Source organism: Paracoccus fontiphilus (assembly GCF_017356265.1).
GTDB classification, from domain to species: domain Bacteria; phylum Pseudomonadota; class Alphaproteobacteria; order Rhodobacterales; family Rhodobacteraceae; genus Paracoccus; species Paracoccus fontiphilus.
Genome location: NZ_JAFNAW010000003.1, coordinates 1 through 54241 on the forward strand (window position 1 = coordinate 1; position 54241 = coordinate 54241).

At 61.2% G+C, this 54241-nt stretch carries 61 protein-coding genes and 4 pseudogenes (1 of these 65 cut by a window edge); 36 read left to right on the forward strand and 29 right to left on the reverse strand.

Features of this window, described 5'->3' with window-relative positions; genetic code table 11:
* Positions 1-28: 28 nt before the first annotated feature.
* From J0F76_RS01860 to J0F76_RS01875, 4 genes and pseudogenes are all read right to left on the reverse strand, one after another.
* Positions 29-1232, reverse strand: a pseudogene (locus tag J0F76_RS01860) (IS701 family transposase).
* Between the two features lie 139 nt (positions 1233-1371).
* Positions 1372-2814, reverse strand: coding sequence for a GntP family permease (locus J0F76_RS01865; RefSeq protein WP_207465123.1), 1443 nt, complete (start codon positions 2812-2814; stop codon positions 1372-1374).
* 1 nt (position 2815) lies between these two features.
* A complete protein-coding gene (locus J0F76_RS01870) occupies positions 2816-3865 on the reverse strand; it encodes a patatin-like phospholipase family protein (RefSeq protein WP_207465125.1) in 1050 nt (349 codons plus the stop codon).
* Between the two features lie 178 nt (positions 3866-4043).
* Positions 4044-4987, reverse strand: a pseudogene (locus tag J0F76_RS01875) (IS481 family transposase); the annotation flags it as partial.
* 137 nt (positions 4988-5124) lie between these two features.
* Here J0F76_RS01875 and J0F76_RS01880 point away from each other — a divergent pair.
* Together J0F76_RS01880 and J0F76_RS01885 are read left to right on the forward strand one after the other, a co-directional pair.
* Positions 5125-5679, forward strand: coding sequence for a hypothetical protein (locus J0F76_RS01880; RefSeq protein WP_207465128.1), 555 nt, complete (start codon positions 5125-5127; stop codon positions 5677-5679).
* A 54-nt stretch (positions 5680-5733) separates the two neighbouring features.
* On the forward strand, positions 5734-7089 hold the full coding sequence (locus tag J0F76_RS01885) for an IS1380-like element ISPme1 family transposase (protein ID WP_012112698.1): 1356 nt from the start codon (positions 5734-5736) through the stop codon (positions 7087-7089).
* A 191-nt stretch (positions 7090-7280) separates the two neighbouring features.
* On the opposite strand, the gene J0F76_RS01890 is transcribed toward J0F76_RS01885, so the two are convergent.
* A complete protein-coding gene (locus J0F76_RS01890; protein WP_207465137.1) occupies positions 7281-7877 on the reverse strand; it encodes an AraC family transcriptional regulator ligand-binding domain-containing protein in 597 nt (198 codons plus the stop codon).
* A gap of 120 nt (positions 7878-7997) precedes the next feature.
* Between J0F76_RS01890 and J0F76_RS01895 the strand changes: the two genes are divergently transcribed.
* From J0F76_RS01895 to J0F76_RS01910, 4 genes are all read left to right on the forward strand, one after another.
* A complete protein-coding gene (locus J0F76_RS01895) occupies positions 7998-9629 on the forward strand; it encodes a GMC family oxidoreductase (protein ID WP_207465139.1) in 1632 nt (543 codons plus the stop codon).
* A gap of 33 nt (positions 9630-9662) precedes the next feature.
* Positions 9663-11408 (forward strand): aldehyde dehydrogenase family protein, encoded by a 1746-nt coding sequence (locus J0F76_RS01900; RefSeq protein WP_242689932.1) that lies wholly within the window; start codon positions 9663-9665, stop codon positions 11406-11408.
* Positions 11409-11462: 54 nt separating this feature from the next.
* Positions 11463-13448: an alkyl/aryl-sulfatase gene (locus J0F76_RS01905; protein WP_207465140.1), complete on the forward strand. Its 1986-nt coding sequence runs from the start codon at positions 11463-11465 to the stop codon at positions 13446-13448.
* 272 nt (positions 13449-13720) lie between these two features.
* On the forward strand, positions 13721-14134 hold the full coding sequence (locus tag J0F76_RS01910) for a hypothetical protein (RefSeq protein WP_207465143.1): 414 nt from the start codon (positions 13721-13723) through the stop codon (positions 14132-14134).
* Between the two features lie 71 nt (positions 14135-14205).
* Here J0F76_RS01910 and J0F76_RS01915 read toward each other — a convergent pair whose 3' ends face one another.
* Positions 14206-14703, reverse strand: a complete 498-nt coding sequence (locus tag J0F76_RS01915) for a thermonuclease family protein (protein ID WP_207465145.1) — start codon at positions 14701-14703, stop codon at positions 14206-14208.
* Between the two features lie 34 nt (positions 14704-14737).
* On the opposite strand from J0F76_RS01915, the gene J0F76_RS01920 reads away from it, so the two are divergent.
* Entirely contained in the window at positions 14738-14965 is a 228-nt protein-coding gene (locus J0F76_RS01920) for a hypothetical protein (RefSeq protein ID WP_207465146.1), read from the forward strand.
* 50 nt (positions 14966-15015) lie between these two features.
* Positions 15016-15387: a hypothetical protein gene (locus J0F76_RS01925; RefSeq protein ID WP_207465148.1), complete on the forward strand. Its 372-nt coding sequence runs from the start codon at positions 15016-15018 to the stop codon at positions 15385-15387.
* Positions 15388-15422: 35 nt separating this feature from the next.
* Here J0F76_RS01925 and J0F76_RS01930 read toward each other — a convergent pair whose 3' ends face one another.
* The 3 genes from J0F76_RS01930 to J0F76_RS01940 all read right to left on the reverse strand — a co-directional run bounded on the left by J0F76_RS01930 (position 15423) and on the right by J0F76_RS01940 (position 16235).
* Positions 15423-15680, reverse strand: coding sequence for a DUF982 domain-containing protein (locus tag J0F76_RS01930; RefSeq protein ID WP_207465150.1), 258 nt, complete (start codon positions 15678-15680; stop codon positions 15423-15425).
* Between the two features lie 4 nt (positions 15681-15684).
* A complete protein-coding gene (locus tag J0F76_RS01935; protein ID WP_207465152.1) occupies positions 15685-15867 on the reverse strand; it encodes a DUF3606 domain-containing protein in 183 nt (60 codons plus the stop codon).
* Between the two features lie 89 nt (positions 15868-15956).
* A complete protein-coding gene (locus J0F76_RS01940; RefSeq protein ID WP_207465154.1) occupies positions 15957-16235 on the reverse strand; it encodes a hypothetical protein in 279 nt (92 codons plus the stop codon).
* 65 nt (positions 16236-16300) lie between these two features.
* On the opposite strand from J0F76_RS01940, the gene J0F76_RS01945 reads away from it, so the two are divergent.
* A complete protein-coding gene (locus J0F76_RS01945; protein ID WP_207465156.1) occupies positions 16301-16453 on the forward strand; it encodes a hypothetical protein in 153 nt (50 codons plus the stop codon).
* Positions 16454-16509: 56 nt separating this feature from the next.
* Here the strand turns inward: J0F76_RS01945 and J0F76_RS01950 are convergent, their stop codons facing one another.
* The gene (locus J0F76_RS01950; RefSeq protein ID WP_207465158.1) at positions 16510-16809 is read right to left on the reverse strand and encodes a hypothetical protein; all 300 of its coding nucleotides are present in this window, start codon (positions 16807-16809) and stop codon (positions 16510-16512) included.
* Positions 16810-16894: 85 nt separating this feature from the next.
* On the opposite strand from J0F76_RS01950, the gene J0F76_RS01955 reads away from it, so the two are divergent.
* The 3 genes from J0F76_RS01955 to J0F76_RS01965 are packed head-to-tail and all read left to right on the forward strand — an operon-like array spanning position 16895 to position 18035.
* On the forward strand, positions 16895-17122 hold the full coding sequence (locus J0F76_RS01955; protein ID WP_207100906.1) for a type II toxin-antitoxin system VapB family antitoxin: 228 nt from the start codon (positions 16895-16897) through the stop codon (positions 17120-17122).
* Complete coding sequence (locus tag J0F76_RS01960) at positions 17122-17565, forward strand: PIN domain-containing protein (RefSeq protein WP_207465160.1); 444 nt, start codon at positions 17122-17124, stop codon at positions 17563-17565. The genes J0F76_RS01955 and J0F76_RS01960 overlap by 1 nt, the downstream gene beginning before the upstream one ends.
* Positions 17547-18035 (forward strand): GIY-YIG nuclease family protein, encoded by a 489-nt coding sequence (locus J0F76_RS01965; RefSeq protein WP_207465162.1) that lies wholly within the window; start codon positions 17547-17549, stop codon positions 18033-18035. Before J0F76_RS01960 ends, J0F76_RS01965 begins: the two co-directional genes overlap by 19 nt.
* 252 nt (positions 18036-18287) lie before the next feature.
* Here J0F76_RS01965 and J0F76_RS01970 read toward each other — a convergent pair whose 3' ends face one another.
* From J0F76_RS01970 to J0F76_RS01985, 4 genes are all read right to left on the reverse strand, one after another.
* The gene (locus tag J0F76_RS01970) at positions 18288-18455 is read right to left on the reverse strand and encodes a hypothetical protein (protein ID WP_207465164.1); all 168 of its coding nucleotides are present in this window, start codon (positions 18453-18455) and stop codon (positions 18288-18290) included.
* Entirely contained in the window at positions 18452-18631 is a 180-nt protein-coding gene (locus tag J0F76_RS01975; protein WP_207465166.1) for a hypothetical protein, read from the reverse strand. Before J0F76_RS01975 ends, J0F76_RS01970 begins: the two co-directional genes overlap by 4 nt.
* A complete protein-coding gene (locus J0F76_RS01980) occupies positions 18628-19098 on the reverse strand; it encodes a zincin-like metallopeptidase domain-containing protein (protein WP_207465168.1) in 471 nt (156 codons plus the stop codon). Before J0F76_RS01980 ends, J0F76_RS01975 begins: the two co-directional genes overlap by 4 nt.
* Positions 19099-19284: 186 nt before the next feature.
* The gene (locus J0F76_RS01985; protein WP_207465169.1) at positions 19285-20616 is read right to left on the reverse strand and encodes an enoyl ACP reductase FabMG family protein; all 1332 of its coding nucleotides are present in this window, start codon (positions 20614-20616) and stop codon (positions 19285-19287) included.
* 200 nt (positions 20617-20816) lie between these two features.
* On the opposite strand from J0F76_RS01985, the gene J0F76_RS01990 reads away from it, so the two are divergent.
* The 3 genes from J0F76_RS01990 to J0F76_RS02000 are packed head-to-tail and all read left to right on the forward strand — an operon-like array spanning position 20817 to position 23994.
* Entirely contained in the window at positions 20817-22058 is a 1242-nt protein-coding gene (locus J0F76_RS01990; protein WP_207465171.1) for a tyrosine-type recombinase/integrase, read from the forward strand.
* Positions 22055-22999 carry a tyrosine-type recombinase/integrase gene (locus J0F76_RS01995; protein WP_207465173.1) on the forward strand — a complete coding sequence of 315 codons (945 nt, stop codon included), beginning with the start codon at positions 22055-22057 and terminating at the stop codon, positions 22997-22999. The genes J0F76_RS01990 and J0F76_RS01995 overlap by 4 nt, the downstream gene beginning before the upstream one ends.
* Entirely contained in the window at positions 22996-23994 is a 999-nt protein-coding gene (locus J0F76_RS02000; RefSeq protein ID WP_207465175.1) for a tyrosine-type recombinase/integrase, read from the forward strand. Before J0F76_RS01995 ends, J0F76_RS02000 begins: the two co-directional genes overlap by 4 nt.
* A 28-nt stretch (positions 23995-24022) precedes the next feature.
* Here the strand turns inward: J0F76_RS02000 and J0F76_RS02005 are convergent, their stop codons facing one another.
* On the reverse strand, positions 24023-24685 hold the full coding sequence (locus J0F76_RS02005) for an ArdC family protein (RefSeq protein ID WP_207465177.1): 663 nt from the start codon (positions 24683-24685) through the stop codon (positions 24023-24025).
* A 499-nt stretch (positions 24686-25184) separates the two neighbouring features.
* Positions 25185-26168, reverse strand: a complete 984-nt coding sequence (locus tag J0F76_RS02010; RefSeq protein WP_207465179.1) for a GlxA family transcriptional regulator — start codon at positions 26166-26168, stop codon at positions 25185-25187.
* A 131-nt stretch (positions 26169-26299) separates the two neighbouring features.
* Here J0F76_RS02010 and J0F76_RS02015 point away from each other — a divergent pair, with 131 nt between their 5' ends.
* Positions 26300-26959 (forward strand): HD domain-containing protein, encoded by a 660-nt coding sequence (locus J0F76_RS02015; protein WP_207465181.1) that lies wholly within the window; start codon positions 26300-26302, stop codon positions 26957-26959.
* A 276-nt stretch (positions 26960-27235) separates the two neighbouring features.
* On the opposite strand, the gene J0F76_RS02020 is transcribed toward J0F76_RS02015, so the two are convergent.
* From J0F76_RS02020 to J0F76_RS02045, 6 genes and pseudogenes are all read right to left on the reverse strand, one after another.
* Entirely contained in the window at positions 27236-27670 is a 435-nt protein-coding gene (locus tag J0F76_RS02020; protein WP_207465183.1) for a hypothetical protein, read from the reverse strand.
* A 582-nt stretch (positions 27671-28252) separates the two neighbouring features.
* The gene (locus J0F76_RS02025) at positions 28253-28894 is read right to left on the reverse strand and encodes a hypothetical protein (protein ID WP_207465185.1); all 642 of its coding nucleotides are present in this window, start codon (positions 28892-28894) and stop codon (positions 28253-28255) included.
* A gap of 149 nt (positions 28895-29043) precedes the next feature.
* Positions 29044-29223, reverse strand: coding sequence for a hypothetical protein (locus J0F76_RS02030; RefSeq protein WP_207465187.1), 180 nt, complete (start codon positions 29221-29223; stop codon positions 29044-29046).
* A 52-nt stretch (positions 29224-29275) separates the two neighbouring features.
* Positions 29276-31099, reverse strand: a complete 1824-nt coding sequence (locus tag J0F76_RS02035) for a ParB/RepB/Spo0J family partition protein (RefSeq protein WP_207465189.1) — start codon at positions 31097-31099, stop codon at positions 29276-29278.
* Between the two features lie 315 nt (positions 31100-31414).
* Positions 31415-31582, reverse strand: a pseudogene (locus tag J0F76_RS02040) (DUF3768 domain-containing protein); the annotation flags it as partial.
* A 12-nt stretch (positions 31583-31594) separates the two neighbouring features.
* Positions 31595-31828 carry a hypothetical protein gene (locus J0F76_RS02045; RefSeq protein ID WP_207465191.1) on the reverse strand — a complete coding sequence of 78 codons (234 nt, stop codon included), beginning with the start codon at positions 31826-31828 and terminating at the stop codon, positions 31595-31597.
* A gap of 610 nt (positions 31829-32438) precedes the next feature.
* Here J0F76_RS02045 and J0F76_RS02050 point away from each other — a divergent pair.
* From J0F76_RS02050 to J0F76_RS02060, 3 genes are all read left to right on the forward strand, one after another.
* A complete protein-coding gene (locus tag J0F76_RS02050; protein WP_207100915.1) occupies positions 32439-32600 on the forward strand; it encodes a hypothetical protein in 162 nt (53 codons plus the stop codon).
* Between the two features lie 502 nt (positions 32601-33102).
* Positions 33103-33372 (forward strand): BrnT family toxin, encoded by a 270-nt coding sequence (locus J0F76_RS02055; protein ID WP_207100916.1) that lies wholly within the window; start codon positions 33103-33105, stop codon positions 33370-33372.
* Complete coding sequence (locus J0F76_RS02060) at positions 33335-33628, forward strand: hypothetical protein (RefSeq protein WP_336512282.1); 294 nt, start codon at positions 33335-33337, stop codon at positions 33626-33628. Before J0F76_RS02055 ends, J0F76_RS02060 begins: the two co-directional genes overlap by 38 nt.
* Positions 33629-33652: 24 nt before the next feature.
* Here J0F76_RS02060 and J0F76_RS21320 read toward each other — a convergent pair whose 3' ends face one another.
* The 4 genes and pseudogenes from J0F76_RS21320 to J0F76_RS20805 all read right to left on the reverse strand — a co-directional run.
* Positions 33653-33793, reverse strand: a complete 141-nt coding sequence (locus J0F76_RS21320) for a DUF4113 domain-containing protein (protein WP_423227357.1) — start codon at positions 33791-33793, stop codon at positions 33653-33655.
* The gene (locus tag J0F76_RS02070; protein ID WP_207465195.1) at positions 33750-35021 is read right to left on the reverse strand and encodes an IS256 family transposase; all 1272 of its coding nucleotides are present in this window, start codon (positions 35019-35021) and stop codon (positions 33750-33752) included. Before J0F76_RS02070 ends, J0F76_RS21320 begins: the two co-directional genes overlap by 44 nt.
* Before the next feature lie 82 nt (positions 35022-35103).
* Positions 35104-35253: a DUF4113 domain-containing protein gene (locus J0F76_RS20800; RefSeq protein WP_242689943.1), complete on the reverse strand. Its 150-nt coding sequence runs from the start codon at positions 35251-35253 to the stop codon at positions 35104-35106.
* Between the two features lie 183 nt (positions 35254-35436).
* Positions 35437-35745: pseudogene (locus tag J0F76_RS20805) on the reverse strand (transposase); the annotation flags it as partial.
* 286 nt (positions 35746-36031) lie between these two features.
* Between J0F76_RS20805 and J0F76_RS02080 the strand changes: the two are divergent.
* Positions 36032-37024 carry a calcium/sodium antiporter gene (locus J0F76_RS02080; protein ID WP_207100917.1) on the forward strand — a complete coding sequence of 331 codons (993 nt, stop codon included), beginning with the start codon at positions 36032-36034 and terminating at the stop codon, positions 37022-37024.
* A gap of 309 nt (positions 37025-37333) precedes the next feature.
* Positions 37334-37525 carry a hypothetical protein gene (locus J0F76_RS02085; protein WP_207465197.1) on the forward strand — a complete coding sequence of 64 codons (192 nt, stop codon included), beginning with the start codon at positions 37334-37336 and terminating at the stop codon, positions 37523-37525.
* 198 nt (positions 37526-37723) lie between these two features.
* Here the strand turns inward: J0F76_RS02085 and J0F76_RS02090 are convergent, their stop codons facing one another.
* The gene (locus J0F76_RS02090; RefSeq protein WP_207100918.1) at positions 37724-38635 is read right to left on the reverse strand and encodes a LysR substrate-binding domain-containing protein; all 912 of its coding nucleotides are present in this window, start codon (positions 38633-38635) and stop codon (positions 37724-37726) included.
* Between the two features lie 205 nt (positions 38636-38840).
* Between J0F76_RS02090 and mbhE the strand changes: the two genes are divergently transcribed.
* Genes mbhE through J0F76_RS02130 form a run of 8 tightly spaced genes read left to right on the forward strand, consistent with a single transcriptional unit; the run spans position 38841 to position 45144 of the window.
* Positions 38841-40982, forward strand: coding sequence for a hydrogen gas-evolving membrane-bound hydrogenase subunit E (mbhE, locus tag J0F76_RS02095; RefSeq protein ID WP_207100919.1), 2142 nt, complete (start codon positions 38841-38843; stop codon positions 40980-40982).
* Positions 40979-41380, forward strand: coding sequence for an MnhB domain-containing protein (locus J0F76_RS02100; protein WP_207100920.1), 402 nt, complete (start codon positions 40979-40981; stop codon positions 41378-41380). The genes mbhE and J0F76_RS02100 overlap by 4 nt, the downstream gene beginning before the upstream one ends.
* Positions 41380-41742 carry a Na+/H+ antiporter subunit C gene (locus tag J0F76_RS02105; RefSeq protein WP_207100921.1) on the forward strand — a complete coding sequence of 121 codons (363 nt, stop codon included), beginning with the start codon at positions 41380-41382 and terminating at the stop codon, positions 41740-41742. The genes J0F76_RS02100 and J0F76_RS02105 overlap by 1 nt, the downstream gene beginning before the upstream one ends.
* Positions 41739-43241 carry a Na+/H+ antiporter subunit D gene (locus tag J0F76_RS02110; RefSeq protein WP_207465199.1) on the forward strand — a complete coding sequence of 501 codons (1503 nt, stop codon included), beginning with the start codon at positions 41739-41741 and terminating at the stop codon, positions 43239-43241. The genes J0F76_RS02105 and J0F76_RS02110 overlap by 4 nt, the downstream gene beginning before the upstream one ends.
* Positions 43238-43723, forward strand: coding sequence for a Na+/H+ antiporter subunit E (locus tag J0F76_RS02115; RefSeq protein ID WP_207465201.1), 486 nt, complete (start codon positions 43238-43240; stop codon positions 43721-43723). The genes J0F76_RS02110 and J0F76_RS02115 overlap by 4 nt, the downstream gene beginning before the upstream one ends.
* Entirely contained in the window at positions 43720-44016 is a 297-nt protein-coding gene (locus tag J0F76_RS02120; protein ID WP_103174710.1) for an MrpF/PhaF family protein, read from the forward strand. Before J0F76_RS02115 ends, J0F76_RS02120 begins: the two co-directional genes overlap by 4 nt.
* A complete protein-coding gene (mnhG, locus tag J0F76_RS02125; protein ID WP_207100924.1) occupies positions 44009-44338 on the forward strand; it encodes a monovalent cation/H(+) antiporter subunit G in 330 nt (109 codons plus the stop codon). Before J0F76_RS02120 ends, mnhG begins: the two co-directional genes overlap by 8 nt.
* Positions 44335-45144 (forward strand): hypothetical protein, encoded by an 810-nt coding sequence (locus tag J0F76_RS02130; protein ID WP_207465203.1) that lies wholly within the window; start codon positions 44335-44337, stop codon positions 45142-45144. Before mnhG ends, J0F76_RS02130 begins: the two co-directional genes overlap by 4 nt.
* A 105-nt stretch (positions 45145-45249) precedes the next feature.
* Here J0F76_RS02130 and J0F76_RS02135 read toward each other — a convergent pair whose 3' ends face one another.
* Positions 45250-45474 (reverse strand): hypothetical protein, encoded by a 225-nt coding sequence (locus J0F76_RS02135; protein ID WP_207465205.1) that lies wholly within the window; start codon positions 45472-45474, stop codon positions 45250-45252.
* A gap of 100 nt (positions 45475-45574) precedes the next feature.
* Positions 45575-45781 (reverse strand): hypothetical protein, encoded by a 207-nt coding sequence (locus tag J0F76_RS02140; RefSeq protein WP_207100927.1) that lies wholly within the window; start codon positions 45779-45781, stop codon positions 45575-45577.
* A gap of 486 nt (positions 45782-46267) precedes the next feature.
* Between J0F76_RS02140 and J0F76_RS02145 the strand changes: the two genes are divergently transcribed.
* The 7 genes from J0F76_RS02145 to J0F76_RS02175 all read left to right on the forward strand — a co-directional run.
* Positions 46268-47806, forward strand: coding sequence for a class I SAM-dependent DNA methyltransferase (locus J0F76_RS02145; protein ID WP_207465209.1), 1539 nt, complete (start codon positions 46268-46270; stop codon positions 47804-47806).
* A gap of 125 nt (positions 47807-47931) precedes the next feature.
* Positions 47932-49134 (forward strand): restriction endonuclease subunit S, encoded by a 1203-nt coding sequence (locus J0F76_RS02150; RefSeq protein WP_207465211.1) that lies wholly within the window; start codon positions 47932-47934, stop codon positions 49132-49134.
* Positions 49131-49562: a hypothetical protein gene (locus tag J0F76_RS02155; protein WP_207465213.1), complete on the forward strand. Its 432-nt coding sequence runs from the start codon at positions 49131-49133 to the stop codon at positions 49560-49562. The genes J0F76_RS02150 and J0F76_RS02155 overlap by 4 nt, the downstream gene beginning before the upstream one ends.
* A 75-nt stretch (positions 49563-49637) precedes the next feature.
* A complete protein-coding gene (locus J0F76_RS02160; RefSeq protein WP_207465215.1) occupies positions 49638-50336 on the forward strand; it encodes an abortive infection family protein in 699 nt (232 codons plus the stop codon).
* Entirely contained in the window at positions 50336-50473 is a 138-nt protein-coding gene (locus J0F76_RS02165; RefSeq protein WP_207465218.1) for a hypothetical protein, read from the forward strand. Before J0F76_RS02160 ends, J0F76_RS02165 begins: the two co-directional genes overlap by 1 nt.
* Entirely contained in the window at positions 50470-51204 is a 735-nt protein-coding gene (locus J0F76_RS02170) for a DUF3800 domain-containing protein (RefSeq protein WP_207465219.1), read from the forward strand. Before J0F76_RS02165 ends, J0F76_RS02170 begins: the two co-directional genes overlap by 4 nt.
* A 100-nt stretch (positions 51205-51304) precedes the next feature.
* Positions 51305-54241 carry the 5' portion of a type I restriction endonuclease subunit R gene (locus J0F76_RS02175; RefSeq protein WP_242689934.1) on the forward strand. The gene runs 210 nt beyond the window's last position, so the window shows 2937 of its 3147 coding nt (coding positions 1-2937); the start codon lies at positions 51305-51307; its stop codon lies beyond the right edge, outside the window.

The following is a 54241-nucleotide window of genomic DNA, read 5'->3' on the forward strand; positions in this document are numbered from 1 at the left end:
CGCCGGATTTCCTGGATCGACCAGCGGATCAGTTCTGGCGTTCTGCCCTCGTCTTGCGCATCGTTTTTTTGGGCGGCGCGGCATTGGCATGATGGCGGATGCTGGCCATCATCGCGAAGGCCAGCATGACCAGCGAAACATGCCGGTGCCAGCCATGCCAGGAGCGAGTCTCGTTATGATCGAGGCCGAGCTCATTCTTTGCGGTCTCGAAGCTGTCTTCGATCGCCCATCGATGCCCTTCGACGCGGACCAGCGTCTCCATCGTGGTGCCCCGCGGCGACCATGTGGTGAAGAAGGCCAGATCACCATCGGCAATATTGCGTCGGATCAGCAGGCCCCGGGTCCAGACGCCGCTGAGATCAGCATTGAATTCGCCAGCATCGAGATCGGCGAGATCAAGGTAGGCCCAGTCGTGAAGCCGCTCGCCCTTGGTGCCCGCGCCGGCCGACAGACGCTGCCAAGCCTCGGGCGGCAAATCTCCCGCAATGCTCCCGGCCGTCCCGCTGACGCCATAGGCTTTCCCCCAGGACGTGAAGGCGTGCTTGGAACTGACACCCAGGACATAGCCTTTTCCAGCGCGGCGTAGTGCTATTTCGATATTGCCAACCCCATAGACGCTGTCGGCGGCCACCCAGGAAAATGGAACCTTGGCCGAGAGCACGCGCTCGATCATGCTGCGGGCGATGGCAGGTTTAGTGGCGAACTCCACCACCTCGGGCACATGGGCCCGGCTTCGTCTGACCGGGGCTTCAGCCCATGCTTTCGGCAGATAGAGGGCCCGATCGGTAAAAGCATGTCCGTGTCGCGAGACGTAGCTGGCGAAGACGCCGATCTGGCAGTTGGTGATCTTTCCTGCCGACCCCGTATATTGGCGCGCGACCCCACAGGAGGCGTGGCCCTGCTTCAAAAAACCGGTTTCATCGATCACCAGCACCGCCTCGGGATCAGCCAGCGTGTCCACGGCGTAGTCCCGCACAATATCGCGCAGCGCGTCGGCATCCCAATGGCCACGACCCAATATCGCCTGCTGACGCCAAGGGTCCCGGATCTCCAGCCGCTTCGGCCCGCATCCAACCCGTCTTGCGCCGTTCCTCACCCAACAAGCCATCGAGAAACTGACCGGCCGATGCCGCAACCCGTTCCTGCGTAAACAGCGGCCGAATTCGAGCCTTTACTTCACGTAGTGAGGAAGCCCAAAGCTCCAGCGTCTCTTCGACCGACAACCCCGCCATCCATGATCCCTCACTGAGTCATGGTAGCGCATTGATTCAGAGCGGAGAGAAGAATGCAACTGTAATGCTAGATCACGCAGAGAAATCCCGCAAGCGCACAAAGTTCGCGGCAGCCACAGCCATGCCGGACATGATGCAGCTAGAAGCTGCCGACTAACGACCCCAGGGCGATGACCACGATCAGCGCCAGCAATGCGCCGACGATCGCCACCATCACGATGTCGCGGTAGCTCTGCCGGGCCGAGACGCCGCAGACCGACAGCAGCGTCACGACCGCGCCGCTGTGCGGCAGGCTGTCGAGCGTGCCCGCGCTGATCACCGCGACCCGGTGCAGCAATTGCGGGTCGATCCCGGCCTCGGTCGCGCGTTGCAGATAGGTCGCGCCAAGCGCGTCCAGGGCGATGGTCAGCCCGCCCGAAGCCGAGCCGGTCAGCGCCGCAAGGATATTGGTCGCGACCGCCATCGACACCAGCGGCCCACCGCCAAGGCCCAGCACCCAGTCGCGCACAAGGTCAAAGGCCGGCAGCGCCGCCACCACCGCGCCAAAACCCACCAGACTCGCCACCGCGAAAATCGGCAGGACCGAGGCATTCGCGCCCGCATCCAGCGTCTCGCGCAGTTGCGGCAGGCGGCGGCGGTTCAGCGCCACCGCCGCCAGGATGGCCGCGATCAGCGCCGTGGCCACCGACCAGACGCCGCTGACCGCGCTGATGTCGATCCCGCCCCAGCCGGGCTCGGCCAGCCACGAGAAATCCAGCATCGGCAGCACAAAGAAGGACATCGCCAGATTGACCACGATCACCACCACAAGCGGCAGGGCGCCGGTCATGTGCGGCGGCAGATCCGGACTGCGATGGCCATGCTCCAGCTCTGCCGGGTCGAATTCCTGGGTCGTCATCGCCCGTTCGCGCAGCACCGGCGCCGCGACGGCAGGGGGGCGGAGGTCCGAAAAACGCTCGCCCTGCGCGCGGGCGGCCCGCTCGGCGCGGGCCAGCCACCACAGGCCAAAGCCCAGCATGACCGCGGAGGCGATGATCCCCAGACCCGGGGCGGCAAAGGGCGTGGTGCCAAAGAACGGCATCGGGATCGCGTTCTGGATCGCGGGCGTTCCCGGCATCGCCATCATGGTAAAGGTGAAAGTGCCAAGCGCAATGGCGGGCGGCATCAGGCGGCGCGGAATGTCGGCGCGGCTGAACAGCGCCTCGGCCATCGGGGCCAGCACGAACAGCGCGACGAACAGGCTGACGCCGCCATAGGTCAGTGCGGCCCCGGCCAGAACCACGGCCAGGATCGCGCGGCGCGGCCCCAGCCGTTCGGTCAGGATCTCGGCGATCGCGCGCACCGCGCCCGAATCCTCCATGACCTTGCCAAAGATCGCCCCCAGCAGGAACAGCGGAAAGAACTGACCGATGAAGCCCGCGCCCGCCCCCATGAAGGTCTGCGTCCAATGCGCCAGCAGCGGCTGGCCCGAGACGGCGGCGGCCAGCAACGCGGCGACCGGAGCCAGCAGCAGCACGCTCCAGCCCCGATAGGCCAGATAGATCAGCAGCGCCAGAGCCAGAAGAATGCCGAAGAGGCCCATCTCAGACCCCTTCCAGCAGAATGTCGAGATCCGTCGACGAGCGCTTGCCGATATGCGCGCCACGTTCGCGCAGGAAGGTTTCCGCCGCGCGCCGGCCCTCATCGCGCAGCCAGTGCAGGAAGGTCCGGTCGGCATTCATCTTGGAGGAATGATCCAGCCCGGTCATCACTTCATTCCCCACCATATGCACCCGCATCCGCGCCCAGCGGGCGCCCTCGCCATTGCCGGGATCGGCGACCTGGCGCAGCAGCGCGATCATGCGCAGCTCTTTCAGGGTCGCTGCGTTGAACGATACCTCGTTCAGGCGGTTCAGGATGGCGGCGGCGGTGCGTGGCACGTCCGGTCGCTCGACCGGGTTGATTGGGATCAGGATGGTGTCGTCGCTGTCCACCTCGCGCACCAGCGGGGTCAGGGTCGGGTTGCCCGCATAGCCGCCGTCCCAATAATGCTCGCCCTCGATCTCGATGGCCTGGAACACCGTCGGCAGGCAGGCCGAGGCCATCAGCACCTCGGGCGTCAGCTCGGCATTGCGAAAGACCCGACCGCGCCCGGTGCGCACATTGGTCGCGGTGATGAAGACCTTGATCGGCGCGCAGCGCAGGCGGTCGAAGTCGATCACCTTTTCCAGCACCCGGGCCAGCGGGTTCTGGCCCGTGGGGTTCAGCACATAGGGCGAAAAGACGCGCGACACCAGGTCCATCGCGACAAAGGCCGGGGAATGCATCAGCGACCAGTTGCCAAGCGCCATGTCGATGGGGCTGGCCTGAAACGGGCTGAACCGGGCGGCATCGGCGACGAATTCCCAGAAATCGGTCAACGCCTGTCTTGCGCCTTCGGTCCCGCCTGCGGAATGACCGTCGGCCAGCACCGCCGCATTCATCGCCCCCGCTGAGGTGCCTGAAACTCCGGCGATTTCTATCCAGTCTTCTTCCAGCAGCCGGTCGATCACGCCCCAAGTGAAGGCGCCATGCGATCCGCCGCCCTGCAATGCCAGATCAACGGGAACCCGCGCGCCCGAGGGGACGCCATGTTCGCGAGAGGATTGTGTCATGGCCACCCCGGCTTTCGTTGCGATGACGCTTCTAGCATGGGGGATACCAGTCACAATGCCTTGTTTCTGCGGTGCAGGATCGGGCGCGAATCGATCCTCGGGGGCAGGGGCTTCGGTTACAAGAAATTGGTCGCGCGTGGTGGCATGGGCTGCCACATGCAAAGCTGTCAGGATAGGTGTTCAGTCCCGGCATCTGGTGGATCGGATCGACGATGAATCTGTCTGGCTCTGAAGTCCAGACCTTGCAGATGTATTCGTAGGGCGTCAGGCCGCTCAGCGTCTTGAGCCGACGGGCAAAGTTATAGGCTGCGATGAAGTCGTCGAGGTGCGTTCGCAGTTGATCGTGATTGTCGTAATGGAAGCGCTTGACGGTTGCCTCCTTGATCGTGCGGTTCATCCGCTCGACTTGGCCGTTCGTCCAGGGATGCCTTACCTTCGTCAGCCTGTGCTCGATCCCATGCTCGCGGCACACGCGGCCAAAGATGTGCTCGAAGGCGGTCGTGTCGCAGCTCCGGTTTGCGAACTGTATGCCATTGTCGGTCAACACCTTATGAAGCCGGTAGGGAACTGCGGCAATCAGGTCGCGCAGGAACTGGGCTGCGGCCATCTTGCCGGCCTTATGGACAAGGCGGACGAAGGCGAACTTGCTGGTTCTGTCAATCGCCACAAAGAGATACAGCTTGCCTTCGGCGGTCTGCACCTCCGCGATGTCGATATGAAAAAAGCCGATCGGATAGCGTTTGAAGCGCTGCCGTTTCGGTTTGTCGCCGTCCACGTCAGGCAGGCGCGATATTCCATGCCGCTGCAGGCAGCGATGCAAGGCGAGCGCGTCAGGTGTGGTATAGAGGGTTGCAGTGCGTAGAGGCAGTCGTCCAGCGGCAGCAGCGTGTGGCGCCTGAACGCCACGACCATCGCTTCCTCCTCCGCGCTCATTGTTGTGGAGCACGGCTCCTTTGGCCCAGTCTTCAGGTCTTCGACCGTGGCCCGCTTGCGCCACTTCGCCACCGTCTTCGGATTGATGCCCAGCTCTCGGCTCAGCGTCGCGAGCGAAGCATGCGATCGTTGTATTGCAACTCGGATGGCGTGCGTGGTCGTGGCGCTTCCGTGACGAACTTGTCCCATAGGGCATCCTTCCATTCCCAAGAAAGGATCGCACCATCAAACCATGGGATCAAACACCTAAATTACGAGATTTACTAAACCTAGACATACATCTTTTCATCAGACAAAATGATGATGTTTAGCAAATCGGAATAATCATGAAGACTAATATTGACCGTAGCCTTCGTCTTGTAACAAAAGATCAAAATGAAAAAACCTACGACTGGGCAATCATTGAAGTCGACGATGAGGGACAACAATCGTCGCCTGAACTGAAACCATGGCGTTGGACCTTAGGCTTTACTGCAACAGAGATTTCTGTAATCAGTGAAACCGTTGTTAATGAGGAACGCGGGCGAAGCGATGATTATGCTCGCCAACGAGAAGAAATTCACCACGGGCAAAGGATCAACGCTAAACTGGTCCCTGAAAGCTCTGATGATTTCTTTCATCCTCGGGAAGCCACAACGTACCGGATGTTTGGAACTGACCGTGTTATAAAGAATTTTGACCTAGAAATCATTCCTTTAGAAAATGAAGATGAGAAGGAATCGTGTTATGCCGTTGGTTATCCCAGCTACACTGCTGAGATTGATTTTGTTAATGAATACTTCAGTGACTATGTTTCCTTCGTCATAAAGGTAAAGCCAAGTACTTTTTCTCAGTATATCAACCCACATTCTCCAAGTAAGTCGCTGATTTCGCTGTCGTAATCGTGATATTTCGCATATAAATCATGGCGTTGACGGCTGCGAGGGGCGCGTTTCATGGATCACCTGGAGGGTGCGGGCTTGGCGCGGGGAGATCGGGTTGATTTCGACCGCCGTGTGCGTCTGGAGTTCCGTGGTGCGCAGATCAGTTCAGACGGTGGCCTGCTGGTGATGCGCGAGCTTGATGACGTGCTCGGCCTGTCCAATCTGGCGTCGGAGGCGCTGCGAGACAGCCGCACCGGGAAGAACACGCTCCATCGGCTTGACGGATTGTTCCGGCAATCGGTGTTCGGACGACTGGCCGGATACGAGGATGTGAACGATGCCGACCGCTTGGCCCTCGATCCCGTGATGCGTCAGGTCGTTGGCGGCAGGGCCGTCGAGGCGCAAGCTGCTTCGGCATCGCAGATGGGACGGTTCGAGACCGAGACGCTGGCTCTGGCCGCGAACCGGGCGGCGCTGGCCGATCTGAACGGCCAATGGATCGACCGGTTTCATGACCGCAACGGGTTGAAATACATCGTGCTGGACATGGACAGCTCGGTCAGCCCCACCCACGGCGATCAGGAAGGTGCTGCCTGGAACGGGCATTTCGACTGCACCTGCTATCACCCCATCTTCTTGTTCAACCAGTTTGGCATGCTGGAGCGCTGCGCCCTGCGTAACGGCAATGTCCACAGCGCCGATGGCTGGCGGGATGTCCTTGATCCCGTCATTGCCCGATATGCTGGCCGCGACCTTGGTGGACGCTTCTTCCGGGCCGACGCTGCCTACGCGATCCCCGCGATCTATATGCGGCTGGAAGAAGCCAGGTTCTTCTACGCCATCCGTCTGCCCGCCAACGCCGTCTTGCGCGAGAAGATCGCGCATCGGCTGACACGGCCCGTGGGACGGCCTTCGCTGACCAAGGTCAAACGGTTCTTCGAGGACTTCGAGTATCAGGCGGCGTCCTGGGACAAGCCGCGCCGCGTCATCGCCAAGATCGAATGGCATCCGGGCGAGCTGTTCCCCAAAGTCGGCTTCATCGTCACCAACCTGCCGATGGAGCCAGACTGGGTGGTGAGGTTCTACAACCAGCGCGGCACCGCAGAGCAGCACATCAAGGAAGGCAAATATGCCTTTCGCTGGACGCGGCTGTCATGCCGGAAGTTCCGGCACAACGAGGTGCGGCTGCAACTGCACGCGCTGGCCTACAACCTGGCAACCTTCCTGCGCTGCATCGAACTGCCCGAGGCCATGGCGGACTGGTCGTTGACCAGCCTGCAACTCAAGCTGATCAAGATCGGCGCCCGCGTCGTCCGCCACGCCCGCGCCATTACCTTCCAGTTGGCCGAGGTCGCCGTCACCGGCCCGATGGTGCGGGCCGTCCTTGCCGCCATCCGCCGTCTTCGAACGCCTCCGTCATGCGCATGACCACGATCCATGCCCAAGCTGAACGAAAGCGGCAGGACAGGTCCGTCTGCCGCGCGGAAAAGCGGCTCTGCCGGGCCAGAATGCTGCGGGTTCGAGGCTTGATCCACCCGACTTCGGCCGTTTGCGCGACGACAGACACCGCTCGGGGCGAAAAACGCTTGCCCAGCGAGCAAAATCAGGCGATCTTGAAGTCAAGCGGCAGGCCACTTGGGGAATGTCGGGTCATAGACTACAGGGCATCCGAAATGCCGCTGCACGGCGGCCGCGGAAGCGGCCTTGCGCTGGCGAAACTCGACCTGGATCAGGTCCACCCTGCTGCCAGCCACGGAATCAAGGATCACCTTGCCCTCGGCAAGCAACAGCTCGGCAAACGCGTTCGATGTGCGCGCATCGTCGCGCACGTCAACCACCAGCGACACGATGTCGGATCGGTCGGTTTCATCGAGAGCCGCGACGACAACATTGGAGTGCACGATCAGATTGCCGATAATCTCGTTGAGCGCGCCCCTTACATTGCGCTCCATTCTGGCGATCAGCGCAACTGGACCAAGGATGTCAATATGCTGATGCTGGGCCATTCGCAGCCCGATATCGGGCAGATCCCACGCTTTGGCGCAATCTTCGATCAGCCGGCAAAGCGCATCGTAGTCAACGTAAGCATCCGGGCGACGCAGAGCCACAGGATCTATGTTTGCTCGCTCGAAGAAAGGCTCCAGCAACGCTCCACGCATCGACGCGATCTGCTCGAGGCCGATCAGCTTGCTCGCCCGCGTAAAGTATCGGCTCATCGCTCCTCCCAGAGGCGGAGGATCATAGGAAAACAAAGGCGCCCCGGCAACGTGCGGTGTGACCATCTCAATTCCGGCCGGAAAGAACCGGCGCAGGCCTTGGCAAAATAGGAGGAGACTATGGAGTTCGACTATGTGATCGTGGGCGGCGGCTCGGCCGGCGCCACCCTGGCGTCCCGCTTGAGTGAACGCCCAGACGTCAGCGTATGTCTGCTCGAAGCAGGTGGCCGTGGAGACAGCATCCTGGTGCGGCTGCCAGCCGGGGTGGTCGCAATGATGCCCGGCTACGGCAAGATCAATAACTGGGCGTTCCAGACGGTGCCGCAGCCGGGTCTCAACGGACGCCGAGGCTACCAGCCGCGTGGGCGCGCGCTGGGCGGGTCCTCTGCAATCAATGCAATGCTCTATGTGCGCGGTCACCGCTCCGACTATGACCAATGGGCCGATCTGGGCTGCGACGGATGGGACTGGGATTCGGTACTGCCCTATTTCAAGCGCGCGGAGAACAACGAACGCGGCGCTGATGAATTCCACGGTGCCGCCGGACCGTTGCATGTCAGCAACCAGAAGAGCCCGAGGCCGATCACATCAGCGTTTGTCGAGGCAGCGACCCGCCTGCAGTTTCGCCGCAGGCACGATTTCAACGACGGCGAGAACGAGGGGTTCGGCCACTACCAGGTGACACAGTTCCACGATGCCAAGCGCAACGGCGAGCGCTGCTCTGCCGCCGCAGCCTATCTCCACCCGGTAATGGACAGCCGCAAGAACCTGACGGTTCTGACCGGCGCTCAGGCGACCCGGATCCTGTTCGATGGCAAGCGGGCGGTGGGCGTCCGTTACCGCCAGGCCAAGGAGGACCGCCAGGTGCGGGCGCGACGCGAGGTGATCCTCTGCGGCGGCGCGTTCAATTCGCCACAATTGCTGCAGCTCTCGGGCGTCGGCAGGCCAGAAGATATTACGCGCCACGGCATAGCCATGGTTCACGAATTGCCTGGCGTCGGCCAGAACCTTCAGGACCACCTTGATTTCATCCTCGGATGGAAATCGAAGGACGCCGACAATTTCGGCATCGGCCTGCGCGGGACGGTCAATCTGCTCGGACACATTCGCGCATGGCGCAAAGACGGCACGGGTATGCTGGCTACGCCTTTTGCCGAGGGCGCCGGCTTCCTGAAGTCCGATCCATCAATTGATGTCGCCGACCTGCAACTGCATTTCGTCATCTCGATCGTTGATGACCACGCACGCAAGCTTCATCCGGGATACGGCTTCTCCTGCCATCTCTGCGCGCTGCGACCCTATTCTCGCGGTGAGGTCTTTCTACAGTCGCCAGATCCTCTGGCAGCGCCCGGAATCGACCCGAAATTCCTGTCAGACAATCGAGACCTTCAGACGATGATCCGCGGCGCGCGGATCACGCGGGAGATTCTGCTGTCGGAGCCGATGGCGAAATATCGACACAAAGAGCTTTTCGGCGTTCAGGACGACCTGACCGACAAGCAGTGGGAGGAGCATATCCGCGCCCGTGCAGACACGATCTATCACCCGGTCGGCACCTGCAAGATGGGCGTCGACGATATGTCGGTGGTTGATCCCGAACTGCGTGTCCGCGGCCTGGACGGACTCCGGGTAGTCGATGCGTCGGTGATGCCGACGCTTATTGGCGGCAACACCAACGCGCCGACCATCATGATCGCGGAAAAGGCTGCGGACCTCATAGCCGGCGTTCGCGCCGAAAAGCAGGCTGCCTGAAACGGAAGATTCTCTCGAGAGGAGACGACAAAAATGAACATGAGCTGGACACCGCCCATAGACGCCGAAACGAAAGCTGGCCTGGACGCTGAAGTTGAGGCTCTCGACAGGGCCAAGGATAGCTGGGCTCGCACCAGCGTCAGTGAGCGCATGGCGCTGCTTGCCACGATCAAGGACCGATTGATGAAGGTCGCGGAAGGCTGGGCCGAGATCGCCGCACGCCGCAAGCTGATCCCGGCCGGCTCGCCGCTGGCCGGCGAGGAATGGATCAGCGGGCCCTACGCTCTGATGGCGGGCTGCAACGGTCTCCTGCACACGCTTTCCCAGATGAAGGGCAAGGAGTTCGTCAAGCACCTGCCGATGCGCAAACTTGCGAACGGCCAGACTGCTGTACGCATCATGCCGCATTCGATATGGGACCGCCTGCTGCTATCGGGCGTCAAGGCGGAAGTCTGGATGCAGCCGGGCGTTACCGAGAAGGACGTCGCGAGCTTTGCCGCTACGGCTTACGACACGCCCGCCGATCAGCGCGCCGGCAAGGTCGCGCTTGTGCTCGGCGCCGGCAATATTGCTGCGATCTCGCCACTCGACGCGTTCCAGAAGCTGTTCCTTGAAAATCAGGTCGTCATCCTCAAGATGAACCCGGTCAATGACTACCTGACCGACTACCTGCGATCTGCAATGAGTCCACTGATCGAGCGTGATGCGTTGCGCATCGTAACCGGCGGCGGCGATGTCGGCGCCTACCTGACGGACCACCCATTGGTGAGCGACATCCACATCACCGGGGCAGGAGCCACCCACGACGCCATTGTCTGGGGCGGCGGCGATGAAGGCAGGCGCAACAAGGCGGCTGGCACGCCGAAGAACCAGCGTCACATCACGTCCGAGCTCGGCGCTGTATGTCCGACCATCGTCGTCCCTGGGCCTTGGACCGCGGCTGACATCCACTTCCAGGCAGAGCACATCGCCACCCAGAAACTGCACAATTCAGGTTTCAACTGCGTGGCCTGCCAGGCGCTGATTCTTCCGGCAGCATGGGACAAAACCCGGGACCTGATGCATGAGGTCGGCAATGTGATGGGCCGTGCAGGACAGCGCGAGGCCTACTATCCCGGCGCGGACAAGCGGCTCGCCGAATTCAAGTCGCGGGCGGGACAGATTGAGACCATCGACCGTGGCCCCGACGCACCGGCTTGCATCGTCGCCGACATGGAGCGCGGCGATGTCGAATGGTTACAGGACAACGAGGTCTTCGCACCGGCTCTCGGCAAGAAGCTGATTGCGTCGCCGGATCCCGAAACCTACCTCCGCAACGCGGTCGCATGGGTCAACGATCACCTCTATGGAACGCTCGGCGCCAACATCCTGATCCACCCGTCAACGATTCGCCAGATCGGTAAGAAGCGCTTCGAAGAAATCCTTGCCGACCTTCGCTATGGAACCATCGCTATCAACGCCTGGACGGGCCTCGGCTTCCTGCTCAACGCCGTGCCGTGGGGCGGCTTTGCAGGCGCCACGCTGCAGGATGTCCAGTCGGGCATCGGCACGGCCCATAACAGTTTCATGCTGGAGAAAACGGAGCGAACCATCGTCACTGCCCCATGGTCGCCGTTCCCCCGCAATCTCTTGTCGGGCCGACTTTCGCTCCTGCCGCGGCCGCCGTGGTTTGTCACAAACCGCCGCCAGGACCGTCTCGGCAAACTGCTGACGTCGTTCCAGTACAAGCCGAGCATCCTCAAGCTGCCGCGCATTTTCTACAACGCGCTGCTTGGGTGAGCAGCCTTCTGGACGCGAAGAATTTCCCCGGATCAAGCCCGCAGGAGCAAGAAGATGAAACTCTCAAAAGGCGTTTGGGCGCTCGTGATGGCGCTGGCATTCCAACCAGAAGTCGCGCTCAGCCAACAACAGCGCGCCGGCGCAACAGAGGCGACCAAGGCAGCAAACGCTGCGGTCCTGAATTTGTTGCCTTTCAATGACAGGCAGGCGTTCGAGGACGCTCGTCGCGGCCTGATCGCGCCGCTGCCGCAAGAAATGGTGAATACCGCCGAGGGCAAGCCAGTCTGGAACCCGAAGAAGTTTTCCTTCCTCGACGAGGCCCCAGCGCCTGATACCGTCAACCCGAGCCTTTGGCGCCAGTCGCAGTTGGTTCAGATAGGCGGGCTGTTTGAGGTCACCGATGGAATCTACCAGGTTCGCAACCTGGACCTGGCAAACATGACGATCATCGAGGGCGAGACCGGCATCACGATCGTCGATCCGCTGATATCGGCGGAGACAGCAAAGGCGGCTCTCGATCTCTATACTGCCAACCGGGGCCAGAAGCCGATTGTCGCGGTGATCTATACACACAGCCATGTCGATCATTTCGGCGGTGTGAGGGGCGTGGTGGATCAGGCGGACGTCGATAGCGGCAAAGTGAGGGTCTACGCGCCGATAGGCTTCATGGACCACGCGATCTCCGAGAACGTGCTTGCCGGCAATGCGATGGCGCGCCGTGCGACCTATCAGTTTGGCAACCTCCTGCCGGCTGACCCTCAGGGTCAGGTCAGCGCAGGTCTGGGTACAACAACATCGTCAGGCACCGTAACACTTATCGCGCCCACCGATACGATCTCGCAGACGGGGCAAACCGAAATAATCGACGGTCTGACCTATGAATTCATGCTCGCCAACGGATCGGAGGCGCCGTCCGAGTTCATTTTTTACATGCCGCAAAAGAAAGTTCTGAACGCCGCCGAGATTGCCGCGCATATGCTTCACAACACCTACACGTTGCGTGGCGCTCGTATCCGAGACCCTCTGGCCTGGTCAAAGTACCTGAATGAAGCAGTGGCCCGATGGGGCGGCGATATGGAGCTTCTATACGGCCAGCATCAGTGGCCAGTCTGGGGAAAGGAGCGCGCCGTCGCTCATCTCAAACTTCAGCGCGACATGTATCGGTTCATCAATGACGAAACATTGCGTTTGGCGAACAAGGGCTACAACAAGGAAGAAATCGCCGAAATGGTGAAACTGCCTGAGGCGATAGAGCAGAACTTTTCCGCGCGCGGCTATTACGGAAGTTATAGCCACAACATCAAGGGGACGTACGCCTTCTACCTTGGCTGGTTCGACGGCAATCCTGCAACCCTCAATCCACTTCCCAGACGAGAAGCAGCAAAGCGCTATGTCGAGATGTTCGGCGGAGCCGATGCGCTGCTTGCAAAGGCGCGCGAATACTATGAGGCGGGAGATTACCGATGGGTCGCGGAAGTTGCCGATCATGTTGTCTACGCCGATCCCGGCAATCAGGCCGCCAAGAACCTGGTGGCCGACGCGTTCGAGCAGCTTGGATATCAGGCCGAGGCTGGAACGTGGCGCAACTTCTACCTGGCGGGAGCGCAGGAATTGCGGAATGGCGTGATGGCGCTTCCCGCGCCCCAGACACTCACATCGGATGCGCTAAAGGCGACCAGTCTAGAATTGTTTTTTGACTTTCTAGGCGTCAGGCTTGATCGAGCAAAGGTCGAAGGCAAATCCTTGACTCTGAATTTCAACTTCCCCGATGTCGGCGAAACCTTCGCGCTCGAGCTCAGCAACAGCGTATTGAACAATACGAGGAACGTACAATTGCCAAACGCTGACGCAACGATCACGCTAGATCGCAAGACGCTTGACGCGATCACGCTCAAACAGAAAACCATGGCCGAAGCAATCGGGGCCGGTGAGATCAAGATTGTGGGCGATGGTACGAAGCTTGGTGAACTGTTCGGCGATCTTGATGCCTTTGATTTCTGGTTCAACATCGTAACGCCGAATGATGCTGCGATGAAGTAGCTCCACGATAGGCTAGTCTCATTCTGAACCAGATGGTGGAGCGCATCGGGATCGGGGCGACCAGCAGACTAGTGAGCGTATCACAACTGCGTTCAGAACTGCCGGATGCTGGAGTTGCTGCGTAAGCGGCAGCTTCAGCGGCATGGATATCAGAAGCCGTCAGGCCACTTCCGGGCCCCATCACTACCTCTTCATTGGCCATGTTGGCCAATTGGAGAAATGTCATGGGTATCTCACAATAAGATTGGTGAAGCATCGTTGTTGGGGTCAAAATGACAAACACACAGCTTAAGTGGCAAGATTTTCCGGAAATCAACTGCCCTCCGAAACAGATATTTAATCATGAGAACAAGACTATTTTCCATGTGTGGAAGGCAATCGAACTGATACGCGAGCGGCCGGACGATTTTCAATTTGGTGCTGTTCAGTTGCAGAATTTGCGTGCGCAAATTGAAGGTCGAGGAAATCTAGACCTTGAGTATGCCAGCTCACTCGAACAAGAGGACGCTACTAGGCCGCTTTTAATTGCTACGGAAAGTGATGGACAGCACAGGCTTATTGACGGTTATCATCGGGCTTTGCGGTGCCACTGGCAAGGTTGTATAGGTGCGTCAGCTTGGATTTTGAATCAGCAACAGACGGCGAGTATAAGTGAGCCTTACAGGGAAGGCTTTGAACGGATTTGATCGGCTAATTACCTAATTGTAGTTTTCTTTGTTGGCGAGTGTTGTAGGTCGCCTAGCACGATCCTCATTATTTATCTGGCGCGATACTCCCACGCCGGTTGCGACTTGTATTTCCAGACGCCCATTCGCGCTTTCTTCGCAGCTTTCTCATCGCGCACATATTCCTCTGAATATCTGCGATAAGCCCAAGCCATGCCCAGCCTGACCATTTCGCGGTTCACGTCGAGGCGTCCTGCGCGGCAATGGGCGACGGTGCGGCCGTAGCGGTCGGTGTTGACGCGGGTGCAGCGGACCGGACCGGCCGACAGAATGTCGGCCAGGACCTCGGTTGCGGCTGTGCCGCAAGCGATGGGTCCGCAGCTCTGCCCGCGTTCCGGCGCGTCGATGCCGAACAGGCGGATGCGCTCGCCTGCAAGGTCGAGCGTGTCGCCGTCGATCACACGCCAAGCCTTCGCGCCCTGCGGCCGGCAGGATGAGAGAAAAGCGAAAATCATCAGAAGCGCCGTAGCGGCGGCGATCAGCCGCCGCTTGCGGCGCAGGGTCAGCGCGGCGGCGCGATCAGCCGCCAACGCCTTTGCCTCGGCCGGTAGATGCAATTATTAGATGCGTGCCAGACGCAAGCAGGGCAGCGCGGAACTCCTTTCGCGGCGCTTCAGCGGCTTCCCCAAGGATCTTGGCGAGGGCACCATAGCTGCGCCCGGCCTCACGCCGGAAAAGCTCCTGTCGATGATCGGACGGGAGCAGGATCGAGTGGAAGTCCGTTGCGCCGTGCCGGGCGCAGGACACCATGAAGGCAGCGGTCCACTTGACGCCGAGTTGGGCGATCTCTGATCAATCTTGTTGCATCTGGCGCCAACAATCTTGATTTTAGAGTTGGAGATGTGTCTGGATTCTATTCAGAATGGTCGCCTGGCATCAGCACTGACAACATCAAGATCTTTACTGCTGGTGGCGCGCATAGCATCGAACAAACCGAAGCTGTTGATATAAAAATTCCGTCTTTAGGTCCTGTTGGTAAATCTAATCTTAGGATTTTCACAAGAAAATCACTTGTTGAGATAACCACAGTTACAAATAGCGCCCCTAGCTCTGACTTAAACGATATTCCGGATAGATCTATAGCCCAAAATGCGCCACAAACTAGTGGAGCGCCCAATCAGGCGGGCGTGGACCTGGCCAAATCCGTAAATTCTGTTAAAAGATGGACGATCAGTCTCTTAATTATTCTCATCTTGGTTGTTCTTCTAAAGTAGAAAAGTTGCCGGATCACAAAGTCTATGGAGGCCGATCAGCTTTCCCGCACGAACACCCCGGCTGATGTCAGCGCCTGGATGAAGTCAGCCCTGACCTGTTCGGGTGTCACGGTGCCTTCGGCAAAGGCGATGCAGGAACCGGCCGCCTGCTGGTAGGCAGGATCGGCCGGATCACATTGTTCCATCAGCGCCCGGCCCATGCCGTTGGCATCGTTGACGGTGCGAAACCGACTGTCCGTCTCCTGATAGGACACCGGCCGGATCGTGCGCAGCCCGCTTGCATGACCCGCCATGGCTTTAGTCCTCGGACAGCTTTCGTTCGACCTTTGTGCGGCTGTTGCCCTCGGACTTCACGGCGTCCCGCACCTCGTCCTTGGACACGTCCATCTTGCGGGCCTCGTAGCGGACCTCGTGGTCCTGTTTGCCCGCGACTAGCCGCCGATCCTGGGCGCGGCCCCGCTTGGTCTGTTCCTTGGTCATGGCTGTCTCCACCGATGCGAAGGATCAACGCGGTCGTCTCTGCGATGTTTCCACAACAGAAAATCCAGCAAGGCGGTGCAGGATCAGATTCAAGGATTGTGGCTGGTGTCCTGCTCCTGGCCGCATTGCGCATCATAGTCGGCCAGCAACTTGTCCAGGCCAAGCATGTCGCACACGAACCTGGCAGCATCCGGGTCGTTTTCTTCTGCCTGAAAGGCTGTGGCGTAGAAATTATCGGACAGGGCCTTGAGGGCACTGGCCCGCTCGGGCGTGAGGTTTTCTTCGGTCGATGCGTATTCAATGTCAGCGGCAACGTCACGGGCAGCCGTGACGATTGCCGTGACGATGGTTGGCAGAGTTCCGGTCATTGCCTGCTCATGTTGGGTGAGGTTTATGCCGGCCGACCAGACAGCGGAAATGGAAGGAATGGAAGATGGCAGATGATGTTGTTCGCAAGGTGGTCGGCTATCTCCGCCAGATCGAGAAGCTGGCGGAAAAAGGCGATCTTGACGGGGTTCTGCTCGAAGCGCGTCTTGCCCTTCGCCTGTGCAATGCTCCGTCCAGTGGCGAGGCCGCACCGGAGTAAGGTTCGGTCGTTCTGACCGGGCATGATCCACCGGCCCCGCAGCCAGGGCGACAGCCCTAGCTGCGGCGGCGCAGGATCACCAGATAGATGAACATGCCCCAGGCAAAGAGGTCGAACACCCGCTGGATATAGACCAGCACAAGGTGCAGGCCTTGGCCGATGAGGGGCAACAGCGTCAGCGCCTCGCCATGATAATAGAGCGACATGGCAAAGGCAAAGTTGACCAGCAGCAGCAGGACAGCGGCCGCCTTCAACCCGCCGAGCTCAGTGGCGGGCGTGCCGTGCGCGAAGCGCAGGGCATCGACCGGCTGCAACACCAGGAAGCGGATGCGGCCCGTCAGGGTATCGGGTGGCATGGCCGGAACCTCATTCTGACTTGCCGACCATGATAGCACTGTATAGGCTTATTCGTAAACACTGTGCATACAAGTCAGGACGCACATGGGCAAATTATCCATCCGCGACGAAAGCGTGAACGATCTGGCGGAAACGCTGGCGGAGATGCTGGGTGTCACCAAGACAGAAGCCGTGCGGCAGGCGATCCAGAACGAGATCGAGCGCATCCGATCCATGCCGACCATCGAGGACCAGATTGCCGCCTTGCAGGAGCGGGTGAAAAACTACGGCTTCAAGTCCGTGCACATCGTTCCGCCGAAAGGCAAACGCTGATGTTCGTTGATAGCTCTGCCTTCCTTGCCATTCTGGGCAGCAGGTCTGACGCGGCCTTGCTGGTGGAAAAGATCAAGAACAGCCGCAAGCAATGCAAGACCTCGGCCAGCGTGCGCCTCGATGTGGTCATGGCCTTGGCCGAAAGCGGCGCGGACAGGCGCGGCGTCTCCTCTGAGGCGGTTGAGCAGGCCACCGAGATATTCGACAGCCTGCTTCAGATCCTGAAGGTCTATGAAATCGTGGTCAGCCCGCGCATCGCGGCGGATGGATGCAGGCTTGCGGCCCGGTTCGGCCAAGGAGCGGATCACCCGGCGAAACTGACGGTGCAAACCTGCCTGGCCCTTGCGGCCGCGGAGTCGCTGCACCTGCCGGTCCTGCACAGCAACCCGGCCATCGACAGGATCACGGAACAGGACTGGACCGCATGGCGGGCAGGGGAGTGACCGGAGCGCGAAAAGCGCGCAGCAGTCTCAAGGTTCGGTGGTTCCGCCGCGCCGTGCCCTGGGGCACGGTCTATCTGACCTGCGACGGGCGGTATCCGCAGCGGATCAAGATCGGCTTCACGCAGCGCAAGACAACCGAGCGGCGGCGCGAACTGGCGCGCGGCTTGGAAAAGCGGCTTCTGATCGTGCAGACGATCCAGATGCCGCACGCTCATTGTCTTGAAAGCCGGTGCCTCAAGAGCGCGACACGGCTTGCGGATCGGGACTTTGCAAAATCGAGCGAATGGTTCGTCCTGGGCGACGGCTTCACCCTCGATGATGTGGCGCAGACCATGCTCGACAATGCGCGGCGCCTTCGGCGGGAAGCCCGATGGAAACTGGCATGGCCCTCGCAGGGTCGGGTTACGGTCTTTGACTCTGGCTGGCGCAAGGACGGGCTGCGGCCGTCCGATAAGTATGATCTGTCCTGACCGGGAACCTTTCGCCGCAATCCTGCATTGAATGAAGCTACGGACTCCCTTTTCGTATCACGCCCCGCCCCATAAAGGCGGGGCGCTCTGCTTTATTGCACCGTGACGGCGCAGCCGTCTCCGCATCGCCGCGCATGCGGCTTCCGCGCGGATAGCGCAGGGCCAGGCGGGGCGGGGCCGGCTCGACGGCTCTGTCCCGCCTGGTCAACCTGATCGACACGGAAAAGCCCCCGCTGCTGCGGGGGCCGGGTGTCAGATCGCAGCGATAAACCGCTCTCCGCGCATGGGGTGCATCTCGTAGATCAAAACCTCGATGCCGAGGCGGGCGGCGCGGCGATGGCCGCGCCGCTCCGCTTCTGCCAAGGTGGCGCAGATGATGGGCAGGTCGTCGGGATCGTCCCGGATCTCGTAGGTGGTCACAAGGAAACTCCCGGCTTGAGGTTTCCGACAGCATTCAGCCAGCCGCGCAACGTGGCGCAATCCATGCAGATGCAGGTGCCAGCTCCCTCGACCACGACCGGCGCAAGATAGACCCAAGGATTGCTCCTGCCGCATTTGCGGCAGGACAGGGCGGGCAGGGGGTGGGGGCCGTTCATGCGGCCGCCCCTTCTTCCTTCTCGGCGGGCTTGCCTTTCGCCAGCCATTCGGCGGCCTTCTGCGCCTCGCTGGCGGCCTTGAAAATGAGGCGCTTGTCGTCCTTCAGGGCGCGCAGCCAGCTTTGAACGTAAGCGCCGGATTGGTCGAAATCGGGTGTCAGGCCAAGTTTGGCGCAGGTCATGCAGTTGCCAATCTCGGCAATCAATTCCTCGAAGGCGTAAGCCTTGCGGTCATTGAAGCGGGAAAAGCGGTCAAGGCGGCTCTTGTGGCCGGTCCAATGACATTTATGCCGACCTCGGCATAAGACGCATAATGCCGAGGTTCGGATTATGCCGCGCCGATATGCAGCTACTGTTGTGTTGTAGTTAGATCGGCGCGGCAGGTCGGCATAACACTTTGGCGGCAAACAGCAGCCGTTCGAACCGAACGCGGCGAATTCGGGCTTTGAGCCCGGTAGCAGAAGCAACCGGATTTCGCTGCACTTGCTCGCAGCAGATTTTTTGCCGCATGGCGGCAAAAACTCACGCCGCAGTGCGCCCGGGAAATCGGTCGTTCATGCTTTGCGCAGCAGGCCAGAGGCTGATGTTCGGCAGGCAACACGGTAAAGTATCAAAAACGTTGGCAGCGATTGGGACAAAGCTGCCAAAGGACGCTACGTCGGCTTCTTTGAGGCTTCTTCGTTTGCGAGAAGCTGGCGAGCTACAAGATCATGGTTCAGCCATAGGACGGGACCGGCAGGTGAACCTGTTTCGCCGAAGATCAGCTGTCCGGTCGCGGTCACGACATGGTAGCTTAGCACGTCACTCACCAGAGATTTGTGGTCTTTGTGCAGTTGAACGATTTCGCCCGACGTGCCGATTGTCTGCTCTGCCTGTTCCGGGCTGTTGGGTAAGGGCCATGAGGCGAAGTCGTAGAAGCGTTGCATCGCCTCGTGGTGTTGGTAATCTGATACCTTCTGCAGAAGGTCGTCCAGCGTCACGCCTTCCTTCAGCAGCGCCTGGCACTCGTTCCAGAGAGCCTCGACCCACGCGCCGCCACCCTCTTTTTGTAGCGCGCGAAGTAAGGGAAGTAGCGACAATTCGATGCCCGCGAACACATCAGAGGAGTTGGTCCGGATCTCTGGGCAATTGTAGACAGTCGCCTTCACGCCCTCGGCCCAGCCCTCTCTGGCAATGTCCTCCAGTCGCATCTTGGCGTAGCCTTGGGTGTAATTGGTATATGTCTGCCAGCGGTAGTCATCGCCGATCAACACTTCGGTCCCGTGATAGCCATAGGCCGTATAGCGAACCTGCCCCCCCGAAGCCTCGATCCGTTCCCGAATAGGGGCACTGGCGTCAAGAAGGTGTTGGAAGGTGTTGGCAGATACCTCGTCGAAGTTCTGAAGAATTAGCTTGCCTAGATCGCTCTCAATCAAGTCCTGCGAGGACATGTGCCGCGCACCGCGGCCCTTGTAGATGCGGTTCGCGATTACGAGAAACGCTTTGGCCTTCGGAATCCCTCCCGCCATCGTATGCGCGAACAGCACGTTCCGGCCTTCCGGTATCATGCCGTCCAGTTCGCGGATGACGCGATCAAGTGTGCTCTTGAAGCGGTCAACACCATGCTTTCGACACATCTCGATATGCGTCCAGTCGAGCTTGTCGTTCTTCCACGACTCCACAGTCATCTTGTTGAGAAGATCGGTCGGAGTTGGCTGGCCAGCGGGTGCGTCCAGATCAAAGCCCGCCATGAGCGGTTGGTTGATGATTGTGCCGCCAAGTCTCTTCTCGGCTTCTGCGAGTTCCTCGACCGTCAATGCACGGAGAGCGTTGTTTTCTTCCCGCCGACCGACCGTGATTCCCACGATCTTCATGCCGGCCTTCCGGGCCTCGTCGACAAGACCTGTGGCGTATCCTCGCCCGAACAACTCGCCGAACAGGACGAACACGTCTCCTTCCCCGAACAAGGTATTACGACTCATATCAGAAGGGATGGGATAGTTCATGTTTTCCTGCACCTGTGGCTCTCGTTCCATGCCGCGCAGTATCAGGAGATATGTGAAAGGTCATCACTGATCTTCACTGCCCGACGGTGGCCGCTGAACGACCGGAAAGTCCGCATTGTGTCGATCTATCCTCGCCCCGTGAGCGTCCGCTTCGGTGATCTGGCATAAGCACAACCTTCAACCAACTGAAGGAAAAGCTTGTGAAAACGCAACCATCTCGCGCGAACGGATCTCTACCAAACCGGATCAACCATGCTGACCACTTCGCCGAAGTCATCGAATCTGAAGGGTACAGCAAGGGGTCGATTGCTAAATACAGGTCGAATGCACAAGCGCTCACGGAGGCCCTGGTATCGGCAAAACTCACCCCTGCTGACTTAACTGATGAGCTTATGGACCAGCTTGCGCGTTCAATCGTCGACGCCGCTTCGGCGAAAGACAAGAAGCATTGCCTATACCGACTTAATCGGTTCAGGGATTACCTGATCGAGAATGCATCCGCTCCTGCGCGCCCTATACCGCCGCTCGACATGTCGCCAAGGGCTGTGCTCAAACGAGAGTACGAGACGTACCTGCGCGTCCAGCGCGGTCTGTCCGGGGACACAATCTACCACTGCCTGCGGTTCTATGACCGGTTCCTGACCGCGAAGTTCGGGACCGGTTTAGGCGATCTCAACAAGATCAAACCCCGCGACATCACTGGGTTTATCCTTCGATTGCGTGAGGCGCAAAATGCGCCGCGCGACAAGACCGGTCCGTCACATCTGCGTAACCTGTTCCAGTTCCTGTTTTGGAGCGGCAAGACGGAGCGAAACCTGAGCAGCGCCGTGCCGAAGGCGCGGCAGCCGAAGCCGACAGGCATTCCGAGGTATCTGGAGCCGGAACAGGTCAACCGGCTCATTGAGGCGGTGCGCGGCCACAAGAAAACGGGCCGACGCAACTATGCAATGCTGATGCTGATCGCCCGGCTGGGCCTTCGGCCCCCAGAGGTGACAGCGATAGAACTGGACGATATCGACTGGCGTGCTGGTGAAATCCTGATCCGTGGCAAAAGGCAATTGCATGATCGGATGCCAATGTCGGCGGAGATTGGTGAGGCGATTGTCGATTACATCAAGAACGAGCGCCGGGGCCCGGACCGCGCGCTGTTCGTGTCAGTCAAACCGCCGTTCAAGAGGTTCAAGGACGCGCAAATCCTGCGCTGGATTTTACGGGATGCATATGCTGCGACCGGCATTACTCCGCCGCAAGCCTATATCGGCACGCACATTCTGCGGCACAGCCTGGCCACCGACATGCTGCGAAAAGGCGCGTCGCTTGCCGAGATCGGGGATGTGCTGCGACACCGGTCTGCAATGAACACGACAATCTATGCGCAACATGATGTCGATGCCTTGCGCTCGATCTCGCGTTCCTGGCCCACGGCGGAGGAAAAGCAATGAAGCCGCTTACCCAACGACTTGATGAATACCTGGCCCTGCGGCGTTCGATGGGCTTTGACCTCTCCTTCGAGGAACGGGTTTTGCGCAAGTTCGCGATCTATGGCGACGAAAACGGGTTCGCCCGGATCTCGACGCCCTTGTTCCTTGGCTGGAAGGGAAACTATGGCAGCGCGGACAACAACACATGGTCTCGTCGCCTTGGCATGGTGCGCCGGTTCGCCTTTTGGCTTGCAGAGCACGACGATCGGACCGAAGTCCCGTCCAGCCAACTCGTCATAGGCCGATACCGAAGACGTGTCCCCTACATCTATGCGCCCAGTCAGATCGCGGACATTGTCGATGAAGCCGGGCGGCTGCCGTCGCCCTACGGCCTTCGTGCCGCTTTGTGCCAGACCCTGTTCGGCTTGATCGCGGTGACGGGCATGCGGGTGAACGAAGCTTTGTCTCTGGACCGGCAAGACGTCGATCTTGACCGTGCCGTGCTTACGCTCAGAAACACGAAGAATGGTAAGGATCGGCAGCTGCCCGTCAAGGACGACACCGCCCATCGGCTCGCCCACTATGCCGAGTTGCGGGATCGGCTGGTAGCGCACCAGTCGTCGGCGTTCTTCATCAAAGAAGATGGCAAGCCGGCGGGAGATTGCGGGGCACGCTACAACTTCGCGCAAGTCAGCAGAAACATCGGTCTTCGCTCACCGCAAGCCTTCAACCGACACGGCGATGGACCGCGCATCCATGATTTGCGGCACACATTTGCCGTCCACACCATCCTGGACTGGTTCCGCGATGGCCGGGACATCGAGGCAGAAATGTACAAGCTCAGCACCTATCTCGGCCATTCCGAACCAAAGCACACATTCTGGTATATCGAAGCCGTGCCCGAGCTGATGCAGCTGGCTGCGGCGCGGGCCGAACGACGGGTACTGGAGGGCGCATCATGATCGCGACCTATCCATTGCCAATCTACGTGCAACGGTTCTTCACCGAGCGGCTGTTGACCCAGATGCAGGCCAGCCCAAACACGATCGCCAGCTATCGCGACACCTTCCGGCTCTTGCTGAAATACGCGACAGCAGAGACCAGGTTGCCGCCGACTGAGCTGCATGTAGCCCACATCGATGCCGACATCATCGGGCGGTTCTTGACGTTCTGCGAGGATGAACGCGGCAACAGCGCGCGAAGCCGGAACACGCGGCTAGCCGCGATCCGTTCGTTCTTCAAATATGTCGCGGGCTGTGAACCTCAGTTGCTGCATCATTGCCAGAAGGTGCTGGCGATGCCGTCCAAACGGCACGAAAAACGCGTCGTGGACTTCCTCACCCGTGACGAGATGGAGGCCTTGCTGAAGGCACCTGACCAGACGACCTGGTTTGGGCGGCGTGATCGGGTGTTGCTCCTCACAATGCTACAGACGGGTTTGCGCGTATCAGAGGTGATCGGCCTGCGCGTCGGCGACGTCGAGCTCGGCACCGGAGCGCACCTCAGATGTATGGGCAAAGGCCGAAAGGAACGCGCAACGCCGCTTCGCACAGACAGTCGGGATGCATTGAAGGCGTGGCTCGCGCAGAGCCGGGCTAAGCCCAACGAGCCCCTGTTCGCAACCATCAGTGGCAGGCCGCTCAGCAGAGATGCGGTCGAGCGAATTGTTCGGAAACATGCGGCCACCGCCGCCTCGACCAACTCGACGTTCAGACTGAAGCGCGTCACACCCCATGTCTTGCGCCACACCGCTGCAATGCAGCTTCTACAGAGCGGAGTTGATCGGACAATCATTGCCCTTTGGCTGGGCCATGAATCGATTGATACGACACAAGTCTACATCCACGCCGATATCGAACTGAAAGAAAGGGCTATGGCTCTGACAAAGCCACTTGGCCAGGCGAGCGGACGATATCGACCGGGTGACGAACTCTTGGCATTCCTAGAAGCGCTCTGAATTATGCCGACCTGCCGCGCCGATCTAACTACAACACAACAGTAGCTGCATATCGGCGCGGCATAATCCAAACCTCGGCATTATGGGTCGCCTCATGGGCAAGCGTGGCATAAAATCCTGCCGCGCTGTGGAACGTCGCAATCGGCGGCATGTGAATGAAATCCTCGCCGGGGTTGTAGAAGGCTTGCGGCTCGTCGCTGGTGCGAATGTCCGCACCGGTCGCCGCGAAAAAGGCGTCAAGGGCGGGGTCGGCTTCGGTGCCAAGGTCACGGGCAGGCTCGGCGGGGGTGCCATAGTATTCTGCGGGCAGGCCGTCGATCTGCTCGGCGTTAAAGACCCGGTAGGCTTTCAGGTAGGGCAGGCGGCGCTCCTCGCCGGTGTCCGCGTCCTCGCGCTCAAAGGTGCCATATTTCACAACCGTTGACGATTTCTCACCCTTGCACACCTGTCCGCCTGCCTCCTGCGCCTGCTTGTAGGTGAACCAACGGGCGGCGCGGTAGCCTTTGGCGTCTGCGGCAAGCCACAACATCAGGACGTTGATGCCGGAATAGGGTTCGCCGTTGCTCCGCAGCGGGAAGGGTGCGCCGCCCTTGTCGCCGGTCCACGGCTTGCGCCATGCCGGAGTGCCCGCTTTGAGGCTGGCAATGATGCTGTCGGTGACGTGGGCGTAGAGGTCGAACGTGTCAGCCATGTGTGGCCTCCTTGTGGTGCTGCCCTTTGCCGGTCTGGTGCCGGACAATCGGGCGGGGTTTCTGGCGAGGACCGCGAAGCGGCCCTCTCCTGAAACCCTGCCTCCCGGCGAGGGCAGGAGGGGGACCCAGGCAAGGTTGGACGTCAGGGGCGAAGGGGAGGGGGATCACCCGGCCTGCACGAAGCTGCAGGCGCAGGAAGGCCGGGGAAACCCCTTCGCCCCGTGAAGCGGACGGCCTTGCCTGGGGGAACCGGCGGTTCCCATGAACGGACACGCGCCCTTCGCGCGTGGTTCCACAAAGGGCAGGGGCGTTCGGCTTGACCGAATCCCCCGGCCAGGCGCGGTCCCGCGCCTTTGCCCCGATCACCGCGCCCGGCGCGGGGATCTCTCCATCATCTTACTGAGGTTGAAGCTTTCCAGCCTAACCAAGCACACAGGTGTCTCGTAGTGCGAAGTCCGGCAATGACATCAAGATCGTCACGACCCTCCCGGTTCTGGCTCAGCTTCGCGTGTCAGATGGAAATGATCGGAAGTTTTCACGGTATCGAAGTGGGCTCAGCCCCAACCTGCGCTGAAATGCGCCAAGCATCTGCTGCGGGCTGGAGAAGCCACAGTCAAACGCGATGGTTTTGATCGGGCGATCCGTCGCTTCGAGCAGATTGCGCGCGTGATCGATACGGATGCTTTCGACGAAGTCATGGGGTGTCTGGCCCAGCTCCTTCACAAAGAGGCGGGCCACGGTGCGGGGGCTGGTGCCGGCGATCTCGGCCAGCCGATCGACGGAAAGCGCTTCGGCGAGATGATGAATGACATGGTCCCGGACCCTGCCGATAGGCGACTCCGGGTCGCCGTGTGGCAGCAACAGCGGGCTGAACTGCGACTGGCCGCCCTGACGCTGGGCAACGACCACAAGGCGCTTCGCACAGGCGAGGGCGAGAGCTGCGCCATGATCCTCGGCAACGAGTGCCAAGGCAAGGTCAATGCCTGCGGTTACGCCCGCTGATGTGACCAGAGCACCGTCACGGGCGTGGATGCGGTCGTGCTCGACCCGGCAGGCTGGAAACTGCGCAGCAAGCTGAGCTGCATTCTGCCAATGGGTCGTCGCCACACGCTCATTGAGCAGGCCGGCATGGCCGAGCGCGAAGGCTCCGGTGCAGATCGACCCGTAACGCCCCGCCTGCGCGCCCCAGCTGCGCAGCCAGTTCGACATGCCCGCATCCGGCTCCGCATCCGGCAAGGCCGGCCCCCCGGCAACAAGGACGATATCGAACTGCCGCTCGGCCTGCCTGAAGGAGAGATGCGGGATCATCGCCATCCCGTTCGAGGCACGAAGCGGTGCCGTATCGCTTGCAAGCAGCAGGCAATCATAGCCTTCGCTGGAAGTCAGCGCCGCAGTCGCCTCGGCGAAGACATCCAGCGGCCCTGCCACGTCCAACGCCTGCACCCCCTCGTGAATGACGAGGGCAACCTGCTGACGCCCCATCGAAACCCCTCCCGAGTGCCCAGTCAAGGCAGTTTATCGCAGATGATTGGCAGTTTTTCGATGGTTATGATGTTTGCTGCCAAGTCAATTGCAAGCGATCATGCTGAAGACCCTGCCACAGGAGACCTGCCATGACCGACCCGCTTCTCTCGAAGGCCAGCATCAACGGCATTTCGGTGCCTGACAGCAAGCTTGGCCGTGCCATTACCGAGTTCATTCGCGACACTGAATCCGAGCTTCTCTTCAACCATTCCAGCCGCGTCTATTTCTTCGGTGCCTTGGCCGGCCAGCAACGCGGCCTCACTTTCAGCGCCGAACTACTCTATGCGGCGGCGATGTTTCACGACATTGGCCTGATGCCCTCTCACAGCAGCCAGGACTTGCGGTTCGAGGTCGATGGGGCCAACGCCGCTCGCGATTTTCTGCAAGGCCATGGTGTTGATCCGAGCGACATCGACAAGGTCTGGACGGGGATCGCACTCCACACCACGCCCGGCATACCCGAACACATGCATCCTGTCATCGCCCTGACGACCGCCGGGGTGGAAATGGACGTCCTTGGCCTGACTTATGGCGAGTATGACGATGCAACGCGCGAGGCCGTGGTCGCCGCTTTCCCGCGCACGCCCCAGTTCAAGGAAGACATCATCCAAGCCTTCTATGACGGCATCAAGCACAAGCCCGACACCACCTTCGGCAACGTGAAGGCCGACGTACTCGCTGACAAGGACCCGCATTTCCACCGCGGGAACTTCTGCAGTGTCATACGCTGCTCACGCTGGAAGGGATGATCCTTGTCGCGCTGATGGTGCACGTGGCCGCAAGAGAAAGACCGCTTCGTTCGCGAAGCTGACGCCTGCCCCATGCACCCCGCAAGCGATCGCCACCCGGCAGGGCCGAGACTGGACCCGTGAGCCGACTATTGCGGCCCCGCGCGGGCTGGCTCGGGACGAGACGACGGCGCGGGACAAGCCGCAAAGGAGGGGCAGGGGTCCAGGCTCGGGGCGAAGGCCGGCGCCAGCCGGCCGGAGCTTAGAGCGCGGTCCCGGCCAGAGGCCGGGATGTGGCTAGAACAGTTTTCTGATGTTGCGGACGCCCTTTGCTGATCCCGTGGGCTTCACGCGCAGATGAGATGACAGTCCCAACAGGCCGGTTTTCAGCAATCTCGGTTGGGCATTTGCGGCCTTCATCAGAACCTCGTGGATCATGCCGGTGTTGCGGTCCGCCTCGACCCTGAACACCTCGCAAATATCATCGCCGGGGTCCAGAACTGCCCAGAGATCGGATTCTTCATTTTTGACGCAGGACAGCATGTAGGCGGCCATGACATCGGCGGCCCAGTTTATGACAGGATTTGGCTCGATCCCTCTTTTCCTTGCCTCGGCCATGCAGAAGTTCTTTGCGGCCCTGAAGGCATTGGAAACATCACGGGGGCAATCCGATATTCCGCCAGTATCGCGGATATCCTCGATCCAGTTTGTGTAAATCACCTGATAGATCATCTGCCATCCCTGACCTGAAGGCCGCCCAAGGCTCGAACCTTGCCCGAAGCATACCCTCGCAGCTCATCGCCACAACACTCGGTATGATGCGTCTGTTTCAGGACCATGCCCGGCATGACTGAAGCCCGCCGCTAGGCGGGCCAGGACGCCGCCAGGCGTCCTTGTTCTTCCGCCCGGTCGTGCTGACCTGATCCTTGGCTGGCCCTCAAGGGGTAAACTGCCGGGGCGCAGACAACCACGACCCCGCCCCGGCGCACTCATCAATGGGGAAAGAGGGCCATGCCATAACGATCTTTGGTTGTTCAATGCTTTAGATGATCAACCTACAGAAGAAGCAGAAACCTGCTTCATCGACGCAAGCGCGGCGCCAGCCGCGCTTTCCTTTTCCGCGCAGCGGTTCGGCGCGAACAGCGCGGGGCCGTGGCGGCGGGGCATTGTCCTGCCGCCACGGCCAACCTTGGGGAGCTGCGCCAGGACAAAAGAAAAGGCCCTGCATGATGCAGGGCCAGTGTTATCCTCACCACAAGGATAGGGGTGCAGCCTCCTTCACAGGTCGGATCGGCGGCTGCGGAATACTCTTTTTCAGGCATCACCCACGACAGGATAATGCCAGCGACGGGGCCGTGTTTCCTCCTTTGGCCCAACGTAATACCAATCGACCTCGAGATCGGATGCCAGGTCGCAGCACCGGGTCATATCATGTCTGCGCATCCTCTCGTTTTCCTGCGGCGCGACATCGATGACCATCATGACGGGAATGAACCTGTGCCCGTAGCGCACGGAGACTTCCTCTCTTTGTGCGGCCATCTTGCGGATGTCCCAGCTAATTTCGGCGAAGGTCAAGCGCCGCCTGTCACGTTCGGATGCCTTGATCTCGATCGCCAGAAGCATGGCCTTCAAGGTCGCCTCGGCATTTCTCCTGCGCCAGTCGCCTCCGACGCCTTCGTTGAAGAGGACCACATCGGGGATCGGTTCCACGCCCGCCCGGTAGTCCTCATGGCGAGTGCCCATGAGAGCCTGGAAGACTTCCGTCCTGGGATCCCGGATCATCTGCTTCACATTCATTCCAACCTGGCGAAGCGGCACTCCAGCTGTTCGGAGCGCGTGGTAAACCATAGCCTGGTAGTGTAGCTCGCCGCCGAGCACCGCGCGGCATTCATCGATGATGGTCGTCCATGCCGAGGCCAGGGCCTTGCAGGCGTCATCTCCAGTGGTGATCTGCATGCTTGCTCGGTTCTCCGGTATGACTGCGGCATTCTTCGCAAAGTGTCCGTCGGAACTCCATAGACTCGCGGATCGGGAATTCTCCAGTCCGCGCAGCCTTCCAGCATCGATCATGTTCATTTGCGAAGATCCGCAAGGCTTCCAGTTCCTCAGCCGTCCATAAGCCTATCGTTGGGGTGGGTCTTTTCCCTGATGATCCGCTGCAATTCCTCCAGTCCGGCATCGAGCATGGCGCGGGCTTCCAGATGGGCGAAGGGTTTCCAGAACCGTGCGCGGGCTTCCGGCGTCTGCGCGATCCCGGCGCTGCGTTCGAGGTCTCCGATGGTCATGGCAAAGTCTCCTGTGGGGTGTGGGGCGGGGCGCTTGCGCCCCGCCAGCCGGTCACTTCATGCCTTCGGGAAGCCATGCCGCGATCGTCGCGGCCTGTTCCTCGGTGACGGCCAGGGCGCTGCGCAGATCTCCGTCGCCCCGGAACAAGGCTTCAAGTTGCTCGGCCTTCTCGCCCTTCTTCATCCTGGCGAAGGTGGTTGCGGTCGGATGGTCGGGGGCGAGGTCCAGCAAGTCGCGCCACAGATCATCGAGATAGCCGCCCCCCACGCGGGAAAAGAAATTGGCGGCGGTCGGCGTCCAGACCTCGCGGATATTGGGCTGCGTTTCCTTGTCCAGCATGGCCGCCATGTCCTTGCTGCCGCCGCGATAATGCGCGGCAAGGAAGCGGGCCAGTTCGCCCTTCACATGCTCCGCGCCCTTCTTGCGGAAGGCCCGGAAGGACTTGGCATGATCCTTGCCAACCATGTCGCGGGCCAGGTTGTCGGTCAGCCGCGCGTCAAGCTGGTAGCCGCTGGCCTCGGTCGAGGGCCAGTTCGGAACGTCCTCGGTGGACAGGCCCAACGGCTTTTCCCAACGCAGCGCATGGCTCAACTGATAGGCCAAGAGGTCGATCAGCAGATCAGGGTCGCGCAGGATCGCATGTTGCCGCGCCCCTTGGGCGATGCGGGCAAGGTCGTCGCGCAGCTTCTGCGAGAGTGCCGACTTGGGCGCGTCCTCGGCTGCACCGGCGTGGGCGGAGGGGCGCAGGAAACCGGCCTCGATAGCCGCAGGTCGGTCCTCGCGGCGCACAAGGCCCTCGGCCTTCTGCAATTCGCCTTTCGCGTTCACATAAAGAATGACGCCCGAAACCGCCTTCTGCTCGTCGCTGTAGCTACCGTCCAGAGTGGCTTGCAGCGCGGCAAGCTCGGCCTGCCCGTCCTCGTCCAGTGCATCGCCGTTCGCCAGTTCGGCCAGTTCCTCATACCGCGCGGCCTGTTCCTCGGTCAGCACTCCTTCTTCTTTATAGATGCGGTCCAGCTTGCGGTTCTCAAGTTCGTAATAGCCGATATAGCTGTCACCAATCGCCTCGGCCCATGTCCAGCCTTCCGCCTTTGCGGCCTCGACGGATGCGGCCAGCTTGCGGGAAAACAACGCGTCCAGCAGGGCCACATCATCGAAATATTGCTGGTCGCTGAACAGGTCGCCGGTCATGCGTCCGCCTTCGGCCTCATAGGCGTCCTGGCCGACATAGAGGACGCGGCGGTCGGTGCCGCGCACGGCATCGGGTTTGAGCATCTGCTTGATCTGGTGGTCGCTGTAGCCGTGGCCCTTCACCTGTTCCAGCACGGCAAGGCTGTGGGCCTCGTCCTCGCTGATGGTGAAGGCGGCGGCGTTCGACAGGGTGATGGTTCCGGCCTTCAGGGCGTCCAGAACAGGCGCGGGCAGGCTTGCCAGCTTCAAGCGGCGATAGACGTGCTTTTCATTGACGCCGAAGGCCACAGCAATGGAGGGGACCGGAACGCCCCGCGCGGCCATGTTGCCATATTCGCGGATCTCGTCGGCGGCGTGGGGCTGCTCCCGGTGGTGGTTCTCGCTCGATGCCCAAACCTCGGCGGTCGCCTGATCGGGGGCCAGCTTCACCGGAATGACGGCAAAGCGCGGATCGTCCTGCAACAGTTCCAGTGCGCGAAGCCTGCGGCCTCCGGCAACGATCCCGACGGTGCCCGCCTCGTCGCGCAGGCCCGCAAGGTTCTGGATCAGGCCAAGCTGGCGGATGTTCTCGGCCAGGGCCTCGATGCCCTCCGGGCTGAACACGGTGCGCGGGTTCAGGGGCGAGACGTAAAGATCAGCGAAGGGGACCAGTTCAACGGGGCTGTTGATCGCTTCGTATTTCATGGGTCGTATCCTTGTTCTGTGGTGAGAGTTGTGGCTATGATTGCCCTGCCCTCTTTCCGCCCGTTGGGGGGCAGGGACGGGTTGTTCAGACAGCCCCGTGCTGGATCAGGAAGCGGCGGCCGATACCGAAGGTGTCGCCCTTCCTGACAAGCGCCCAGGCTTCTGCGAGACGGCGCTGCAAGGTTTCACTGCTCATACATTCACCCCCTTTCCGGGTTGCGGGTTGGTGGGGGACGTTGGGCGTCCCTCCTGTTTAGCCTGCTCGAAAGGCCAGCCTCGGCGCGGGAACGGAGCCACCCCGCGCCGATCTCGGGGTTAGTGTTCGGAGGGCAGGTAGAGCGTCAGGACGCGGCGCGTCTGCTCGGGGTCAGTGGCGCACTCGGGCATGGTCGCCCCGTAGGTGTAGGCGGTGTCGTAAAGGTCGATTTTCCAGAAGATCGCCACGCCATGCGCCTCGACCCGGCCAAAGGAATGATCCTCCCAAGGGTCATTGTCCTAGGTCCAGTCCGTGAAGCTGATAACCGCGTTCATCAGCGCGGCTTGGGTCCGCTCGGGAATGGCGAGGAAGCCCGGCGTGGCGACGGTGCGGCCTTTCAGATGCTGGCCGCGCCAGAGGGCCGCAAAGCCCAGGGCACGACGGAAGGCATCGTTCTGTTCCGCGATCATCAGCCGCAGCATGTGGTCGCGGGCCTGCTCGGTGGGGGTATCGGTTTCGAGTGCTTGAGCCATTCCGGCCTCCTTGTGGTGCTGCCCTTTGCCGGTCTGGTGCCGGATGATCGGGCGGGGTTTCTGGCGAGGACCGCGAAGCGGCGCCTCTCCTGAAACCCTGCCTCCCGGCGAGGGCAGGAGGGGGACCCAGGCAAGGTTGGACGTCAGGGGCGAAGGGGAGGGGGATCACCCGGCCTGCACGGAGCCAAAGGCGGAGGAAGGCCGGGGAAACCCCTTCGCCCCGTCAAGCGGACGGCCTTGCGTGGGGGAACCGGCGGTTCCCATGAACGGACAGGCGCCCTTCGCGCGTGGCCCCACAAAGGGCAGGGGCGTTCGGCTTGTCCGAATCCCCCGGCCAGGCGCGGTCCCGCGCCTTTGCCGCGATCACCGCGCCTCGCGCGGGGATCTCTCCATCATCTTTCCCGCTCAAAGCTATCCAGCCTGCCGCCCCTCTACAGGCGGCGGGCCTTGCAGGGCGGCGAGCTGGACGCGCCCATCAAAGAGCGAAGGGAAGCGAGCCGTCTTGTGGGAAGGTTCGGCGGGATTGTGCCAACCTAAAGGATCAGGGGAGGAAAATTATGCATACGACTTTTGTCGTGCTAGGATCGCTCTGTGCAAAGGAGGGTGTGACATGTTCCATTCGCCCGAGCAGCACGACATCCGTTGGTCGGACCCTAAAACCGAAACGGAGATGTCAGACGATGAGGTCAGGCAAGTGTTCGACGCCTTGGTCGCAAAGCTCAACGAAGAAGAGCGATCAGCGTCAGATAAGCGGTACGTCAGTTCGATATGAAAGTCCCCCCTCGCTGTCCGCGCGAGGGTCTTGTGCAATGGTTTGATCGGATCACCCTATCGCCCAGTTGACCACAGGCTGTGCGCTCGATCCCTGTGGTCTCGCTTACAGCCTGCTTCGGCCTCCCGCCTCCACTCCCAAGGTCGTTCTGGCACGAGGCTGGACAACCGGGCTCCCCGCAAGCGATCGACACCCGAAGGGCCGAGACTGGGCCGCTGGACCAACTATTGCGGCCCCGCAAAGGCTGGCTCGGGACGAGACGGACGGCGCGGGAAAAGCCGCAAAGGAGGGGCAGGGGTCCAGGCTCGGGGCTAAGGCCGGCGCAAGCCGGGCGCAGCCTGGAGCGCGATCCCGACCAAAGGACGGGATGCGGCCTGAAACTTGATCCCACATGAGCACTTGAAATGTGTACACAGAAAGTATACCTATCAATTAATGGCTCGCAGAGGCCGAAAGCTTTCATCAAGCAGACCATGGGGGACGACGATCAAAATGGTACCTTATGGAAATCGAATACGATGAGGCAAAGCGCCAAGCCAACATCAAGAAGCATGGAGTTGATCTGCTCTTTGGAGCGTTGATCTTTGAAGGGCCGACCTTCGAGGTTCCGTCTCCCCGAAACGGGGAAGATCGTGTTCTTGCAGTCGGGCTTGTGGATGGCGAGGTTTTTGTAACCGTCTATGTCAAACGAGGTAACGCGATCCGTCTCATTTCGACCCGAAAAGGAGGCCGTCGTGACAGACAAAGATATGAAGAAGCTCTCTCTGGCTGATGTGCGCGCACTGAAGAACGCGGGCAAGCTGCACATTGATCCTACCCCCCCCGAAGTCGACCTTCCCGACGACTTCTGGAAGCATGCTGAACGCGTTGAACGTGAGACGAAGAAGTCAGTTCACCTGCGCCTTGAACCCGAAGTGTTTCGTTTTTTCCAGGAAGAGACACAAGGGAAAGGCCACATCAAACGCATGCAGGATGTTCTTGCTGCCTATGTGAAAGCAAAAAAGACAGAAGGTAGCCCGGCTGCATAGATCACTTGGGCTGTTCTTCACGCTCTACACCTGCACAGTCGGCAATTCGCTGATCCTGGTGGTGTAGCGGGGCGAGCGGTGATCGGCGGAGCTATGGCTGAATTTGGGTGACGCGGCTTGATCAGGCGGCGCGGCTTTGGCTGGCATCGTCAGCGACGACGCCATTGGTGAATCTGACGCCTTCGATGACGCGTGGCAACTGGTTTGTGCCGTTGAGCTTGCGCCACTTCTTCGATGCGGCCCGGACCAAGGTGAAGACCATCAGCTTCGCGGTCTTCTGCGAGAGTGCGCCCTTGGTGCGGACGGTGCGATGTCGGACAGTGGCAAAGACACTTTCGATGGGGTTCGAGGTGCGCAGATGCTCCCAGTGTTCGGCCGGGAAGTCGTAAAAGGCCAGCAAGGCCTCGTTGTCCTTGGTCAGGCAGGACACGCCACGCTGGTATTTGGCGGCGTATTTTTCCTTGAAGGTCTCGATGGCCGCCAATGCCGCGGCGCGGGTTGCGGCATGGGAGATCTCGCGCAGATCGGTGGTGACAGCGGGATGCATGGATTTGGGGAAGCAATTGAGCACGTTTGCCATTTTGTGAAACCAGCAGCGTTGGTGACAGGTGCTGGGAAAGACCTCATCCATGGCCTTCCAAAAGCCCAAAGCGCCATCGCCGACAGCAAGTTCCGGCGGCACGGCAAGGCCGCGGGCCTTGAGACCGACCAGCAGCTCGCGCCAGCTTTGCGCGCTCTCGCGCATCCCGACCTGGAAACCCACGAGTTCCTTCTTTCCTTCGGGTGTGGCCCCGAGGACCACCAGCATGCACTCGGCTTGCGGCTCCATCCGGGCCTGCAGGTAGACGCCGTCGGCCCAGATGTAGACATAGCGGCGTGCCGAAAGGTCGCGGCGCTGCCAGTGGTCGTAGTCCTGCTGCCAATCCGCGGTCAGACGCGAGATCACACCGGGTGACAGGTTCGGCGCATCCGCTCCCAGCAGCGCGGTCAGCGCCTCCTGGAAGTCGCCCATGGACACGCCACGCAGGTAAAGCACCGGCAGCAGCGCATCGAGACTGCGGGAGCGCCGCGCCCACCGCGGCAGGATGTTGGAGGTGAAGCGGATTCTCTTCTCGGCCCCCACATCGGCAGCGCGATCGCGCACCTTGTGCCGTTTCACGGCGAGTGGCCCGATCCCCGTCTGGATCGTCCGCTCCGGACCGGTCCCGTGATGGACAACGCGCTGACGGCCATCGGGCAGAAGATCATCGTTGAATTGGGCGACAAAGTTTGCAGCCTCGGCCTTCAGTGCGGCGGCCAGCATCTTGCGTGCGCCCTCACGGGCAATCTCGGTGAGCGGATCAAGGATCGAACCAGGCTGGTGAAGCGGGGTGATCGTGGTATCGTCTTTCATGGCGTATCGCTCCTTCGGGAGGTTCTGGCAGGCTTCGACACCCGCCACGATACGCCGCCTTCTCAGGCCCCATCACCCATTTTCAGCCATAGCCCTGATCGGCGCGCAAGCGCCATTCACCGGCGAAGCCCTCGCGCGCCAGCACCATCGTCTTTTTGCCAAAGCGGTCGTTGATCGCATCGAGCGCATCCGTCAGGCGCGCATCGCGCGGCCGGTCAGGCTGGAACAGCATGGCCGGCCGGTCGGCCTCGGGCAGCAGGTCATCGAGGATCACGCCCGCCTTGGTATAGCGTATCCGTCCGGTGTGCCTGCCCTGACGGTGAAAGCCGGCGCTTGATAATGTCCATGGTTGATAATGGACATCTTGAGGCACTCGATGGCGGGCACGAAGGGGCAGAAGAAGCGGTTTTGGTCTGAAGCCGGGGTCGGCCAGGTTCAAGGCCAAAAGGTACTTCCAGTCGATCCGCGCTCGAACCGCCTCGGCCGCTTGGCGATCCGAAAGGCCCTCGCGGAACTGCATCAGCGTGACTAGGGCCAGCCGCCATGGCGCGTAGGCGGGCTGGCCCAGGGCTGGGTAGAGGTCACCGAAGTCAGCGTCATCAAACAATGGACCCAGCCGGTCGCGCAGAAGCAGGTAGGGATTGCCCTGCGGGAATGCCGCACGAGCTACAATCTCTGTCTGCGCAGGAATGGACGGCGCAGGGCGATGGGGGCGCAAGGACATGGGAGCTACTCCTACCAGAGGCGCCTGTTTAACGCTCCATCGCCCGCAGGTTCCGACTTCGCCAACAGTGTCCGACCGTTTTCTTTACCTCGTTCTCGGCAGCAGACAGGGACGTATCTGGCGCTTGTTCCACCTGGTGATGGAGTTCATCCTCGACAACGGCGCGAAGAGCCCAGAGCCGACTGTAGAGCAGCTCCTATGGGCTTCTATCGAAAACCTCTGCCCGGGTTGAACGGCGCTGTCTCTTGCGGCAGTTTGGTGCGGAAGACCAGATTAGGGATCATCCATGCAGATAGCACTTCAGCTTGTCGGGGGCTTGATCCTGCTGATGCTGGGAGGAGAGCTGCTGGTCCGGGGGGCCGTGCAGGTGGCGACCCGGTTTGGTGTCTCGCCGCTGGTCATCGGCCTTACGCTGGTCGGTTTCGGAACCTCGACGCCCGAGCTTGTTACCTCGGTCCAGGCTGCACTCAGCGGGTCGCCCGGGATCGCCTATGGCAACATCGTCGGCTCAAACATCGCCAACATCCTGCTGATCCTCGGGATCGCCGCGATCATCACGCCGATTGCGGTGTCCTCGAATGCCCTGAAGCGGGACAGCACGATCATGGTCCTGGTCACGGTCGTCTTCGCGATCGTCGCCGCGCTTGTGCCGATGGGGCTGCTGGCCGGTCTGGTCTTTGTGGCTGCCCTTGCAGGCTACATCTTCGCAGCCTTCTGGCAGGAACGCGGCTTGGCCGCCGGCGCCCTGGACGATGCGCATGGCGCAGCCTTCGACAAGTCGCTAGCCCTGCAAGAGGCGGATCCTGCCCTCAAGGGAACAAGTGACATCGGCAGGTCCGCATTCCTCTCGATCCTGATTGCGATCGCCGGATTGGCCCTTGTCGTGTTGGGCGGCAATCTCCTGGTCAGCGGTGCCGTCGGCCTGGCACGTTCGTTCTCGATATCGGAAACGATCATCGGCCTGACGATCGTAGCCATCGGAACCTCGATGCCCGAACTTGTGACTTCCGTCATGGCCGCATTGCGCAAGCAGACCGAGGTGGCATTCGGAAACGTCGTCGGATCGAACATCTACAACATCCTGGGTATCGGCGGCTTCACGGCATTGATCGCGCCCACGAATGTCCCAAGCGAGATCGTCCGCTTCGACAACCTGATCATGATCGGGGCGTCGCTGGTGCTGGTGGCTTTCGCCTTCACTGGCAGGCGTATTAGCCGGAGGGAGGGGGCCGTCCTTGTCGCTGGATACGCGGCCTATGTGGCGCTGATCTGGCCGTGACTGAACCGGCAGTCAATGCCCGAAGCGGCAGCGGCATAACCGAGGTGGAAAACCACTTAGAAAACGCTCGGAACCTGTTCAGACAAACCGAACCACCTCTGTGATCGTCAGGGACGGGAAGCGCGCGGCAAGGCAGAGCCGGCGGGCGCGTCATCTGCCGGTGGCAATGAAGGCACCCGCGCAAAGGCCAGTTTCCTCAATGAGGCCCTGGATCGCGCCCTAGCAGAACGCGACCGCCGCCAATCTACGCCTCAGGACATTGCATCAAACGATGATAGCCTAAGCCAAGCCGACTTGGCTCGCAGGGCTATGGAACTGAAAAATGCAAATAGCGCGCAGAACTCCATGCTGGAAGACGGCGCGCCCTTGCATCCTTTGGACCCAGATGCTGATCCCGGCAAAAAGAACCTGGCTGCCACAGAACGTAAAACAGCTCCCTCAGGCGCTTTGGATCACGCGGGAGAATTGCCGTCCCGTGAGCGCTCGCGAACCAGATATTGACATGCGTCGCGCTGAATGAGGAGTGAAAGAACAAGGTGGCCTGCAGCAGGGCTAAGCTCCGCATTCGCCTTCCTTCAACTGAAGTGAAGGCAATCTGCTCTCGATCGTGCATACTGCATGATCGAGTGACAAGAGGTCCAAAAGCAGCATTTGTTGTGCTGCAAAGCACTTCACTAAGTCGCGTGAGGTTAGCCCTGCTTATACCGCAGCCCCCCAAGGTTTCAGGCAGCCGCTGATCGTGTTGGCAAAGTCGATGTAGGTCTCGGCTCGTGGTGATGATCTCCGCCATGCCATGCAAATGCTGCGTGTCGGGGCAAGGGCACGCAAGGGTATCGCCTGAACCAGCTCCTCGCGCATAACCTCGGAGCGGACATAAAGGGCTGGTAGCAACGATATTCCCATACCCGCCGCAACCATCTGCCGCAAAGTGTCAAGAGTTGTTCCCACGAAGTCCGAGGCTTGGATAGCTCCAACCTCCTGACAAAGCTCTGCGACGTCATTGTTGGACCCATGCGAGCGTTCCATCGTTAGGATGGTTTCTCCAGCCAGATCCTCGGGCGCGATGGTCGTACACCCTGCTAACCGATGATCCTGCGGCACGACCAGGTGGAGAGGCTCGGCCATCAGCACATAGGATATAAAGTCCTCACGGACGGGCAACTCGGGCAGCAGGATTACATCATACTGGCCATCTGCAAGATGATCCTGCAGTTCCTTGGACCGTTCCTCGCGCACGTGAATGCGAGTTTCGGGGAAATCCCGACGCAGCATTGGCATCGCTATTGAAAGCACATAGGCACCGACCGTGTGGACAACGCCCATGCGTAGCAGGCTCTGCATCGCATGGGGATCCTCGCGCCGGGCTATGTCGCGAATGTCGTCGATCTCAGCGGAAATGTTGCGAGCGCGGCGAGCGATCTCGGCCCCTACCGGGGTCAACAAGACGCGCGCGCGGGTCCGTTCCACCAGCTTCGTGCCTAAACGTGCTTCCAGCTCCTTCAACTGAATACTGAGTGTCGGCTGCGTCACATGGCACAGTTCCGCGGCCCGGCTGAAGCTCAAGGTATCTGCCAAGGCCAAGAGGTATCGTAGCTGCTGAAAAGTTGGCATCCCAGCTTCCTTATAGATTTACACTATATATCTTGTTTGATTATCAATTTCTATATCTTGCTAGGAATGATATTTAAGCCGTCAAACTTCAGAAAGGTTACCTATGGCTGACAGTACGGCACCGGGCATAAGTCGGCCATTCGGTTATACTGCATCGATCCTTGCCGCCCTGATCCTTGTCGGCATTGCGCTGACAGTTCCTGCCGTGGTTGACGGCCGGCCCGTGCTGTTCGCCTTGGACTGGGCGCCCTCGCTGGGGATCTCGCTGGCCTTCATGGTGGACGGGCTGTCGCTGATCTTCGGCCTTCTGATCAGCGGGATCGGGTCGCTAATCTTTCTGTACGCCACCGGCTACATGGGTAATCACCCGCAGTTCGGGCGGTTCGTCCTGTTCCTGTTCGCCTTTATGGTGTCGATGCTGGGGCTGGTGCTGGCCCGCGACCTGATCACGCTGTTCCTGTTCTGGGAACTGACCAGCATCACCTCGTACCTGCTGATTGGCTTCGACCACGATAATCCCCGCGCCCGTCGCAATGCCTTGCAGGCGATGCTGGTCACGGCGGGCGGGGGACTGGCGCTGCTGGCGGGCTTCATCCTGATGGGCACGGCGGCCGGCGGATACGACTTGGCTGAAATCCTGACGGGTCCAGGGCTTCAGGACAGCAGCCTGTACGGGCCGATCCTCGTGCTGGTGCTGCTGGGGGCATTTACCAAGTCCGCGCAGTTCCCGTTCCATTTCTGGCTGCCGAACGCGATGGCGGCGCCGACCCCGGTGTCGGCCTATCTTCATTCGGCGACGATGGTGAAGGCGGGCGTCTATCTGCTGGCCCGGCTGCACCCGGCCTTGGGGGGCACCATGGCCTGGAGCGTGACGCTGGCCACGGCCGGGGCGGTAACGGCGGTGCTGTCCTCGGTCCTGGCGATGCGGCAAAGCGATCTGAAACAGGCGCTTGCCTATACCACGCTGATGGCCCTGGGAACGATCACGATGCTGCTGGCCGGGGCCCATTCCTATGCCCTGACGGCGGCGGTGACCTTTCTGATCGTTCATTCGCTCTACAAGGCCAGCCTGTTCATGGTCGTGGGTGCCGTCGACCACGGCACCGGCACGCGCGAGGTGGAACGGCTGGGCGGGCTGGGCCGCGCCATGCCGGTTACGGCGGCGGCGGCGGTCCTGGCCTGTTTGTCGATGGCGGGGCTGCCGCCGATGATCGGCTGGATCGGCAAGGAGCTGATCTATGCAGGCGCTGCCACCATGACGGGCGCCCCCCTGGTCATCGCCGCAGCGGTCACGGCCAATGCCCTGATGTTCGCGGTTGCGGGGATCATCGCGCTGCGCCCGTTCTTCGGCGCGCCCATCGCCACACCCCATGTCCCGCACGAGGCGCCCTGGCAGATGCTGGCCGGGCCGACCGTCCTGGCGCTTGGCGGGCTGGTCGTCGGCGTTCTTGCGCAGCCCCTGCTGGGATCGGTGGTCGGCAGCGCCCTGACGGGAAGCCTGCTGCAGGATCGCGCCGCCGGGCTGCACCTGTGGGCCGGGTTCAACGAGGCTTTCGTGCTCAGCATCCTGACCTTCGCCATCGGCGCCATGCTCTACACTATGCGCGACCGCTTTGCGACTCTGGTCGATCCCGTGCTCCGGAGCATGCCGTCGCTGGACGCCGGCTGGGACAGTTTCCTGGACTGGTTCCGTGACCTTGCGGCCTGGCAGACCCGGGTGCTGCAGACCGGCAGGCTGACGGGCTATATGCTGGCGGTCTTTGCCGTCACGGCCCTGGCGCTTGGCGCGACCATCCTCCACGGCAGGCCTGTCATCATGCCCGAGCTTCCGCGTTCGGCCTTCCTGTGGTTGACGGTGGGCTTTACCGCAGCCGGGGCGGTTGTTGCGCTGAACACCCATTCGCGGATCGCGGCCATTGCCGGCATCGGCACAGTCGGGATCGGGGTGGCGGTGATCTTCATCTTCGCCGGCGCGCCGGATGTCGCCACGACCCAGCTGATGGTCGAGACGCTGTCAGCGGTCATGTTTGCCATCGCGGCCTTGCGCCTGCCGGGCCTGGTCGAACGCCGCAGCCGCCAAAGGCAGCTGGCTCATGGGGCGGTGGCCTTGGCCGTGGGTCTTTGCGTGACGGTGATGGTGCTGTCGGTCACGGCCTCGCCGCTTGACCGGACTATCACCCAATACTTCGAGGAGAACTCCTATGTCTTGGCTCACGGCCTCAACATTGTGAACGTGGTTCTGGTCGACTTCCGCGCCTTCGATACCTTTGGCGAACTGATCGTGGTGCTGCTGGCCTCCTTCGGCGCCTATGCGGTCCTCAAGCGGAAGGGGAGGGCAGGGGCATGAACTCGCTGATCCTTTCGGTCGGCGCGCGGTTCCTGACGGCGCTGTTCCTGCTGTTCTCTCTGTTCGTGCTGCTGCGCGGCCATAACAGCCCCGGCGGCGGCTTCATCGGTGGGCTGATCGGCGCGGCCGGGTTCGTCCTCTACAGCTTCGCCGCAGGGGTCGAGGCCGCGCGCCAGGCGCTGCGCGTCGATCCGCGCGCCATCGGCGTCTGGGGCATGGCGATTGCGGTGCTGTCCGGGCTGGCTTCGGCACTGGCAAGCCTGGACCCCTTCACCGGGCTTTGGCTGATCCTGGCGGATCTTGCCCTGTCCACGGTCCTGGTTTTCGACATCGGCGTCTATCTGGCCGTCTTCGGGGCGATCCTGACGCTGGTCTTCGCGCTTGAGGAGACGCTCTGATGGAAACCCTTGTCGCCTGCCTGTCGGGTTTCCTGGTCGCGACGTCCATCTGGCTGATGCTGTCGGGCAACCTGATGCGCTTCCTGTTCGGGCTGCTGCTGCTGTCGAACGGCGTGAACCTGGCGATCCTGGCGGCAGGCCGCCTGACGCCCGGCGCGCCGCCTCTGCTGGGCGCGAAGGGCGCGTTGCCGCCTGACACCATGGCCAATGCCCTGCCGCAGGCGCTGCTGCTGACCGCCATCGTGATCGGCTTCGGCCTGTTCGCCTTTGCCCTGGCCCTGACCATCCGCGCCTATCGAACCTTTGGCCATCTCGAAGTTGATCGAATGCGCATCGCCGAACCGGCGGAGGAGCGGGAATGAGCTGGGTTCTTGCGCTGCCCATCATGATCCCGTTCGTTACGGCGGTCCTGGCCTTTCTTCTGCGCCGGTCGCGGATGGGTGACTTGGCTTCGGTCGGCGGCTCCGTGGCGTCGCTTGTTGCCGCCGTGGTGCTGATCGCCGAGGTTCTGGACCAGGGTGTCATCGCCGGCCAGATCGGCGGCTGGCAGGCCCCCTTCGGCATCACACTGGTAGCCGATCACCTGTCGGCGGCGATGGTGCTGATCACCGCCATCATTGGCCTGTCGGTCGCCGTCTGGTCCCTGGCCGAGATTGGCCCCACATCCGCCCGGTTCGGATACCATGCCCTGTTCCAGTCGCTGCTGGGCGGCGTCACCGGCGCCTTCCTGACCGGCGATCTGTTCAACCTTTATGTCTGGTTCGAGGTTCTGCTGATCTCGTCCTTCGGGCTTCTGGTGATCGGAGGCAGGAAGTCCGCAATCGACGGGGCGGTGAAATACGTCACGCTGAACCTGATCGCGACGGTGCTGTTCCTGGCGGGCGCGGGCCTGCTTTATGGCGCGACCGGCACCCTGAACATGGCCGATCTCCGCGGTGCCGTCGCGGCCTCGCCCGACCAGGGGCTGATGACGCTGATCGCGATGATGCTGATGGTGGCCTTCGGGATGAAGGCCGCGGTCTTTCCCTTGTTCTTCTGGCTGCCCGCCTCCTATCACACGCCGCATTACGCGGTCTCGGCGGTCTTTGCGGGCCTGCTGACCAAGGTCGGGGTCTATGCCCTCCTGCGCGTCTTCACGCTGATCTTCGTGGGCGACCTTGGCTACACGCACGAGATCCTGCTGTGGGTGTCGCTGCTGACAATGCTGACGGGCGTGCTGGGGGCAGCCGCGCAGAGCGATTTCCGCAAGATCCTGTCCTTCCACATCATCAGCCAGATCGGCTACATGGTGCTGGGCCTGGCCCTGATGACGCCCCTGGCCGTAATGGGTGCAGTCTTCTATCTGCTGCACCACATCATCGTGAAGACCAACCTGTTCCTGATCGCCGGCGTGTCGCAGCGCCTGACGGGCTCGTCGGACCTTTACGCCATCGGCGGCCTTTACAGGACCGCGCCGCTGCTGGCCGCGCTGTTCATCATCCCTGCCTTCTCGCTGGCCGGTTTTCCGCCGCTCTCGGGCTTCTGGGCCAAGTTCGTGATCGTCCGGGCCTCGCTGGACCTGGGCGAATGGCTGGTGGCGGGGGTCGCGCTGCTGGTCGGGCTGCTGACCATCTTCTCGATGACCAAGATCTGGGCCGAGGCCTTCTGGAAGGCCCATCCCGACGGACGCCAGCCGGCCCTGGCCGATCTGCCCCGGTCCGCGCGGTGGCAGATGATGGTGCCGATCATCGCCCTGGCGGTCATGACCGTCCTGATTGGCGCCTTCCCCTCGGCCTTCCTGGAGTTTGCGACAAAGGGGGCTGAACAGCTTCTTGATCCCGCCGCCTATGTCGCGGCCGTTCTGGGGGAGGCACGCCGATGAAGCTTCTGGCCATCAATGTCCTTCTGGCCGTCGCCTGGGCGGCGCTGTGGAACGGGTTCTCGCTGGCAAATCTGCTGACAGGATTCGTTATCGGCTTCGGTGCCCTGTGGTTCGCCCGCGACCTGATCGCCCAAGGGGACGAGCGGCGCTATTTCCGGGCCCTGCCGCAGACCTTGGTCCTGATTGTCTATTTCCTCAAGGAACTGATCAAGTCCTCGATCATGGTGGCCCGCGATTGCATCGCGCCGCGCCCGAACCTGCACCCGGCCATCGTCAAAATGCCCTTGCACGCCCATTCGGATGCCGAGATCTTCCTGCTGGCCAATCTCATCACCCTCACGCCGGGCACGCTGACGCTGGATGTGGCGCCGGACCGCAGCTTCCTTCTTGTCCATTCGATCTATGCCACCGACGAAGCCGCCCTGGTCGCCGATCTGAAGTCGGGGATGGAGCGTCGCATCGGAAAGGTCTTCCGCCCATGACACCCACCGCCTTCATGCAGACGAGCGTCACCCTGGCCCTGATCATGGTCGGACTGGCGATCTTTATCGGCTTTATCCGGCTGGCCCGCGGACCCAGCCTGGCCGACAGGGTCGTGGCCCTGGATATGATGACTACCGCCGTCATCGTCGTGTGCGGCCTTTATGCGGTGCGCACCGAGGCCGAGGCCTTTCTGGACATCGCGGTCGCGCTTGCCCTTGTCAGCTTCCTGTCGGTGGTGGCCCTGGCCCGCTACGCCGAACGGCTTGGCCGCAGGAACGACCGCGATGACTGAGATCCTCACCGGCATTCTTGCGCTTCTGGGCGGTGGCTTTGCCCTTGTCGCGGCCATTGGGATCCTGCGCTTTCCCGACGCACTGACCCGGATGCACGCCTCCTCGAAGGTTGGCAGCCTGGCAGGCTCGCTGGCTCTTCTGGCGGCGGCCGTCGATATCGGCGGCGTCAGCGCGGCCAGCCGGGCGCTGATCGCGATCCTGTTCTTGCTAATGACGGCGCCGATCGGCGCGCATCTTCTCGGCCGCGCTGCAGCCTGGCGGGCGGGGCAGAAGCCCGACCTGCTGATCCGCCCGTCCGACCGAGGAAAGCCGGGGCCATGAAGCGGATCGCCCTTGTCCTACCCGAGATTTTCGAAGGAGGCGCCATGTTGGGGATCCTGGAAAGGCTTGCACGCCGACAGCCGTTGCAAGTTCAGCTGTGTTCCCAAGAACAGCAGCTGTCGGCTAGCCAGTCGCAGCTGCTTGGATGGCTACAAGAGATGAATGCGGAGACCTCACTGCATTTGGCCGTTACCATGGACTGCCTGGAAGCAATGAAGCCCGATCTGGTCATTGTCGCGTCTGAAACACCTAATGCAGCCCGCCCGGAATCGTGGAAACTAGTTCAAGACTTGTCCCGGCGATCGCCTTTGCCGGTCTGGATCATGAATGCGCACACCGGTCCCCCATGCAGGGTGACCGCCCTGATCGATCCCGACAGGGAAAGCCGCTTAGATCCCTGTTTGGCCGACGAAGTGTTGCGCCTGTCATTCAAGCTCGCACACGCGTTGAATATTCCAATGAATATCATCAACGTCTGGTATCTCCATGAGGAAGGACTTCTCCGATCTTGGAGGATCAGGATGCCCGAGCAGGAGGTGGCTGCGAGACGGCGAAGGGCAGCCTGGATCGCTCAAGCAGACCTTGCCAGAGTGCTGTCGACGCTTCCGCCCGAACTTACATGGAACGAGATCCACTGTGTGCAGGGGCCGGTGATCGACAGCCTTGACAGCATCCTGCCCTCGGACACGCTTATTGTCACTGGGTCCGAGGGCCGTGATGGCTGGACCGCAAGGCTTCAGCCGAACTTGGCTGAGACTCTATGCCGCCGGACTATGGCGGAGATCGTCATTATCAAAAAGGCCTAACTCCCAAACAAAGTCCTCTTGGGACGGAACAACTCTGCAGGCTCCAATCTGAATGCACCAGTCCTGTGGGGCGGGGTTCGCCATGGTGCCTCCCCCGGTGCAGCCCTACATATGATAATTGGGATTACCGCCGTCGATGAGCACGACCAGGGCCAGCACCAGCACCAGCGGCAAGACAACCGGCAAGACCATCAGCACCAGGAGGAGATCAAGCGGCCGCTTGAGCGAACTGCGGTAAAATCCATGACGCGGGGCAACGGTGGAGACATAGGCCGGGCCATCAGCCAGAAGCTGCTGCTGCTGCTGCTGCTGCTGCTGCTGAACAAACATGACAAACTACTCTTTACAAACAAGGACTTTAACATCGTGGCCTGGGCCGCGATGACCTTCCGAAGTCAAACTGACCTCAGTGCGGGCTCAACTCGTGACGTCAGGACAGTCGAGGGGCGGACGACGCGATGCCGATGATCTGCGCCTGATGCTCCAGGCGCCCCAGAAGCTCGCGGTACTCTGCGTTATGGGAATAAGCGCTGATTGCCGACATGATGACCTTCCAGTCATCGACAGACACAGCGGGACGAAACGCAAAGGTGGTTTCAGAGGCAAACATGGAAATACCTACAACTGTAACGAACATCCTCTCCATAACCGGAGGTTGTCTCTTGGCCAATTTGCCTTTTTGTATAGGCTAATGGGCTGCCGAGTAACTGGGCGGAGCTAGAAGGCTGCAAGGTCTTGTTCCATAAAATGAATTATTGTGGAAATTTTGCAGTTTAGGGGGCGTGCCATCCTGAAATGCGACTTTCTGTGCTCAACACTGGGTTGAGCATCAAAGAATAAGGTTCGGTTCTGCCACCCTTCCCTATCGGCATGCTGCAAGACCAAACGCTGCCAGCATATGAAGCTGGCCCTGACGAGATGTAGCGCCGGCTCGACCGACATCTCTTGATCATGGGCCGCAGCCGCACGCTGCGGGAAGCGGAGTGCTGCGGGCAGTCCGGCTCGCCTCCATGCGGCTGCCGTCTATAGCTTTCGCATTGCATCGCGCTATCGATGGCAACTGGATTTCACCTTTTGCCTGAAATACCGTCTGCAAAAGACTTTTAACGGGACAGTTTCAGCAATGGCATCCATCGACAACGGCGCCGACCTCGGAATCGAGGCAGCCCTCTTTAAAGCCGCGGACAAGCTGCGCGGCAACATGGAGCCGTCGGATTACAAGCACGTCGCCTTGGGGCTGATCTTCCTCAAGCACATCTCGGACGGTTTCGAGGCCAAGCGCGCAGCGCTGATGGCCGAATACCCTGAGGGCACCGAAGATCCGGACGAATACCTTGCCGACAACATCTTCTGGGTGCCGCCCGAAGCCCGCTGGTCACATCTGCAGGCCAGCGCCAGACAGCCCACTATCGGCAAGCTGATCGATGAGGCGATGATCGCCATCGAAAAGGTAAACCCCTCGCTTAAGGGCGTCCTGCCCAAAGATTACGGCCGCCCCGCGCTGAACGCCATTCTGCTGGGCGAGTTGATCGACCTGATCTCCGGCATCGCATTGGGTGAGGGCAAGGACCGCGCACGCGACCTCCTCGGTCGGGTCTACGAGTACTTCCTCGGCCAGTTCGCAGGCAGCGAGGGCAAGCGCGGCGGCGAGTTCTACACCCCCCGCTCGGTCGTGCGCACCATGGTCGAGATGCTGGAGCCCTACAAGGGCCGCGTCTATGACCCCTGCTGCGGCTCGGGCGGCATGTTCGTGCAGTCGGAAAAGTTCGTCGAGGCGCATGGCGGTCGTCTGGGCGACATCGCCATCTACGGGCAGGAATCGAACTATACCACCTGGCGGCTCTGCAAGATGAACCTCGCCGTGCGCGGCATCGATGCCGACATCCGCTGGAACTCCGAAGGCACCTTCCACAAGAACGAACTGCCCGACCTGCGCGCCGATGTGATCCTCGCCAACCCGCCCTTCAACATCTCGGACTGGGGCGGCGAGCGGCTGCGCGAGGATGCCCGCTGGAAATACGGCATCCCGCCTGCGGGCAATGCCAACTTCGCCTGGCTGCAGCACATCCTGCACAGCCTCGCGCCCAGCGGCACGGCGGGGGTGGTGCTGGCCAATGGCTCGATGTCCTCCACGCAAAGTGGCGAGGGGGAGATGCGCAGGGCGATGATCGAGGGTGAGGTGGTCGATTGCATGATCGCCCTGCCGGGGCAGCTGTTCTATTCCACCCAGATCCCGGCCTGCCTGTGGTTTCTGGCGCGTGACAAGTCGAACGGCATCACGCGCGACGCCAAGCTGCGCGACCGGCGGGGCGAGGTGCTGTTCATCGACGCCCGCAAGCTGGGCTTCATGGCGGACCGCACGCGGCGCGAGTTCTCGGACGCCGACATCGCCCGCATCGCAGACACCTACCACGCCTGGCGGTTGGGCGAGGGCTATGCCGACGTGCCGGGCTTCTGCAAATCGGCGAGCATCGAGGAGATCCGGTCGCACGGTCACGTCCTGACCCCAGGCCGCTATGTGGGCGCCGAGGCGGCGGAGGAGGACGAGACGCCCTTTGCCGATCGCTTCGCCGCGCTGCAGGAGCAGTTGGAGGCGCAGTTCGCCGAGGCCGAAGAATTGACGGCGGCTATTCGGGCGCGGCTGGCGGGGGTTGGGGTGTAATGCAAGATGCACTTCTTGCCGATCTCCTGACATTCACTCGCGATGGCGAATGGGGGAATGGGGAACCAACGGAGGGTTTCTCTCCAGCCCTTGTAGTGCGCGGAACGGATTTCGAGCGCGTTCGAGTGGGTAATCTCGATACGCTGCCTTTGCGATATATCCGCAGTGACATTCTGGAGCGAAAGACCATCGCCGCAGGTGACACATTGATTGAGACCGCGGGAGGAACGAAAGACCAACCGACAGGAAGATCCGTTTTCATTTCGGCTTCTGTGGTCGGCGCCGCTAAGTTTCCTTTGGTCTGCGCCAGTTTCGCACGGTTCTTGCGGCCCGACCCAAACCGCATTGACTCAGAATTCCTATTCTGGAAGCTGCAAGACGAATACCACTCCCGCCGTATGCTGCCGTACCATGTTCAACACACCGGAGTTGCCCGCTTTCAGTATACGCAGTTTGCCGGAAACTACTCGCTATCTCTGCCCCCTCTCCCCGAACAACGCGCGATTGCGGCCACGCTCGGGGCGCTGGATGACAAGATTGAGTTGAACCGGAAGATGAACGCCACGCTCGAGGCCATGGCGCGGGCGCTGTTCCGCGACTGGTTCGTCGATTTCGGCCCCACCCGCGCCAGGATGGAAGGCGCCGCGCCTTACCTCTCCCCCGCCCTCTGGCCCCTCTTCCCCGCCCACCTCGACGCCCAGGGCAAGCCGGAGGGATGGGAGGTTTCGACCATCGGCGACGAAGTGCGCGTTGTCGGCGGCTCGACTCCCAGCACCAAGGACCCAGAGTTGTGGGACGGGAGCATCAACTGGGCCACGCCAAAAGACCTGTCCACACTTGCCGCGCCCGTCTTGCTCAAGACCTCGCGGTCGATCACCGCGGCTGGCCTCGCGAAGATCAGCTCGGGCCTGTTGCCCGTGGGGTCGCTGCTGCTGTCCTCCCGCGCACCCATTGGCTATCTCGCCATCGCGGAGGTGCCGGTGGCGATCAACCAGGGCTTTATCGGGATGATCTGCGACAAGCGTATGTCGAACGTCTTCGCTTGGCTCTGGACGCTGGAAAACATGGAAGCGATTCTCGCCAAGGCGAACGGCTCGACCTTCCAGGAGATCAGCAAGGGCAACTTCCGTTCGCTCCCTGTCATCGTTCCTTCAGCACCCGTGCTGCACGCTTTCGATGCCATTGCAAAGCCGCTCTACGAACGGATTGCCAAGAACGAGCGCGAATCCCGCACCCTCGCCCAGACCCGCGACCTCCTGCTGCCGCGCCTGATGTCAGGGGAGTTGCAGGTGGTCGAGTTCAACAGTCAAAAGGCGGAACACGCATGACCAAGGTTTCAAGGGCTAACCTCAAGCGGGCCGTCGTCACGCGGCTGGACAGCATCGCCGAAGAACATCGCTTGGGCCATCAAGCTGCCTATGCCAACAGGTACAAGATGCGGTCGCACCACGACGCGCCGATCGAGCTGATGTTCGAAAAACACCCCGACACCGAGTCGCATCTATGGGTGCTGGCCTCGCAGGCTACCTCGATCCCCGAGGGTTCCCTTGTTGCCGCACCTTATTCCAAAGCGGACATTTTCAAAATTCCGGCTAAGGGAGGCGGCATGCAATATGGGCGCCATTCGGCTCTAGAAGACATGCCGATGCTTGGCCGGGCCGATCTGGTCCGCTTTACCCTGCGCACCATTGCCGACTTGGACGTTGTCTTGTCGGCCGTCATGCAAACGCAGCGTCAAGCGCGCAGGAGTGAATGATGGAGCGCCAACTGTATGAGTAGCGATTGGTACCCCGGCATCGAGAGGTTCTGCGGGCACTGGAACCATGCTCCGATGCTGCAGCAGACATTCGACACCTTGAAACAGACCTTTGCAGAAGGCCACGATGCCTGCATCGACGCGTCGAAGGGCCTTGTCGAATGTGCGTGCCGCATCATCATCGAAAATCTCGATGACCCTTCCAACCCAATCAAAGACTGGAAGGATAGCCCGATCAAGGCAGAAACGCCCAGCTTCAAGGACTGGGTGTCTGGCGCGCTGCGGTTGCTCAATCTCACAGAAAGCCGCGACGACCCGTTCAGCAAGCTCCTGTCGCAGCATTTCAAGCTGGTCGACGAACTGGGCCGCTTCCGGAACATAGCGGGACCGATCAGCCACGGAAAAGAAGGGTTCGCCCAAAAGCTCTCGGCTCATCACCGACGGGCCGCATTGCTGGCCGCGGATGCCCTCGTGACGTTCCTTCATGAGGCTTACCTTGAGCGCGAACCCGACCCTGTCACGACACTCGAGCCTTACGAACGCTTTCCCAAATCAAATGCCTTTATCGATCGTCACGTTGAGGCAGAGGCTGCCAGCAATGAAGCCGGGTGGCTGGACATCACACTTCGGCTGCCGGGAGACGAAAGGCTCGATCTCACGATAGAGCCCTCCCGTCTGCTTTTTGGCGTTGATCGTGAAGCATACAAATATGTGCTGGGTTTGTGCCGCGATGCTTCGCTGCTTCCTGTGGAAGACGATGAGGAGGCAGCCTGATGGCGACACCGACTGAAGCCGAGGTCGAAGCCGTCCTGCTCGATCATCTGGGCGCGCTAGGCTATGCCTCCCTGAACAATGCGGTCTTGGATGCCGATGGTTCAGCACCCAAGCGAGTGGTGGAGGCGGCGCTGTGAAAGTGCTCTTCCTCGATGAATCCGGCGATCACAACCTCTCGGTCATCGACCCGCAATATCCGATGTTCGTGCTGGGCGGCGTCATCATGGAGGTGGATTACGCCAAGGGACCGCTGACTGATGCGCTGAACGACTTCAAGCGGCGGATGCTGGGTCGTACCGACATCGTGCTGCACACCGCTGACATCATCCGCAACCGCAACGGGTTCGAACGGATGAAGGAGCCGGAATTTCGCGCCGAATTTCTAGCCGGCCTGAACGACTTAATGCGCAATGCCGATTACCGTGTGGTGGCCTGCACCGTGCACAAGACCGCGCATCTGTCGCGTTACGGGATGGCGGCGGTCGATCCCTATATGCTTAGCCTTGATATCTTGGTCGAGCGGTTCTGTTTGGATGTCGGGAATGTGCCGCGTGGCGGGATCATCGTTGCTGAAAAGCGCGATCCGGTGCTGGACCGGGGCCTGGATCTGGCATGGTTGAACCTCAAGATCAACGGCACGCGGTTTGTGCAGGCGCATGATATCGACAATCGGATGGCTGGCTTGGCGCTGCGGGCGAAGTCGGACAACATCGCGGGACTGCAACTGGCCGATCTGGTGGTGTCGCCGATCGGGCGGCATGTGCTGGGCAAGCCCGACAAAGAGGACTGGCGGATCGTGGAAAACAAGTTTCGCCGCAGCCCCACTGGAAAGATTGAAGGCTACGGCCTTGTCTGCCTGCCCAAATGAAAAGGGGCCAGCCCCCGCTACGCAGTGACCAGCCCACGAGTTAGAAGTGCTAACTCGTAACCGCCATGTCAAGTGTCTTATGAGGAAAGCTTTGTCCACCTTGTCCGAAGCCGAAGTCGAAGCCGTTCTGCTCAATCAGTTGGGCACCTTGGGTTATGCCTGCCTGAACGATGCGGTCTCGGGGCCTGATGGTGCGGCGCCGGAGCGCGAAGCCTATTCCGACACGATCCTTGGCCGGCGCCTGCGTGAGGCGATGGCCCGGCTGAACCCGCAGATCCCCGAGGATGCTCGCGAGGATGCTTTGCGCCGGGTAAAAGCCTCCGACCGCCCCTTGCTAATCGAAGAGAACCGCCGCCTGCACCGCTTTCTAGTCGAAGGTGTACCGGTGGAGTACCGGGCCGAAGATGGCACGATCCGTGGCGATGCCGTGCGGCTGGTGGACCCCGAGGACCGGCTGAACGACTGGTTAGCCATCGCGCAGTTCACCGTGACCGAGAACGGCCACAACCGCCGTCCCGACGTGGTGGTGTTCCTGAACGGTCTGCCGGTGGGCGTGATCGAGGTGAAGAAGCCGGGGGCCGAGACCGCGACCCTGGGCGCAGCCTTCAACCAGTTGCAAACCTACAAGGCGCAGATCCCTTCGCTCTTTCGCGCCAATGCCGTGCTGGTCACGACTGACGGCATCCAGGCCCGCATCGGTTCGCTGACCGCTGATTTGGAACGCTTTATGCCTTGGCGCACCACTGACGGCGCTGACGTTGCGCCCAAGGGCACGCCAGAAATGTCGGTGCTGATCGAGGGTGTGTTCGCGCGGCCGCGCCTGCTGTCGCTGATGCGGGAGTTCACGGTCTTTGGCGACACGCCCGGCGGTCTGGCAAAGATCATCGCGGGCTATCACCAGTTCCACGCCGTGAAGCGGGCGGTGGCCAGCACGGTCGAGGCCAGCCGGTCAGGGGGCGACCGCAAGGCCGGGGTGATCTGGCATACGCAGGGATCGGGCAAGAGCTTGCTTATGGCATTCTACGCGGGGCAGGTGGTGCGCAAACCGGCGATGGAGAACCCGACCATCATCGTCGTCACGGACCGCAACGATCTAGACGACCAGCTGTTCAGCACCTTCTCGATGTGCCGAGACCTGCTTCGCCAAACGCCGGTGCAGGCCGACAGTCGGGAAGACCTACAAAAAGCGCTGTCCCGCGCATCAGGCGGAGTGGTGTTCACGACCATCCAGAAGTTCGCCCCGGAGAAAGGGGAAGCCTATCCGCTGCTGACCGACCGCCGCAATGTGGTGGTAATTGCCGACGAGGCCCACCGCAGCCAGTATGGCTTCAAGGCCCGTATCGAGAAGACGGGCGAGATCGCCTATGGGTTCGCCAAGCACTTGCGCGACGCCCTGCCCAATGCCTCGTTCATCGGCTTCACCGGCACGCCGATCGAACAGGACGACGTCAACACGCCCGCCGTGTTCGGCCAATACATCGACGTCTACGACATCAGCCGCGCCGTCGAGGATGGGGCAACGGTGCCGATCTACTACGAAAGCCGTCTGGCGCGCATCGAGCTGCCTGAAGAGGAAAAGCCGAAGGTCGATGCTGAGATCGAGGAAGTGACCGAGGACGAAGCCGTAAGCGAACAGGAACGGCTGAAGCGGAAATGGTCCACGGTCGAGGCACTGGTGGGCGCCGAGAAGCGGCTGCGCATGGTCGCCGAAGATCTCGTCGCGCATTTCGAAGCGCGGGTGCAGGCGATGGACGGCAAGGCCATGGTGGTCTGCATGAGCCGCCGCATCTGTGTGGACCTCTACAGCCACATCGTCGCGCTGCGGCCTGAGTGGCACTCCCACGACGACAGCGCCGGCCTGGTGAAAATCGTCATGACCGGGTCCGCCTCGGACCCAGAGGCCTGGCAGCGCCATATCGGCGGCAAGGCGCGGCGTGATCTGCTGGCCAAACGAGCAAAGGATCCGAAAGATCCGCTTAAGCTGGTGATCGTCCGGGACATGTGGCTGACCGGGTTTGATTCGCCTTCGATGCACACGATGTATATCGACAAGCCGATGCGCGGCCACGGCCTGATGCAGGCTATCGCCCGGGTGAACCGCGTCTTCCGGGACAAACCTGCGGGGCTGATCGTCGATTATATCGGCATCGCGCAGAACCTGAAATCCGCCTTAGGCCAGTATTCCAAGGCGGACCAGGAGCAAGCGGGTGTCGACGAGGCAGAGGCGGTCGCGGCCTTGCTGGAACGACTGGATGTCGTGCGGGCGATGTTCCACGGCTTCGACTATTCGGACGGACTGACCGGCACCCCGCAGCAGCGACTGGTCGCTCTGGCCGAGGCACTGGACTGGATCCTCGTGAAGCAGGACGAGGCCGCGCGACGGGAAACGAGCAAGGATGCCATAAAGGCCGCGCATCGGCGATACCCGGATGCGGTGCTGGCGCTGTCCAAAGCCTTTGCGCTTGCATCGGCCAGCGATGTCGCCCGCGAGTTCCGCGACGAGGTGGGCTTCTTCCAGACCGTCCGCGCCGCTATGGTCAAGGCGGCGGACAACACGGGTCGGTCAACCGCCGAGCGTGATCTTGCCATCCGCCAGATCGTCAACAAGGCAGTGGCATCAACCGAAATCGTCGACATCCTGTCGGCTGCAGGGCTGTCGTCTCCCGACATATCGATCCTGTCGGACGAGTTCCTGGCCGAAATCGGACAGATGAAAAAGAGGAACCTTGCCCTCGAGGCGCTGCGGAAACTGCTGAACGACGAAATCCGGTCGCGCAGCCGCTCGAACGTCATCGAGACCCGCAGGTTCTCGGAGCGTCTGGAAGAGGCGATCGCCCGGTATCACACCAATGCCGTCAGCACGGTAGAGGTCCTGCAGGAACTGATCGCGCTGGCGAGGGAAGTCCGGGAGGCGAGAAACCGGGGCGAGGAAACCGGACTCACGCCCGAGGAGATTGCCTTCTACGACGCTCTGGCGGATAATCGGAGTGCGGTGGAGATGCTGGGCGACGACAATCTAAAAATAATTGCCCATGAA

Coding starts and splice junctions, on each gene's coding strand:
- J0F76_RS01865 (WP_207465123.1), bottom strand. CDS start 2,814: ATGGGCCTCTTCGGCATTCTTCTGGCTCTGGCGCTGCTGATCTATCTG.
- J0F76_RS01870 (WP_207465125.1), bottom strand. CDS start 3,865: ATGACACAATCCTCTCGCGAACATGGCGTCCCCTCGGGCGCGCGGGTT.
- J0F76_RS01880 (WP_207465128.1), top strand. CDS start 5,125: ATGAAGACTAATATTGACCGTAGCCTTCGTCTTGTAACAAAAGATCAA.
- J0F76_RS01885 (WP_012112698.1), top strand. CDS start 5,734: ATGGATCACCTGGAGGGTGCGGGCTTGGCGCGGGGAGATCGGGTTGAT.
- J0F76_RS01890 (WP_207465137.1), bottom strand. CDS start 7,877: ATGAGCCGATACTTTACGCGGGCGAGCAAGCTGATCGGCCTCGAGCAG.
- J0F76_RS01895 (WP_207465139.1), top strand. CDS start 7,998: ATGGAGTTCGACTATGTGATCGTGGGCGGCGGCTCGGCCGGCGCCACC.
- J0F76_RS01900 (WP_242689932.1), top strand. CDS start 9,663: ATGAACATGAGCTGGACACCGCCCATAGACGCCGAAACGAAAGCTGGC.
- J0F76_RS01905 (WP_207465140.1), top strand. CDS start 11,463: ATGAAACTCTCAAAAGGCGTTTGGGCGCTCGTGATGGCGCTGGCATTC.
- J0F76_RS01910 (WP_207465143.1), top strand. CDS start 13,721: ATGACAAACACACAGCTTAAGTGGCAAGATTTTCCGGAAATCAACTGC.
- J0F76_RS01920 (WP_207465146.1), top strand. CDS start 14,738: ATGCGTGCCAGACGCAAGCAGGGCAGCGCGGAACTCCTTTCGCGGCGC.
- J0F76_RS01930 (WP_207465150.1), bottom strand. CDS start 15,680: ATGGCGGGTCATGCAAGCGGGCTGCGCACGATCCGGCCGGTGTCCTAT.
- J0F76_RS01935 (WP_207465152.1), bottom strand. CDS start 15,867: ATGACCAAGGAACAGACCAAGCGGGGCCGCGCCCAGGATCGGCGGCTA.
- J0F76_RS01940 (WP_207465154.1), bottom strand. CDS start 16,235: ATGACCGGAACTCTGCCAACCATCGTCACGGCAATCGTCACGGCTGCC.
- J0F76_RS01945 (WP_207465156.1), top strand. CDS start 16,301: ATGGCAGATGATGTTGTTCGCAAGGTGGTCGGCTATCTCCGCCAGATC.
- J0F76_RS01950 (WP_207465158.1), bottom strand. CDS start 16,809: ATGCCACCCGATACCCTGACGGGCCGCATCCGCTTCCTGGTGTTGCAG.
- J0F76_RS01955 (WP_207100906.1), top strand. CDS start 16,895: ATGGGCAAATTATCCATCCGCGACGAAAGCGTGAACGATCTGGCGGAA.
- J0F76_RS01960 (WP_207465160.1), top strand. CDS start 17,122: ATGTTCGTTGATAGCTCTGCCTTCCTTGCCATTCTGGGCAGCAGGTCT.
- J0F76_RS01965 (WP_207465162.1), top strand. CDS start 17,547: ATGGCGGGCAGGGGAGTGACCGGAGCGCGAAAAGCGCGCAGCAGTCTC.
- J0F76_RS01975 (WP_207465166.1), bottom strand. CDS start 18,631: ATGAACGGCCCCCACCCCCTGCCCGCCCTGTCCTGCCGCAAATGCGGC.
- J0F76_RS01985 (WP_207465169.1), bottom strand. CDS start 20,616: ATGAACTATCCCATCCCTTCTGATATGAGTCGTAATACCTTGTTCGGG.
- J0F76_RS01995 (WP_207465173.1), top strand. CDS start 22,055: ATGAAGCCGCTTACCCAACGACTTGATGAATACCTGGCCCTGCGGCGT.
- J0F76_RS02000 (WP_207465175.1), top strand. CDS start 22,996: ATGATCGCGACCTATCCATTGCCAATCTACGTGCAACGGTTCTTCACC.
- J0F76_RS02005 (WP_207465177.1), bottom strand. CDS start 24,685: ATGGCTGACACGTTCGACCTCTACGCCCACGTCACCGACAGCATCATT.
- J0F76_RS02010 (WP_207465179.1), bottom strand. CDS start 26,168: ATGGGGCGTCAGCAGGTTGCCCTCGTCATTCACGAGGGGGTGCAGGCG.
- J0F76_RS02015 (WP_207465181.1), top strand. CDS start 26,300: ATGACCGACCCGCTTCTCTCGAAGGCCAGCATCAACGGCATTTCGGTG.
- J0F76_RS02020 (WP_207465183.1), bottom strand. CDS start 27,670: ATGATCTATCAGGTGATTTACACAAACTGGATCGAGGATATCCGCGAT.
- J0F76_RS02025 (WP_207465185.1), bottom strand. CDS start 28,894: ATGCAGATCACCACTGGAGATGACGCCTGCAAGGCCCTGGCCTCGGCA.
- J0F76_RS02030 (WP_207465187.1), bottom strand. CDS start 29,223: ATGACCATCGGAGACCTCGAACGCAGCGCCGGGATCGCGCAGACGCCG.
- J0F76_RS02035 (WP_207465189.1), bottom strand. CDS start 31,099: ATGAAATACGAAGCGATCAACAGCCCCGTTGAACTGGTCCCCTTCGCT.
- J0F76_RS02045 (WP_207465191.1), bottom strand. CDS start 31,828: ATGGCTCAAGCACTCGAAACCGATACCCCCACCGAGCAGGCCCGCGAC.
- J0F76_RS02050 (WP_207100915.1), top strand. CDS start 32,439: ATGTTCCATTCGCCCGAGCAGCACGACATCCGTTGGTCGGACCCTAAA.
- J0F76_RS02055 (WP_207100916.1), top strand. CDS start 33,103: ATGGAAATCGAATACGATGAGGCAAAGCGCCAAGCCAACATCAAGAAG.
- J0F76_RS21320 (WP_423227357.1), bottom strand. CDS start 33,793: ATGGCGTCGTCGCTGACGATGCCAGCCAAAGCCGCGCCGCCTGATCAA.
- J0F76_RS02070 (WP_207465195.1), bottom strand. CDS start 35,021: ATGAAAGACGATACCACGATCACCCCGCTTCACCAGCCTGGTTCGATC.
- J0F76_RS20800 (WP_242689943.1), bottom strand. CDS start 35,253: ATGCTGTTCCAGCCTGACCGGCCGCGCGATGCGCGCCTGACGGATGCG.
- J0F76_RS02080 (WP_207100917.1), top strand. CDS start 36,032: ATGCAGATAGCACTTCAGCTTGTCGGGGGCTTGATCCTGCTGATGCTG.
- J0F76_RS02085 (WP_207465197.1), top strand. CDS start 37,334: ATGGAACTGAAAAATGCAAATAGCGCGCAGAACTCCATGCTGGAAGAC.
- J0F76_RS02090 (WP_207100918.1), bottom strand. CDS start 38,635: ATGCCAACTTTTCAGCAGCTACGATACCTCTTGGCCTTGGCAGATACC.
- J0F76_RS02100 (WP_207100920.1), top strand. CDS start 40,979: ATGAACTCGCTGATCCTTTCGGTCGGCGCGCGGTTCCTGACGGCGCTG.
- J0F76_RS02105 (WP_207100921.1), top strand. CDS start 41,380: ATGGAAACCCTTGTCGCCTGCCTGTCGGGTTTCCTGGTCGCGACGTCC.
- J0F76_RS02110 (WP_207465199.1), top strand. CDS start 41,739: ATGAGCTGGGTTCTTGCGCTGCCCATCATGATCCCGTTCGTTACGGCG.
- J0F76_RS02115 (WP_207465201.1), top strand. CDS start 43,238: ATGAAGCTTCTGGCCATCAATGTCCTTCTGGCCGTCGCCTGGGCGGCG.
- J0F76_RS02120 (WP_103174710.1), top strand. CDS start 43,720: ATGACACCCACCGCCTTCATGCAGACGAGCGTCACCCTGGCCCTGATC.
- mnhG (WP_207100924.1), top strand. CDS start 44,009: ATGACTGAGATCCTCACCGGCATTCTTGCGCTTCTGGGCGGTGGCTTT.
- J0F76_RS02130 (WP_207465203.1), top strand. CDS start 44,335: ATGAAGCGGATCGCCCTTGTCCTACCCGAGATTTTCGAAGGAGGCGCC.
- J0F76_RS02135 (WP_207465205.1), bottom strand. CDS start 45,474: ATGTTTGTTCAGCAGCAGCAGCAGCAGCAGCAGCAGCAGCTTCTGGCT.
- J0F76_RS02140 (WP_207100927.1), bottom strand. CDS start 45,781: ATGTTCGTTACAGTTGTAGGTATTTCCATGTTTGCCTCTGAAACCACC.
- J0F76_RS02145 (WP_207465209.1), top strand. CDS start 46,268: ATGGCATCCATCGACAACGGCGCCGACCTCGGAATCGAGGCAGCCCTC.
- J0F76_RS02155 (WP_207465213.1), top strand. CDS start 49,131: ATGACCAAGGTTTCAAGGGCTAACCTCAAGCGGGCCGTCGTCACGCGG.
- J0F76_RS02160 (WP_207465215.1), top strand. CDS start 49,638: ATGCTGCAGCAGACATTCGACACCTTGAAACAGACCTTTGCAGAAGGC.
- J0F76_RS02165 (WP_207465218.1), top strand. CDS start 50,336: ATGGCGACACCGACTGAAGCCGAGGTCGAAGCCGTCCTGCTCGATCAT.